We start from the raw sequence: 56,649 nt of genomic DNA, 5'->3' as shown, positions 1-56,649 counted from the left end.
CTGCGCGACATCGAGTGGCGCATCGCCCCGGGCGAACGCACCGGGATCCTCGGCGCCAACGGCGCGGGCAAATCCACCCTGCTGGGGCTGATCGCCGGCACCGTCGCCCCCGACACCGGGCGGGTCAAGCGCGGCAAGACCGTCCAGCTGGGCGTGCTCGACCAGCAGTCCGGCGCGCTGGCCGCCCTCGCCGACGACCGGGTGGCCGACGTGCTCGCCGGGCTGCGCGCCGACTACCGGGTGGACGGCCGCGAACTCACCCCCGCCCAGTTGCTGGAACGGCTCGGTTTCGACCGGGCGCAGCTGTCGGCCCGCGTCGGTGACCTCTCCGGCGGGCAGCGCCGGCGGCTGCAGTTCCTGCTGGTGCTGCTGGCCGAACCCAACGTGCTGATCCTCGACGAGCCGACCAACGACGTCGACACCGACATGCTCACCGCCATCGAGGACCTGCTGGACTCCTGGCCCGGCACCCTGATCGTGGTCTCCCACGACCGCTACCTGCTGGAGCGGGTCACCGACCAGCAATACGGCATCCTCGGCGGGCACCTGCGCCACCTGCCCGGCGGGGTCGAGGAATATCTGCGGCTGGCCGCCTCGCCCACCGCGCCGGCGCCGGCCGCGGCCGAGTCCGCCGGCGCCAAACCGGGCGCGGCGGTGCACGCCGCGCGCAAGGAGATGGCCGCGGTGGAGCGCCGGCTGGCCAAGCTGGCCGATCAGATCAGCGCCAAGCACCACGAGCTCGCCGGCCACGACCAGGCCGACCACGTCGGCATCACCGCGCTGACCCGCGACCTCGACGATCTGCAGGGCCGGGTCGCCGAGCTGGAAGACCGCTGGCTGGAGCTGTCCGAGCACCTCGAGTGACCCGGTGCCCACCGGTCAGCGCACCGGGGTGGTCTGGCACACCTTCCAACCGTCCTCACGCACCAGATCGAGCTGGATCGTCCTACGGCCCAACAGTTCGTTGCGGGCATCGACCGTCGCGGTGGCCGCGTCGCCGCGCACGTCGACGCCGGTGACGGTGGTGTCGGTCAGCCCCTGGGTCGCCCGGGTCTCCTTCAGCCTCGCGATCGCCGCGTCGGTGAGCAGGTCGCGTGCGGCGGTGCACATCAGAGCGAGATAGTCGTCCCAGTTCTCGGTGTTGTAGGCCACCTGGAACGCCGCGAGCGTCTGGCGGACCAGCTCCTCGTCCGACGCCGGGGCGGCGCTGGAGGTGGCGGGTTCGGGCGCCGAGGTGGCGGCCGTCGGCTCCGGCGGTGCCGCCGACTTCTGACCGCACGACATCACCGGGGCGGCAACGAGTATCGCGGTGGCGACGCCGGCCAGCATCCTTCGCGCGGTGGACACGATCAGACCTCCTCGGGCTGCGCTCGTCATCCCTGACGAGGAACTTTCGCTGCGGTGGCGTTGACCAGCGCGCTGACGTCGACGGTGCCGGGCGGTCCGCAGCGACGGATGTCGATCGCGACGTTGCCCTGGATCTGGATTCCGTGCTGGCACACCGCGCTCCCCCCGTCGAGGGTCGCCTCCAGGGTGTAGACACCGGCGTTGTTGACCGGCTGCCCGAACCGCCAGGTCTGCGCCGGATCCCCGGTCGGGGTGATCACGATCGTCTTGCCCGCGCACCCCTCCCAGGCCATGCGCTGCATCTGGAGCGACAGGCTCGTGTCATCGACCGACGAGAACGCCACCACCGCCTGGGTGACACTGTCCTGCCAGACCTTCTGGTACAGCGCCCGCAACTCCTGCACGGCCACACCCACCGGCTGCACGGTGGCATAGGCCGCCCGCTGGGCGGGCGCCCACGCTCCCACGCAGGACGGGTTGTCGACGGTCGCCGAGTCATCGGCGAGTTCGGTCGCCTGGTGTTCGAGCACCACCGCGGTGTCACCGCTGTTTCCCGGAATCTCGCTGCCGGTCAACAGGATCGACGGCAACGCCGAAACCGGGACGTCGGTGGCCGGTGGCCCCTGGACGGCCGGCGACGGCGCGGCAGCCGACGGGGTGCCGTCGTCCGGCGCCGAATCGCCGTGGGACCGCAGCGCCACCGCCGAGATGGCGGCGACGACGAGCACCGCGACACCGGCGATCGCCCCGACCAGCACCCCGCGCCGTCGGGTGCGCCGGGGCGGCGCGGCCGACATCGTCGGCGCGGCCGCCGGCAGTCCCGGGTAGGCGCTGACCTGCCCGGTGGGTACCGGAGCCAGCAGGGTGCGGTCCCGGTGCCCCGGGTCGTGCAACGCGGCGGCCGCGGCGTCCGCCAACGCGCCGGCGGTGGCGAACCGGCGTGCCGGGTCCTTGGCCATCGCGATGGCGATCACCTCGTCCAGGGCGGGCGGCAGCGACCGCACCGTGTCGGTGACCCGCGGCGGCGCGGCCTGCAGATGCGCCATCATCTGCGCGGCCGGGCCGTTGGTGTTGGCGAACGGGGGCTTGCCGGTCAGCAGCCGGAACAGCGTGCAACCCAGCGAGTAGATGTCGGCACGGCCGTCGATGGGCGAGCCGGCCAGCACCTCCGGCGCCGCGTAGGCGATGGTCGCCATCACCGACCCGGTCGCGGTCAGCCCGACGTCGTCGAGGGCGCGGGCGATGCCGAAGTCGCCAAGCAGCACCCGCTCCTGGTCGCCGACCGGGCCGGACAGCAGGAAGTTCGCCGGCTTGATGTCGCGGTGCACCACGTTGTGGGCGTGGGCGAAGTCGAGTCCCTTGGCCACCTCGCGCACGATGTGCACCGCCCGTACCGGCGTCATGGTGCCGGCCCGCAGCGCCTCGTCCGCATCGGTGCCGTCGACGAACTGCATCGCGATCCACAGTTGGCCGTCGTCGGTCTGGCCGCGGTTGTGCACCGCCACGATCTGCGGATGGCTCAGCGCGGCGGCCACATCGGCCTCGCGGATGAACCGCGCCCGGAAATCGGGGTCCCGGGACAGCTCGGTGGAGAGCACCTTCAAGGCGTCGTATCGCGGCAGCGTCGGATGGGCTGCGAGATAGACCGACCCCATTCCGCCCGAGCCCAGAATCCGTTCGATCCGGTATCCGGCGACGATCGTCCCCGGCGTCAGCACGCCGGGATTATTTCACACCGGTGCGGCCCGCGGATTCGCGTCGATCACCCCGGCGGCACGGCCGTACGATCAGAGCTTGTGAGAACGGGCCCCACCCGATGAGCAGCGACCCCGACCTGGACAGGTTGGCGGCCGCGGTCGCCGACTACCCCGACGTCATCGAACTGCGGGTGCGTCTCATCCGGTTGCTCGCCGGCCGGGGCCGCACCGCCGACGCCCTGGTGCAGGCCGGCGAGGCGCTGCGGCTGGACCCGGGCAACGCCGAGATCAGCGCACTGGTCGGCGATCTCGGCGCGCAGCTGAGCGCCGCCCCCGCCGCGCCGGGGCAGTTCGACTGGGAGCGCGCGGAATCCGAGGTCGCCGGTCTCGTCGCCCCGGAGTACGCCGACGGCGCACCGCCCGCGCCGCCCGCGCCGCGGTCGCCGGCCCGCCTCGCCGAGGTCGCCGGGATGGCCGAGGTCAAAGCGCAGATCGAGCGGTCGTTCATCGGGCCGCTGCGCAACCCCGACCTGGCCCGGGCCTACGGCACCCGCGCCGGCGGCGGCCTGCTGCTCTACGGCCCACCGGGCTGCGGCAAGACCTTCATCGCCTCGGCCATCGCCGGGGAACTCGGTGCCCGCTTCTACCCGGTCGGGGTTCCGGACGTGGTGGAGATGGCCACCGGCGCCACCGACCAGACCCTGCAGCAGCTGTTCGCCACCGCGCGGGCCACCGCCCCGGCGGTGATCTTCTTCGACGAGATCGACGCGATCGGACAGAAACGCTCCCTGCTGCGCGGCGCCACCGTGCTGCGCCAGCTGGTCACCCGGCTGCTCACCGAGCTGGACGCCACCGCCAACGACGGGGTGTTCGTGCTGGGGGCCTCCAATCACCCCTGGGACGTCGACACCGCGCTGCGCCGGCCGGGACGCCTCGACCGGATGCTGTTCGTCTCCCCACCCGATGCGGAGGCCCGCGCCGCCCTGGTCCGGGCCAACTTCGCCGGCAAGCCGATCGCGGGCATCGACCTGGCCGAGATGGTCGCGACGACGGCCGGCTTCTCCGGCGCCGACGTCGCGTTCCTGTGCCGTTCGGCGGCCCAACACGCGATGAGCGCGGCCGCGGTGACCGGGCAGCCGCGCTACATCACGATGGACGACGTGCGGGCGGCCCGCGGCGCGATCACCCCGAGCACCGGACCGTGGTTCGCCATGGCGCGCAACGTCATCGAGTTCTCCAACGCCGACGGCGCGTTCGACGACCTGGCCGCCTACCTCAACCGCAAGTGAGGGCTACCGGCTGGGCGCCGGGGGGAAGCTGGGCAGCTTCACGTCGATCGTCGGGATCGGGGTGAACGCCGGCGCCCGGCGCTCCGGGGACAGCGGCCCCACGGTGTACCGGAAGTCGGTGCGCTGCGCGGCCGCGCCGCACCACAGCATCAGCCAGCCGCACCCGGCCAGGAACAGCGCCCCGACCACCGTCACCGCCACCCGGGCGCGGCGGGAGCGGTCCCGCCGCCAGTACTTGACGACGAACTCCGCGGCCAACACGCCCAGCACCAGCACCGGCACCATCAGCGCGTACCACAGGGCGCCGGGCTGGCGGGCCAGCCCGGACAGCGCCCAGCACAGCGCGGTGGGCACGCCCAGCCCCAGCAGCCACACCGCCCAGGTCCCCTCCTGCTCGGCGAGGTGCGCTTCGAGGTCGACGTCGGCGCCGCGGCGCAGCCGGGCCGCGGTCACCAGCAGGTGCGCCAGCCCGGCGATCAGGCAGGCGACGATCAGCGCCTGGTAACCGAACCGCACGCCGTCGGCGTCCGGGCCGATCGCGATCAGCAGCGGCGCGAAGGTGGCCAGCAGCGCCGCCACCGCGGCCAGCAGCAGCCCGCCGGCAGCGGCGGGGCTGCGGCCGACCCGGCCGGCCAGATAGCCGCGTGGCAGGCGCCGGCGCAGCCGGGTGAACAACCGGACCCAATGGGCGATCAGCGGCGCCATCAGCACCGGCACCAGGTGCTTGAGCACCGCCGGGGAGAGCCACGCCGAGAGCAGCATCACCGCCAGCGCATAGATCCACACCCCGCTGGCCAGCCGGGCCAGGGTGCCCCACACCACCTCGGCCAGCGCGTGCCGGATCCGGGCGTCGGTGGGGTGGTCGGCGAGCAGCTCGGTGAGGGCGCCGGCCTGTTCGCGGGTGAAGTCGCGGCCGCGGGCGTGGCGCAGCTGCAGCTGCGGATGCGCCGGATCGGCGCGCAGCCCGGCTTCCACCAGGCGCCGCACGGTGTCGGCGTCGTGGATGCGCTCGGCCGCGCGCACCAGGTCGGCGATCACGTCGACGTCGTCGGGCGCCAGGGCCAGGGCCCGCTCGATCGCGGCGCGGGCCTCGCGTTTGCTCCGCCCGAACGTCGCGCCGTGCGCCAGACAGCCCGCCAGCAGGGCGTGCGCGGCCGCGTCGGTGGGCGCGAACTCCACCGCGGTGCGGGCGACCGCGACCGCCTCGTCGACCAGCTCCACCCCCAGATACAGCTGGGTCAGCACGATCCGGGGACCGAGGCGGTCGGGGTGAGCGTCCAGGGCGGCGCGGGCGGCGAGGTAGGCCTGCACCGGGTCGCCGGCGGCCAACGCCAGCGCGGCCTGCCCGCCGAGCAGGTCGGCGTCGTGCGGGTGCTCGGCCAGCGCGGCGTGGATCAGCTCCAGAGCTTCGCCGGGGCGGCCGACCTCGGCCAGCAGCTGGGCGCGCTGCAGCACCGCCGCGGCATCCATCTCAGCCGCGCAGCCAGCGCCGCTGCCGATCGACCTGGCCGTAGACCAGGTTCAGCTGCTCGGCGACCCGCGCCGGTGCGGTGCCGCCGCGGGCGTCGCGCGCGGACACCGACCCCTCGACGGTCAGCACGCCGCGCACCTGCGGGGTGAGCTGCGGGCTGATCGCGGCGAGTTCGGCGTCGGTGAGCTCGTCGAGCCCGACGCCGCGGGCCTCCGCGGCCCGCACCGCCGCGCCGGCGGCCTCGTGCGCCACCCGGAACGGAACCCCTTGGCGCACCAGCCATTCGGCGACATCGGTGGCCAGGGTGTAGCCGGCCGGGGCCAGCGCCGCCATCCGGTCCAGGTCGAAGCGCAGCGTGGTCACCAGCCCGGCCATCGCGGGCAGCAGCAGCTCCAGCTGCGCCACCGAGTCGAAGACCGGCTCCTTGTCCTCCTGCAGGTCCCGGTTGTAGGCCAGCGGCTGCGCCTTCAGCGTGGCCAGCAGCCCGGTCAGGTTGCCGATCAGCCGCCCGGATTTGCCGCGCGCCAGCTCCGCGATGTCCGGGTTCTTCTTCTGCGGCATGATCGAGCTGCCGGTGGACCACGCGTCGTGCAGCGTGACGTAGCCGAATTCGGTGGAGCTCCACACGATGATGTCCTCGGCCAGGCGGGACAGGTCCACCGCGATCATCGCGAACACGAACGCCGCCTCCGCCGCGAAATCCCGGGCCGCGGTCGCGTCGATGGAGTTGTCGGCCGCGGTGGCGAAGCCCAGCTCCGCGGCGATCGCGTCCGGGTTGAGCCCCAGCGACGACCCGGCCAGCGCGCCGGAGCCGTACGGCGACACCGCGGTGCGCGCGTCGAAGTCGACGATCCGGTCGACGTCGCGCAGCAGCGGATGGGCGTGGGCGAGCAGGTGATGGGCCAGCAGCACCGGCTGCGCCGACTGCAGGTGGGTCTTGCCCGGCATCACCGCGCCCGGGTGGGCGGCGGCCTGGCCGGTCAGCGCGTCGACGACGTCGAGCACCCCGGCGGCCACCCGGCGCACCGCGTCGCGCAGCCACATCCGGAACAGGGTGGCCACCTGGTCGTTGCGGGACCGGCCGGCCCGCAGCCGGCCGCCCAGCTCCGCGCCCACCCGCTCGATCAGGCCGCGCTCCAGCGCCCCGTGCACGTCCTCGTCGTCGGGTAGCGGCACGAAACTGCCGTCGGCCACCGCCGCCGCCAGCTGCTCGAGGCCGGCCAGCAGACCGTCGCGCTGGTCGGCGGTGAGCAGCCCGGCGGCGAACAGCACCGCGGTGTGCGCCTTGGAGGCGGCGACGTCGTAGGGCGCCAGCGCCCAGTCGAAGTGGGTCGATTTGCTCAGCGCCGCCAGCGCGTCGGCGGGCCCGTCGGCGAACCGGCCGCCCCACAGCGCGCCCTGGTTCGTGCTCACCCGGAGGCCTCCCGATCCCGGCGGGCGGCGATCTGCGCGGACAGCCCGTGCAGGTGCACGAAGCCCTTGGCCGCCGACTGGTCGAAGTTGTCGCCGGCGTCGTAGGTGGCCAGGTTGAAGTCGTACAGCGAGGACTCGCTGCGCCGGCCGTTGACCGCGATGTGCCCGCCGTGCAGCACCAGGCGCACCTCCCCGGTGACGTGCTGCTGGGTGTGGGCGACGAACGCGTCCAGCGCCGACTTCAGCGGCGAGAACCACAACCCGTCGTAGACCAGTTCGGTCCAGCGCTGGTCGGTGCGGCGCTTGTAGCGGCCCAGCTCCCGCTCCAGGGTGACGTGCTCGAGTTCGGTGTGCGCGGTGATCAGCACCATCGCCCCGGGCGCCTCGTAGATCTCCCGGCTCTTGATGCCGACCAGCCGGTCCTCCACCACGTCGAGGCGGCCCACCCCCTGCGCGCCGCCGCGCCGGTTGAGCTCCTCGATGGCCTCCAGCACGCTCACCCGCCGGCCGTCGATGGAGACCGGCACCCCGGCCTCGAACCCGACGATCACCTCGTCGGGGGTCGACCAGTGCACCGTCGGGTCCTCGGTGTAGTCGTAGACGTCCTTGGTCGGGGCGTTCCACAGGTGCTCGAGGAACCCGGTCTCCACCGCCCGGCCCCACACGTTCTGGTCGATGGAGAACGGCGAGCGTTTGGTGACGTTGATCGGGATCGCGTTCTCCTCGGCGAACGCGATGGCTTTCTCCCGGGTCCAGGCGTAGTCGCGGACCGGGGCCAGCACCTGCAGATCCGGTGCCAGCGCGGCGAACCCGACCTCGAAGCGCACCTGGTCGTTGCCCTTGCCGGTGCAGCCGTGCGCGACGATGCCGCCGCCGTGCTCGCGGGCCGCGGCCACCAGATGCTTGACGATCAGCGGCCGGCTGATCGCCGACACCAGCGGGTAGCGGTCCATGTAGAGCGCGTTGGACTGGATGGTGGGCAGGCAGTACTGCTCGGCGAACTCGTCGCGGGCGTCGACGACCACCGACTCCACCGCGCCACAGTCCAGCGCGCGCTGCCGCACCACCTCCATGTCCTCGCCGCCCTGGCCGAGGTCGATGGCCACCGCGACCACCTCACGGCCGGTCTCCTTGCCGATCCAGCTGATCGCCACCGAGGTGTCCAGACCTCCGGAGTAGGCCAGGATGACACGGTCGGACATAACAAACTCTCCTTATCTGAGGTTCACCAGCGCCGCCGCCAGCTCGGCGCCGGTCATCGGCTCGCGGGCCAACACGAAGATGGTGTCATCCCCGGCGATCGTGCCCACCACGTAGGGCAGCGCGGCCCGGTCGATGGCGCTGGCCAGGTAGTCCGCGGCGCCCGGCGGGGTGCGCAGCACCGCGGTGTTGCCGCTGGCGTCGGTGCCCACCAGCAGCTCACCGAGCAGCCGGCAGAGCCGCTCGGTGCCGCCGGACAGGCGCATCGGGTTGCCGTCTTCGGGGATAACGTACCCGCCGACTCCTCCCTCGGGGCCGCGCAGCTTCACCGCGCCCAGCTCCTCCAGGTCGCGGGACAGGGTCGCCTGGGTGACCTCGATGCCCTCGGCGGCCAGCAGCGCGGCCAGCTCGCCTTGGCTGTGCACCGGCCCGGCGGCCAGCAGCGCCACGATGCGGGCCTGCCGCCCGGCCCGGGTCGGGGTGGTCGGGGCGCCGGAGGCGGCGGTGCTCATCGGGAGCGCTCCAGCAGCCACACCAGCAGTGCCTTCTGCGCGTGCAGCCGGTTCTCCGCCTCGTCCCAGACCGCGCTGGCCGGCCCGTCGAGCACCGCGTCGGTGATCTCCTCACCGCGGTGCGCCGGCAGGCAGTGCAGCACCGTGACGTCCGGATCGGCGAGCGCGACGAGTTCGGCGTTGACCTGGTACGGCCGGAACGGGCCCACCCGGTCGCGGCCGTCGCCCTCCTGGCCCATCGAGGTCCAGGTGTCGGTGACCAGGACGTCGGCGCCGGTCGCGGCGGCCACCGGGTCGGCGGTCACGGTCACCGACCCGCCGGTGTCGGCGGCGCGGGCGCGGGCGGCGGCCACGAACTCCTCAGCCGGGGCGAACGGCGCCGGCGCGGCGACCGTGACGTGCAGTCCGGCGGTGGCCCCACCGAGCATCAGCGAGTGGGCCATGTTGTTGGCGCCGTCGCCGAGGTAGGTCAGCCGCACGCCGTGCAACGCACCCTTGCGTTCGGCGACGGTCTGCAGGTCGGCGAGCACCTGGCAGGGGTGGAAGTCGTCGGAGAGCGCGTTGACCACCGGCACCGTCGCGGTGGCGGCCATCGCGGTCAGCCGGTCCTGGCCGAACGTGCGCCACACGATCGCGTCCACGTAGCGGGACAGCACCCGCCCGGTGTCTTCCAGGGTCTCGTCGCGGCCGAGCTGGGTGGAGCGGCCGTCGACGACCACGGCGTGCCCGCCGAGCTGGGCCACCCCGAGCTCGAAGGAGAACCGGGTGCGGGTGGAGTTCTTGTCGAAGATCACCGCCACCCCGCGCGGCCCGGCCAGCGGCCGGCGGCTGAACGGCTCGCGTTTGAGTTCGGCGGCCAGCGCGAGCACCTCGGCCTGTTCGGCCGGGCTCAGGTCGTCGTCGCGCAGGAAGTGCCGGATCACGCCCCGGCCTCCGCGTCCTGCGCGGCGTCGAGGATGCCCGGCAGCGCGGCCAGGAACCCGTCGAGCTGGTCGTCGGTGACGATCAGCGGCGGGGCCAGCCGCACCACGTCCGGGGCGGCGGCGTTGACCAGGAAACCGGCCGCCCGCGCAGCGCTCTCCACCGCCTTGGCCCGCGCCGCGGTGAGCACCACCCCCAGCAGCAGCCCGCGGCCGCGCACCCCGGCGACCAGCGGGTGGCCGGCCGCCTCGATCCGCTCGGTCAGCCACGCCCCGAGCCGGGCGGCCCGCTCCACGAGCCGGTCCTCGGCGAGCACGTCGAGCACGGCCAGCGCGGCGGCCGCGCACACCGGGTTGCCGCCGAAGGTGCTGCCGTGCATGCCGGGGGCGAACAGCTTCGCCGCCGGGCCGGTCGCCAGGCAGGCGCCGATCGGCAGCCCGCCGCCAAGCCCCTTGGCCAGCGTGACCACATCCGGGACGATGCCGTCGTGCTGGTGGGCGAAGAACGTGCCGGTGCGCCCGATGCCGGTCTGGACCTCGTCGAGGATCAGCAGCGCCCCGTGCTCGGCAGTGATCCGCCGGGCCGCCGCCAGATACCCCGGCGGGGGCACGACGACGCCGCTCTCCCCCATGATCGGTTCCAGGATCACCGCGGCGGTGTCGGTGTCGACGGCGGCGGCCAGCGCGTCGGCGTCCCCGAACGGCACGTGCTGCACCGGGCCGGGCAGCGGCGCGAACGGCGCCTGTTTGGCCGGCTGGCCGGTGAGCGCCAGCGAGCCCATCGTGCGGCCGTGGAAGGCCTCGCGGGCGGCGATGACCGTCCCGCGCCCGGTGAGCCGGGTGAGTTTGAGCGCGGCCTCGTTGGCCTCGGCGCCGGAGTTGCAGAAGAACACCCGCGCGTCCGGGCCGACGTCCCAGCGGGCGACCAGCTGCTCGGCGAGCGCCACGCCCGGTTCGGTGATGTAGAGGTTGGAGGTGTGGCCCAGCGTGCCCAGCTGCGCGGTCACCGCCGCGGCCACCGCCGGGTGGGCGTGGCCGAGCAGGTTCACCGCGATCCCGCCGAGCAGGTCCAGGTAGGTGGTGCCGTCGACGTCGGTGACCAGCGCGCCCGCGCCGCGGGCCAGCGCCAGCGGCGGGGTGCCGTAGTTGTCCATCATCACCGCCGACCAGCGCTGCTGCAGCGCCGCGGTCCGGGGTGTGGCGGTCTCGGTCATGGGCTCACCACCTTCGTTCCGGTGCCGGCATCGGTGAACAGCTCCACCAGCACGCAGTGTTCGACGCGCCCGTCGATGATGTGGGCGCTGGGCACCCCGCCGGCCACCGCCCGCAGGCAGGCCTCGACCTTGGGCACCATGCCCGACTCCAGCCCGGGCAGCAGCTCGGCCAGCGTCACCGAGTCGATCTCGCTGATCAGCGAGTCGCGGTCGGGCCAGCGGGCGTACAGGCCGTCGACGTCGGTGAGCATCAGCAGTTTCTCCGCGCCCAGCGCGGCGGCCAGCGCGGCCGCGGCGGTGTCGGCGTTGACGTTGTGCACCACCCCGTCGGCGTCGGGCGCCAGGGTGGAGACCACCGGGATGCGCCCGGCGGTGATCAGGTCGCGGATGGCGTCGGTGTCGACCCGGTCGACGTCGCCGACCAGCCCGATGTCGGTGGCGACTCCGTCGACGGTGACGTTGCGGCGCACCGCGGTGAACAGCGCGGCGTCCTCGCCGGTGATGCCGACCGCGTACGGGCCGTGGGCGTTGATCAGGTTCACCAGTTCCCGGCCGACCTGACCGAACAGCACCATCCGCGCCACCTCGAGCACCTCGGGGGTGGTGACCCGGAAGCCGCCCTTGAAGTCGCCGGCGATGCCGAGCCGCTGCAGCATGGCCGAGATCTGCGGCCCCCCGCCGTGCACCACGACCGGCTGGACGCCGCAGTTGCGCAGGAAGGCCATGTCGGCGGCGAACGCGTGTTTGAGGGTGTCGTCGGTCATCGCGTTGCCGCCGTACTTGACCACGACGATCCGGCCGTGCAGCTGCTTGAGCCAGGGCAGCGCCTCGGCGAGCACCCGCGCCTTGACCGCGGTGGTCGGTTCGTGTGCGCTCATGAGCTGTACGCCGAGTTCTCGTCGACGTAGCCGTGGGACAGGTCGGTGGTGCGGATCGCCGCGTGCCCGCTGCCCTGGGCGAGGTCGACGCGGACCTCGATGTCCGCGCCGGACAGGTCCACCGTTCGGGCGCCCGGATCGGGCAGCCCGCCGGCGAACACCGCGAACCCGTTGAACGACACGGTGATCCGGTCCGGGTCGATCGCGAACGGGGCCATCCCGACCGCGGCGAGCACCCGGCCCCAGTTCGGGTCGGAGCCGAACAGCGCGGTCTTGACCAGGTTGTCCCGCGCGATCAGCCGGGCGGTGAGCAGCGCGTCGGCGTCGGAGGCGGCGCCGGTCACCGCGACCGTCACCCGCTTGGTCACGCCTTCGGCGTCGGCCTGCAGTTGGGCGCAGAGGTCGTCGCAGACGGCCAGCACCGCCGCGTCGAGATCGGCTTGGCTGGGCGCGATCTCGCTGGCGCCCGACGACAGCAGCAGCACCGTGTCGTTGGTCGAACAGCAGCCGTCGACGTCGAGGCGGTCGAAGGTGGCGGCGGTGGCCGCGGTCAGCGCCCGGTGCAGTGCGGCCGCGTCGGCCACCGCGTCGGTGGTGATCACGCAGAGCATGGTGGCCAGCGAGGGCGCCAGCATGCCGGCGCCCTTGGCCATCGCCCCGACCGTCCAGTTCTGCCCGGAGTCCGGGCTGTGGTGCAGTGCAACCTGTTTGGATACGAGGTCGGTGGTCATGATCGCCCGGGCCGCGTCGTCGCCGCCGACCAGCCCGCCGGCCATCTCCTGCACCAGGTGGGTGACCCCGGCCAGCACCTTGGGCATCGGCAGCCGGTCGCCGATCAGCCCGGTGGAGCACACCGCGACCTCCCCCGCGCCGGTCTCGGTGCCCCACTGCGACAGCGCGGCCGCCACCGCCTCGGCGGTGGCGTGGGTGTCGGCGAACCCGGGCGGTCCGGTGCAGGCGTTGGCGCCGCCGGCGTTGAGCACCACCGCGCGCAGCCGCCCGGCGGTCAGCACCTGCTGGGTCCACAGCACCGGCGCGGCCTTGACCTGGTTGCGGGTGACCACGCCGGCGGCGGCCAGGTCGGGGCCCTCGTTGAACACCAGCGCCAGGTCGGGGGCGCCGGACTCCTTGATCCCGGCGGCCACCCCGACGGCCCGGAAGCCGCTCGGTGCGGTCACCCCCTGGTCGCGCAGCAGCCGCGCGCCGCTCACGGGGCGACCCCGACCAGCGGCAGGCCGTCGGTCTCCGGCCAGCCCAAGGCCAGGTTCATCGACTGCACCGCCGCGCCGCCGGTGCCCTTGACCAGGTTGTCGATCGCGGTGATCGCCACGAAGGTCTCGGCGTCGGCGTCCACGGCCAGCGAGATCTGGGCCATGTTGCTGCCGATCACCGATCCGGTGCGCGGCAGCTGCCCGTCATCGAGCAGGTGGACGAACGGCTCGTCGGCGTAGGCGGCCCGGTAGGCGGCCCGCAGGTCGGCCAGCGGCGCGCGGGTGGGTGCGGTGCAGGTGGCCAGGATGCCGCGCGCGGCGGGGATGAGCACCGGGGTGAACGACACCCGCACGTCGCGGCCGCTGGCCGTCCGCAGCTCCTGGGCGATCTCCGGGTTGTGCCGGTGCGCCCCGGCGATGTTGTAGGCGCGGGCCGAGCCGAGCACCTCCGAGCCGAGCAGGTCGGTGCGGGCCGCCCGGCCGGCGCCGGAGGTGCCGCTGACCGCGACCACGGTCACGGTCGGGTCGATGAGGTCGGCGCTGATCGCGGGCAGCAGCGCCAGCAGCGCCGCGGTCGGGTAGCAGCCGGGCACCGCGACGCGCCGCGCGCCGCGCAGCCGGTCGCGGGCGCCGGGCAGTTCGGGCAGCCCGTAGGGCCAGTTGCCGGCGTGCGGGGAGCCGTAGAACCGCTCCCAGATGGCCGGGTCGGTGAGCCGGAAGTCGGCGCCGCAGTCGATGATCAGCGTGTCCGGGCCGAGTTCCTCGGCCAGCCGGGCCGAGTGGCCGTGCGGCAGCGCCAGGAAGACGACGTCGTGGCCGGCCAGCACGTCGAGTTCGGTGGGCTCGAGCACCCGGTCGGCCAGCGGCATCAGGTGCGGGGCGTGCTCGGCGAGCCGGTCACCGGCGCTGGACGCCGCGGTGAGCGCGCCGATGCGCAGCCGCCCGTCGGCGTAGCCGGGGTGCCCCAGCAGCAGCCGTAGGATCTCCCCGCCGGCATAGCCGCTGGCCCCGGCGACCGCCACCCGTACTGGTTCCGTCATGCCCGCCATTCTGCATGGTTATGCATCGTCACGCAAATAAATTCGATGAGGTGGTCAGGCCCGCAGCACCGCGCCGAGCCGCTCGCCGGCGCAGCGCACCGCCTCCTGCCGTGCGGCGCTGGCCTCGTCCTCGGTCAGGGTGCGGTCCGGGGCGCGGAACCGCAACGCGAACGCCAGCGACTTGTGCCCGGCGTCGACCTGCGGGCCGGTGTAGACGTCGAACAGCGTGACCTCCTCGAGCAACTCCCCCGCTCCGGCGCGGACCGCGTCGGCCACCGCGCGGGCCGGGGTGTCGGCGGACACCACCAGCGCCACGTCCTGGAAGACCGCCGGATACGGCGACACCCGCGGCGCCGGCAGCACCTCGGTGAGCGGGATGGCGTCCAGGTTCAGCTCCACCGCGCAGGTGCCCGGGGGCAGGCCGGCCCGCTCGATCACCGCCGGATGCAGCTGCCCGGCGTGTCCGACCACGCGGCCGTCCACCAGCACCTCGGCGCAGCGGCCCGGATGCCACGGCAGCAGCTCCGCGGCGCGCAACTCGACCGCCACCGCGCAGGCCCGGGCGATCGTCGCGACCGCCGCGAAGGCGTCGGCGGCTTCCACCGGCCGGCCCGGCCCCCACGGTCCGCGCGGCTCGCGCAGCCCGCACAGCACCGCGCCCACGTGCAGCGGCTGGCGGGGCAGCGACTCGTCGAGCGCGGCCAGCTGCTCGGGGGTGGGCCGCCGGTCCACCGGCAGCGGGTCGATGCCGCGGGTGCGGTCGGTGGGCTGCACCACCTGCGCGAGGGCGTACAGCGCGACGTCGCCGACGCCGCGGGCCACGTTGCGCACCAGCGGCTCCAGCAGCCCGGGCAGCAGCGTGGTGGCCAGCCGGGGCCGGTCGGCCTCCAGCGGGTTGAGCACCGCGGTGGTGTGCCGGCGGGGGTCGTCGGCGGCCAGCCCCCAGGTGTCGAAGACCCCGGCGGGCAGGAACGGGGTGGGCAGCACCTCGACGTAGCCGGCGAGCGCCAGCGCCTTGCCGACCGCGCGGCGGCGCCGCTGCGCCGGGGTCAGCCCGCGCCCGGCCGGCGCGGCGGGCAGCCGCGACGGGATCCGGTCGTAGCCCTCCAGCCGCAGCACCTCCTCCACCAGATCCATCGGCTGGCCCAGGTCCGGCCGCCAGCTCGGCGGGGTCACGGTCAGCGCGGTGTCGGCCGCGGTGACCGCGGCGCCGATCTGCGTCAGCCGCCGCCGCGTGGTGCCGGCCGGGTAGTCCACCCCGGCGGTGCGGTCGGGCAGGTCGGCGGGCAGCGTGATCGGCGGCAGCGACCAGTCGGTGCGCGGCGGGTCCCCGGTCCAGTCGGTGAGCGCCGGATCGATGTCGCCGCCCGCGATCTCGGCCAGCAGCCGGGCGGCCCGGTCGAGGGCGGCCACCGAGATCGCCGGGTCCACGCCGCGCTCGTAGCGGCGGCCCGCCTCGCTGGTCAGGTGCAGCCGCCGCTGGGTGCGGGAGACCGCCGCGGGGTCCCACACCGCCGCCTCCAGCAGCACCTCGGTGGAGCCGTCGGTCATCTCGGTGGCGCCGGCGCCCATCACCCCGCCGATCGCGGCGGTGGCCGCGTCGTCGACGATCAGCACGTCGGCGGGGTCCAGCCGGCGCTCGACGTCGTCGAGAGTCGTCACCGTCTCCCCGGCGCGGGCGAAGCGGACGGCCAGCGCGCCGGTGACCCGGGCCCGGTCGTGGGCGTGCATCGGATGGCCCAGCTCGAGCATCACGTAGTTGGTGATGTCCACCGCCGGGGACAGCGCGCGGATCCCGCACAGCAGCAGCCGGCGCTGCAGCCACCACGGCGACACCGCGCCCGGGTCGATGCCGGTGACCGAGCGCAACGCGAACCGGCGCACCCCGGTTTCCGGGTGCACGGTCAGCGGCCAGCCCGGCGCCGCGGCGGGCAGCGGCGGCACCGCGGCCGGGTCGGCGAACTCCAGGTCGAAGGCGCAGGCGATCTCGCGGGCCAGACCGCGCACCGACAGGCCGTAGCCGCGGTCGGGGGTGATCGCCAGGTCGAACACCACGTCGTCGAGCCCGAGCACCGCGGCGGCGTCCGCGCCCGGTTCGGCGGTGCCCGCGGGCAGCACCAGGATGCCGCCGGCGTCGGCGCCCAGCCCGAGCTCGGCCGTCGAGCAGATCATCCCGTCGGAGACCCGGCCGTAGGTCGTGCGGCTGGCGATGGCGAACCCGCCCGGCAGCGTGGTGCCCGGCAGCGCCACCACCACCAGGGCGCCGACGACGAAGTTCGTTGCCCCGCAGACGATGTCGCGGGGTTCGGCCTCACCGACGTCGACCCGGCAGGCTCGGATCGGCTTCTTGAACCCGGTGAGCTCGTCGATGGCGGTGACCCGCCCGATCGTCAGCGGCCCGGTCACCGGGCCGAGCCGGATGACGTCCTCGACCTCGTGGCCGATGCGGATGAGGGCGGCTTCCAGTTCCGCGGCGCCGACGTCCCAGCCCGGCGCGCCGACCGCGACCGCCTCCCGCAGCCAGCTGTAGGGGACCCGCATCTAAAGCCCCACCCCGAACGGCAGCGCGAACCGGACGTCGCCTTCGACCATGTCACGCATGTCGGCGATCCCGTTGCGGAACTGCAGGGTGCGCTCCAGGCCCATCCCGAACGCGAACCCGGTGTACTCGCCGGGGTCGATGCCCGCGGCGCGCAGCACGTTGGGGTGCACCATGCCGCAGCCGCCCCATTCCACCCAACCGGCGCCGCCCTTGCGGTTGGCGAACCAGATGTCGACCTCCCCGGACGGCTCGGTGAACGGGAAGAAGTGCGGCCGGAACCGGGTGCGCGCGTCCGGGCCGAACTCGGCCCGGGCCAGCGCGTCGAGGGTGCCGCGCAGGTGCGCCATCGTCAGCCCGCGGTCCACCGCCAGGCCCTCGACCTGGTGGAAGACCGGGGTGTGGGTGGCGTCGAGTTCGTCGGTGCGGAACGCCCGCCCCAGCGACAGCACGTAGACCGGCAGGTCGCGGCCGAGCAGGGCGCGCATCTGCACCGGCGAGGTGTGGGTGCGCAGCACCTGCCGGGAGTCCGCCGGCGCGATGTGGAAGGTGTCCTGCATGCTGCGGGCCGGGTGGTCGGTGAGGAAGTTCAACGCGTCGAAGTTGAAGTGCTCGGCCTCGACCTCCGGGCCGTCGGCGAGTTCCCAGCCCATCGCGATGAACGTGTCGGCGATGCGCTCGGACAGGATCGTGATCGGGTGCCGCGCCCCCACCGGCTGCCGGGTCGACGGCAGGGTGACGTCGATGCGTTCGGCCACCAGCACCGCGGCGTCGCGTTCGGCGCGCAGCGCGGCCAGCCGCTCGTCGTAGTCGCGCTGGGCGGCGGTGCGCGCCTCGTTGACCCGCCGGCCGGCGTCGGCGCGGTCGGCCTTGGGCAGCCCCGCCAGGGCGCGCCGGGCCAGCGCCAGCGGGGCGTGATCGCCGAGGTGTGCGGTCTTGGCCCGCGCCAGCGCGTCCAGGTCGGCGGCGGCCGCGAAGGCGCCCCGCGCCGCGTCGACCGCTTCGGTCAGCGACTCCGGCGTCAGCAGCGCCGGGTCGGCGGATTGGTCACCCACGCAGTCGGACTCTCCTTGCAGCTCGCGGCCGGACGCCGCACCTTCGCACGGGTGTGACGCAAGTGCCGATCATAAGTGATCACCGATTGGCCGGGTCAGCCGCGCGGCGCCGGCCCGGCGGCAGCCGGCCGGCCCAGCCGGTAGCCCAGCAGCGCCCCGGCCGTGCCGGCCACCGCGGCGGCGGCCAGCGTCGGCCCGGCGTGGGCCAGCACCACGAAGGCGAACACCGCGGCCACCGCCAGCAGCACCAGGCGGGGCCGGGTCCACCGGTCCGGCCGCGGCAGCCGGATGCCCATCAGCATGCCCAGGAGCAGCGCGGTGGCGTGCCCGACATCGGTGAACTCACCGCCTCCCAGCGCGGCCACCGCCGCCACCGGCAGCCACCAGCCCAGCCAGGCCGGCCGCCAGCGCGGCGCGATCGCCGGGGCGAGCGCCCCGAAGACCGCCATCGCCCCGTAGCTCATCCCGACGTCGCTGGCGTGGGACACCGACAGCGGCAGCCAGCCGCGGTGCACCGCTACCGCCAGCCCGGCCGCCACCAGCAGCGTCGCCGCGACGTGCCCGGTGAGAAAGGTCAGGATCAGCCGGCCGCCGTGCCAGCACAGTTCGGCCAGCGCCAGCAGGCAGACCAGGCCGGGCAGCCACACCGTGATCGGGGCCGCGTCGGTGATGAACGCGCTGTCGAACAGGGTGCCCAGCCGGCCCGCGCTGAGGTTGTGCAGGTTGGTGCTGGCGTCGCGGACGATGCGGTGCCGGGTGTGCGGATCCAGCGCCAGCAGCCCGGCGGCGACGGTGATCAGCGCCGCGGTGTAGCCCAGCGTGACCCGGATCCGGGACAGCCGGGCCACCAGCGCCGCGAACATCAGGGTTGACTATCCCCCGGCTCGCCGGTGTCGGCGCGGTCCTCGACTGACAGTTTTCTGCGAGTCTGCAGCCGGTACATGGCCAGATCCGGGGGCACGCCCGCGGTTTTGGCGCCGAACACCTGCCGGCGCGCCCGTTTCGCGCTGACCCCGAGCTGCTCCAGTTCGGTCGCCGGGATCTGGTCCAGGGTCGTGCCGGAGACGATGACGCCGCCGCGGGTGGCGCGCTCCATCACCCGGGCCGCGATGTTGACGTCCACGCCGAGCCAGTCGGAGGCCAGCCGCTGCGGCCGGCCGGTGTGGATGCCCACCCGCATCCGTGGGGTGTGGCCGTCGACCTCCACGGCGCTGAGCGCCTCCTGCGCGGCGAGCACCGCGCGCACCGCCACCAGCGGCTCCCGGAACACCGCCATGGTGCCGTCGCCCATCCGTTTGACGATCCGGCCGCCGGCGTCGAGCAGCGGCGGTTCGATGGCCCGGGCCACCCGGCGCAGCAGCGTCAGGGTGGCGTCGTCCCCGGCGGCCAGCGACCAGGACGAGAAGCCGACGAGGTCGGTGAAGACCAGGGTGACCTCCGCGTCGCGGGGGCGCCGGGCGACCATCTCGGTCAGCGCCTGCCAGACCTGCAGCGCGCCCAGGCTCACCTCGCGGGACACGGCGTCGCGGTCGCGCAGCAACCGGTCGGCGGCGCGGGCCGCGGCGCGCGGGCCGCCGTCGCCCGCGGTGGAGAGCGGGTCGCCGAACTCGGGGTCGCCGGGCAGCGCGCGTCGGGCCCGCCGAATCAGCGCGATCACGTCCGGGTTGTGGTTGGTGCGGCGCAGCCAGCCCGAGGCATCGGGCACCGGCACCGGCAGGCGATCCGCCGGTTCAGCGGCCTCGAGTTCGCCGGACCCGTGGTCTGAGCGCTCGTGGTCCACCTGTGTCAGCGTAGGCGGGGCGTTCGACCGCCGCCACGGACCGGGTCGTCGGCCGCAAGTGGTGTCGGACACGCCGCCGCAATAATCGACAACGTTCATTGTCAGAAGTTATCGTGGTGGAGACGGCAGCGTGTGAGGAGTTCCGCGATGAACGCACCTGTGACGACGACCACCACCGCCGGCGTGCAGCCGCTCGGCCCGGACTCGCTGACCTGGAAATACTTCGGTGACGTGCGCACCGGCCTGCTGGGCATGTGGATCGGCACCATCGAGAACATGTACCCGGGCCTGGGTGCCGGCGTCGAGCAGCACTCCAGCCTGTGGCGCGAGCCGCTGCAGCGGGTGTTCCGCTCGGTGTACCCGATCATGGGCGTGGTCTACGACGGCGACCGCGCCCGCCAGACCGGTGAGGCGATCAAGAGCTGGCACCGCGACATCAAGGGCGTCGACGCCCGGGGCCGCCGCTACCACGCGCTGGACCCCGAGACGTTCTACTGGGCGCACGCCACCTTCTTCATGATGGTGATCAAGCTGGCCGAGTACTTCGAGGGCGGGCTCACCGAGGCGGAGAAGCGGCAACTCTTCGACGAGCACGTGCAGTGGTACCGCATGTACGGGATGAGCATGCGCCCGGTGCCCGAGTCCTGGGAGGACTTCTGCCGCTACTGGGACCGCATCTGCCGGGAGGAACTCGAGCTCACCCCGGCCGCCGCCGGCATCCTGGACATGCGGATCCCCAAGCCGCGGTTCGTGCTGCTGCCCGACGGGGTCTGGGAGCAGCTGTTCAAGCCGATGCTGGCCGGGCAGCGCTGGCTGACCGCGGGGCTCTTCGAGCCGGAGGTGCGGGAGAAGGCCGGCCTGCGCTGGACGGCCGGCGACGAGGTGCTGCTGCGGCTGATCGGCAAGTTCGTCCAGATCTCGTTCCTGTTCGTCCCCGACGAGATCCGGCTGCACCCGCGTGCGCTGGCCGGCTACCGCCGGGAACAGGGCCGGGTCCGGGCCGGCGCCCCGCTGGTCGAGGCGCCGTGGTTCACCGGTCCCCCGGCGGATCGCCGGGACAACGGCATGCACTACCTGCCGCCGCGCCGGCGCTGGCCGGCCCGGGCGCTGATCGAGAAGGCCGGATCGCTGGTGCACCAGACGTTCTCGCTGGCCGGTGGGCTGGCCGGCACGCTCACCAGCGGTCCGGCGACCGACCCGGCCGAGACGGCCGTGGCCTGACCCGCGTCGCCCGCGCGCTGGCGTACAGGCAGATCGCCGCGGCCGCGGCGACGTTGAGGCTCTCCGCGGCCCCGGCCATCGGGATCCGGATGCGGTGATCGGCGGCGGCGGCCACCGACTCGGGCAGCCCGTGCGCCTCCGGCCCGAACAGCCAGGCGGTGGGGGCGGCCAGCAGCGCCTCGGCGTCGTCGAGGGTGGTCTCGCCGTCCAACGTGGTGGCCAGCAGCCGCAGCCCGCCGTCGCGCAGCGCCGCCAGCGCCGCCGTGGTGTCGGCGACGGGGATCACCGGGATCGCGAAGATGCTGCCCGCCGACGCGCGCAGGCACTTCCCGTTGTAGGGGTCCACGGTGTGGCCGGCCAGGAGCACGGCGTCGGCGCCCATCGCGTCGGCCAGCCGGATCAGGGTGCCCGCGTTGCCGGGTTCGGCGATGCCGACGGCGACGGCCACCAGCGCGGGCGCGCCGGCCAGCACCTCGGCCAGCGCCGGCCGCGGCAGCGCGCAGACGGCGACCAGCCCGGCCGGGGTCACCGTGTCCGACAGGCTCGCCGCCGCACGGTCGGTGACCAGCTGGACCGGGACCCGCTGGTCGGCCAGCAGATCGGCATGCCGGTCGGCGGCCGCGGCGGTGGCGTAGAGCTCACGGATCAGGCCGCGCCGGCCGGCCGCCTCGACCAGGTTGGGGCCCTCGGCGAGGAACCGGCCGCTGCGGGCCCGGCCGGCCGCCCGGTGCAGCTTGGCCGCGGCGACCACCCGGGTCGCGCGGTGACCGAGGACCTGGCTCAGGCGGCCTCGCCGGACGGGGCGTTGACGTCGGCGGGCAGCGCGGCCCGGGCCACGTCGACCAGCGCGGTGAACGCCTGCGGGTCGCTGACCGCGATCTCGGCCAGGTTCTTGCGGTCCACCTCGACCCCGGCGGCCTTGAGGCCCTGGATGAGCCGGTTGTAGGTGATGTCGTTGGCCCGGGCGGCCGCGTTGATCCGGGAGATCCACAGCTTGCGGAACTCGCCCTTGCGGGCGCGCCGGTCACGGAAGGCGTAGTTCAGCGAGTGCAGCTGCTGTTCCTTGGCTTTGCGGTAGATGCGGGACCGCTGACCGCGGTACCCCTTCGAGGCCTTGAGGACGCTGCGGCGCTTCTTGTGGGCGTTGACTGCCCGCTTGACGCGTGCCATGAGTGTTGATCCTGTTCGTTCGTACGGGGGTGGTGACGGGAAGAGCCGGCGGTCAGCCGTTCAGCATCTTGTTGACCCGGGCGGTGTCGGCGGCCGACACCGTGGTGCGGCCGTCGAGGCGGCGGGTGCGCTTGGAGGGCTTGTGCTCCAACAGGTGCCGCCGGTTGGCCTTCTGGCGCACGATCTTGCCGGTGCCGGTGCGGCGGAAGCGCTTCGAGGCGCCGCTGTGGGATTTCGTCTTGGGCATGGTTCCTCAGTTCTGCGGTCGGGTCGGTGCGGTCATGACTGGGTGTCGTCGTCGGCGGGGCGCGCGGGCGCTCCGGCCTGCTCCGCGGCGCGGGCGCGGGTCTTCGCGCCGCGGTGCGGGGCCAGCACCATCGTCATGTTGCGGCCGTCCTGTTTGGCGGCCGTCTCGACGAAGCCGAAGTCGGCCACGTCGGCGCCGAGCCGCTGCAGCAGCCGGTAGCCCAGCTCCGGGCGGGACTGTTCCCGGCCGCGGAACATGATGGTCACCTTGACCTTCGACCCGGCTTCGAGGAAGCGGACCACATGGCCCTTCTTGGTCTCGTAGTCGTGGTCGTCGATCTTGGGGCGCAGCTTCTGCTCTTTGACGACGGTCTGCTGCTGGTTCTTGCGAGACTCGCGTGCCTTCTGCGCCGTCTCGTATTTGAACTTGCCGTAGTCCATGATCTTGCAGACCGGGGGTCGGGCGTTGGGGGCAACCTCAACGAGATCGAGATCGGCTTCCGCGGCGACACGCAGGGCATCTTCGAGGCGCACGATGCCTACCTGTTCCCCGCCGGGGCCGATCAGTCGGACTTCAGGTACGCGGATGCGCTCGTTGACGCGGGTCTCAGTGCTAATGGGGCCTCCCTTGGTAGTTGTCGGCTGGCGACCCAACCGGCGAAATACCATCCCATCAGCAGAAAAGCCCTGCTCAAAGCAGGGCCCAATGCCGACCGATCGCGGCCCGAGGCCGCCTGCGCGTGAGACGCAGCACCGGAACTTAACCGGTGACCGGACCGTTGAGCCGCGCGCGGCGAACGGTGGGAGTGGGACTCCACTTGCTGTCCCCGGCGTTCGCCGGGACGGTCGCACGTGTCAGTCTAGCAGGCATGGACGATGCCTTGCCCGACGCGGCGGGACCGGTCCGCGAACTCGCGGAGATCCCGGCGGTGGAAGTGATCACCCGCGCGGCGGTGATGCTGATGAGCGCCGCCGCCGAGAAGCTCGGCTTGGCCGCCGACGACCCCGACGAAGCCCCGCACCGCGACCTCGACGAGGCCCGCCGGCTGATCACCGCCTTGGCCGGGCTGGTCACCGCCAGCGCCGAATACCTCGGCGTGCACGCCGGCCCGCTGCGCGAGGGGCTGCGCAGCCTGCAGCACGCCTTCCGGGAGGCCAGCGCCTACCCCGACGACCCGGGCCGCGGCCCGGGCGAGAACTACACCGGCCCGGTCGGCTGACCCCGCGTCGGTAGGGATTCTGCGTCGGTAAGGATTCTGCCAGGTTGGGCCCTTATCCTGACCTGCTATGACGGTCACGGCGTCGCGCCGGGTGCACCCACCCGCCGGCCGGTTCGCCCGGGCCCCGGCGGTCGCGGGCTGGATCATCGGCGTCATCGCGACGCTGTCGCTGCTGGCCAGTGTCTCCCCGCTGGTGCGCTGGGTCATCGAGGTCCCGCGCACCGTCGTCAACGACTTCCTGTTCAACTTCCCCGACACCAGCTTCGCCTGGTCGTTCGTGCTGGCGTTGCTGGCCGGCGCGCTGGCGGCCCGGAAACGCATCGCCTGGTGGGTGCTGACGCTGTACCTGGTCGGCGCCGCGGTCTGGAACCTGCACGATCTGCTCTGGCGCGACAGCACCTGGCCGCGCTACCTCGGCGACGGCATCGGCCTGGCGGTGCACCTGGCCGCCCTGGCGGTGCTGGTGGCGGCCTACCGCCAGTTCTGGGCCAAGGTCCGCCGCGGCGCCCTGCTCAAGGCGGCCGCGGTGCTGGTGGCCGGCATGGCGATCGGCACCGCGGTGACCTGGGGCCTGCTGGAGCTCTACCCCGACACGCTGGTCCCCGAACACCGGCTGCTCTACGCGCTCAACCGGGTCAGCGGGTTCTCCGTCGCCCCCGCGCACGCGTTCTCCGGGCACCCGCACGTGGTGCTCAACGCGGCCGCCGGGCTGTTCGGGGCGCTGGCGTTGATCGCCGCGGCGATCGTGCTGTTCCAGTCCCAGCGCGCCGACAACGCGCTCACCGCCGACGACGAGACCGCCATCCGCGGCCTGCTCGAGCAGTACGGCAAGAACGACTCGCTGGGCTACTTCGCCACCCGCCGGGACAAGGCGGTGGTGTTCGCCCCCGACGGCCGGGCCGCGATCACCTACCGGGTGGAGGTCGGGGTCTGCCTGGCCAGCGGCGACCCGGTCGGCGACCCGCGGGCCTGGCCGCAGGCCATCGCGGCGTGGCTGCGGCTGTGCCGGGCCTACGGCTGGGCGCCGGGGGTGATGGGCGCCGGGGCCGCGGGTGCGCGCGCCTACCGCGACGCCGGACTCAGCGCCCTGGAGCTCGGCGACGAGGCGATCCTGCACACCGCGGATTTCCGGCTGTCCGGGCCCGACATGCGCGGGGTGCGCCAGGCGGTGACCCGGGCGCGCCGCGGCGGGCTGAGCGTGCGCATCCGCCGCCACCGCGAGCTGAGCGCCGCGGAGCTGGCCGAGGTCATCGGCCACGCCGACCGCTGGCGCGACACCGCCACCGAACGGGGCTTCTCGATGGCGCTGGGCCGGCTCGGCGACCCGGCCGACGGCGACTGCCTGCTGGTCGAGGCGGTCGACCGGGACGGCGCGGTGGCCGCGCTGCTGTCGCTGGTGCCGTGGGGCACCACCGGGGTCTCCCTGGACGTGATGCGCCGGTCCCCCCAGTCCCCCAACGGCACCATCGAGCTGATGGTCAGCGAGCTCGCGCTGCGCGGCGCCGCGATCGGGGTGGCCCGGATCTCGTTGAACTTCGCCATGTTCCGCGCCGCCTTCGAGCAGGGCGCCCAGCTCGGCGCCGGGCCGGTCGCCCGGCTGTGGCGCGGCCTGCTGCGGTTCTTCTCCCGCTGGTGGCAGCTGGAGACGCTGTACCGCTCGAACATGAAATACCTGCCGCAGTGGGTGCCGCGCTACGCCTGCTACGCCGACGCCCGGCTGATCCCGCGGGTCGGGGTGGCCTCGGTGATCGCCGAAGGCTTTCTGGTGCTGCCGTTCTCGCGACGCAACCGGCACACCGGCCAGCACACCTCGGCGCCGGCTGCCACCGCCGCGGCCGCCGTGCCCCCGGCCGACGCGACACCCGCGGGCCCGGCCCGGCTGCCCGAGCAGGTGCGGGTGCGGCTGGCCAAGCTGGCCGCGCTGCGGGACGCGCGGATCGACCCCTACCCGGTGGGCCGGCCGCCCAGCGACACCGTCGCCGCCGCGCTGGCCGACGGCGACGGGCGGGGTGTCACGGTCGCCGGGCGGGTGCTGCGGATGCGGGACCACGGCGGGGTGCTCTTCGCGCAGCTGCGGGACTGGTCCGGGGAGCTGCAGCTGCTGCTGGAGGCGGCCCGGCTGTCGCGGGCCGAGGTCGCCGGCTTCGCCACCACCGACGACCTCGGCGACCTCGTCGAGGTCAGCGGCGAACTCGGGTACAGCCGCACCGGCACCCGCTCGCTGCTGGTCACCGGCTGGCGGCTGACCGGCAAGTGCCTGCACCCGCTGCCGGACAAGTGGCAGGGCCTGACCGACCCGGAAGCGCGGGTGCGGCAGCGCTACCTCGACCTGGCCACCGGCACCGACTCCCGAGCGTTGCTCACCGCCCGCAGCGAGGTGCTGCGCGCCATCCGGGACACCTTGTACGCCAAGGGTTTCCTGGAGGTGGAGACCCCGATCCTGCAGCAGGTGCACGGCGGGGCCAACGCCCGGCCGTTCGTCACCCACATCAACGCCTACAACCTGGACCTGTACCTGCGGATCGCCCCGGAGCTCTACCTCAAACGGCTGTGCGTCGGCGGGGTGGAGCGGGTGTTCGAACTGGGCCGCGCCTTCCGCAACGAGGGCGTCGACTTCAGCCACAACCCGGAGTTCACCCTGCTGGAGGCCTACCAGGCCCACGCCGACTACCGCACCTGGATCGACGGCGCCCGCGACCTCATCCAGAACGCCGCGCGGGCCGCCAACGGGGCGCCGGTGGTGCTGCGCCCCGGCCCGGGCGGGCCGGAACCGGTCGACATCGGCGGCGACTGGCCGGTGCGCACCGTGCACGAGGCGGTGTCGGCGGTGCTCGGCGAGGCGATCGACGCCGAGACCCCGCTGCCGGTGCTGCACCGGCTCTGCGACGCCGCCGGCATCGGCTACCAGCGGCACTGGGACGCCGGCGCGGTGGTGCTCGAGCTCTACGAGCACCTGGTCGAGGCCCGCACCGAGCAACCCACCTTCTACACCGATTTCCCGACCTCGGTGTCCCCGCTGACCCGGCCGCACCGCTGCCGGCCCGGCGTCGCCGAACGCTGGGACCTGGTCGCCTGGGGGGTGGAGCTGGGCACCGCCTACAGCGAGCTCACCGACCCGGTGGAACAGCGACGCCGGCTGCAACGCCAGTCGCTGCTGGCCGCCGGCGGCGACCCGGAGGCCATGGAACTCGACGAGGACTTCCTGCAGGCGATGGAGTACGCGATGCCGCCCACCGGCGGGCTGGGCATGGGGGTCGACCGGGTCGTCATGCTGATCACCGGGCGCAGCATCCGCGAGACCCTGCCGTTCCCGCTGGCCAAACCCCGCTGATGGGGCACACCTCGCTGATGCACGGCTGGCTGCCGCTGACCGTGCAGACGGCGGCGGCGACGGTGCTGCTGGTGGCGCTCGGCTGGCGGACCCGCCGCTGGCGGCGCCGCGTGCTGCCGGTGGCCGCCCTGGTCGGGCTCGCCGCGGCCGGCGGCGTCTACGGCTACCTCGCGGTGGCCGGGCTGGCCGAGGACCCCGCCCCGGCCGGGCTGTGGGTTTGGATCGCGCTGACCGGGCTGGCGGCCGTCGCCGCGGTGACCGGCTGGCGCGGCGCGCGATGGTGGCGCCGGGTGCTGGCGCTGCTGGCCGTGCCGCTGTGCCTGCTCGGCGCGCTGCTGGCGCTGAACCGCTGGGTGGGCTACTTCCCCACCGTGCAGACCGCCGTCAACCAGCTGACCTCCGGTCCGCTGCCCGGCCAGACCGACCGGGCCACCGCCGAGGCGATGGCCGCGACCGGCACGGTCCCCCGCACCGGCGTGGTGGTGCCGGTCCAGATCCCGGCCACCGCGTCGGGGTTCAAGCACCGCGGCGAACTCGTCTATCTGCCGCCGGCCTGGTTCACCAGCCCGCGACCGGCGCTGCCGGTGGTGATGATGATCGGCGGCGAGTTCAACACCCCGGCCGACTGGCTGCGCGCCGGGGACGCCGTGGCGACCCTGGACGGCTTCGTCGCCGCGCACGACGGCAACGCCCCGGTGCTGGTGTTCGTCGACTCCGGCGGTTCGTTCAACACCGACACCGAATGCGTCAACGGCCCGCGCGGCAACGCCGCCGACCACCTCACCGACGACGTCCTGCCGTTCCTGGTCGAGGAGTTCGCGGTCAGCGCCGACCGGGCGCACTGGGGAGTGGCCGGCTGGTCGATGGGCGGCACCTGCGCGCTGAACCTGACCGTGATGCACCCCGACCGGTTCAGCGCGTTCGTCGACATCGCCGGCGACCGCGGCCCCAACAGCGGCACCCGCGAGCAGACCATCGACCGGCTGTTCGGCGGCGACGCCGACGCGTGGGCGGACTTCGACCCGGCCACCGTGATCGCCCGGCACGGCCGCTACCGCGACGTGGCCGGCTGGTTCACCGTGCCCGGCGGCAACGCCGACCAGACCCGGGCCGCGGAGGACCTGTGCACGCTGGGTCGCGCGCACGGCATCGACTGCGCCGTCGTCGTGCAGCCCGGCCATCACGACTGGCCGTATGCCGCCCAGGCGTTCCGGACGGCGCTGCCGTGGCTGGCCGGACGGCTGGGCACCCCGGGGGTGGCTCGGATACCGTTGCCGCCATGGCGGACTCGGTGAGCCGGCTCGCCGGGCTGCGGCGGGCGGTGTTCGCCCGGCACGCCAGCCCGTGGAGCGCGTGGAGCAGATGGGCGACGACGCCGCTGGTGCTGCTGCCGGTGTGGAGCCGGCGGTGGCGGGATGCCGGTCTGGTGGCGGTCTGGTTCGCCCTGAACCCGGTGGTCTTCCCGCGGCCGCGGGACCGGTCGGCGTGGTCGACCCGGGCGATGCTGGGCGAGGAGCAGTGGATCGTCGACCGGCCCCGCGACCTCGCGCTGGCGGTGAACACCGCGGGCGGGCTGGCGTTGGCGGCCGCGGTCATCGCGGCGTGGCGCCGGCGGCCCCGGCCGATGGTGCTGGCCACCGCGGTGTCGATGGCGGTGACGCTGGGCTACTGGGCGTTGATGGTCCGCTATTACCGGCGCCGCGGGCCGGCCGCCGGGTAACCCCGGGGCGCGGGTCGCCGGCCGACCCTACGACGCGGCCGCGTCGGGCGCGGCGGCCTTGCGCCGCCGCTTGCGGGGCGCGGGCAGCACCTCGGTCAGAAACTCCCCGGTGTAGCTGCCCGCGGTGGCGGCGACCTCCTCGGGGGTGCCCTCGGCGACCACGGTGCCGCCGCCGGCGCCGCCCTCGGGGCCCATGTCGATGATCCAGTCCGCGGTCTTGATCACGTCCATGTTGTGTTCGATGACGATCACCGTGTTGCCCTTGTCCACCAGCCCGTTGATCACGCTGAGCAGTTTGCGGATGTCGTCGAAGTGCAGCCCGGTGGTGGGCTCGTCGAGGATGTACACGGTGCGGCCGGTGGACCGCTTCTGCAGCTCGCTGGCCAGCTTCACCCGCTGCGCCTCCCCGCCGGACAGGGTGGGCGCCGGCTGGCCCAGCCGGACGTAGCCCAGCCCCACCTCGACCAGCGTCTTCAGGTAGCGGTGGATGCTGGAGATCGGCTCGAAGAAGGCCGCGGCCTCCTCGATCGACATGTCGAGCACCTCGGCGATCGTCTTGCCCTTGTAGTGCACCTCCAGGGTCTCCCGGTTGTAGCGGGCGCCCTGGCAGACCTCGCACGGCACGTACACGTCGGGCAGGAAGTTCATCTCGATCTTGAGGGTGCCGTCCCCGGTGCAGGCCTCGCAGCGGCCGCCCTTGACGTTGAACGAGAACCGGCCCGGCTGGTAGCCGCGCACCTTGGCCTCGGTGGTGGCGGCGAACAGGGTGCGGATCTTGTCGAACACCCCGGTGTAGGTGGCCGGGTTGGACCGCGGGGTGCGCCCGATCGGCGACTGGTCGACCCGCACCAGTTTGTCCACGTGATCCAGGCCGGTGACCCGGGTGTGCCGGCCCGGCACCTGCCGGGCGGCGTTGAGCCGGTTGGCCAGCACCGCCGCCAGGATGTCGTTGACCAGCGTGGACTTCCCCGACCCGGAGACCCCGGTCACCGCGGTGAGCACCCCGAGCGGGAACGCGACGTCGATGCCGCGCAGGTTGTGCTCGCGGGCGCCGACGACGGTGAGCCGCCGCCGCGGATCGGTGGGCCGCCGCACCGCGGGGACGTCGATGCGCTGCGCGCCGCTGAGGTAGGCCCCGGTGATGGAGTCGGGGTTGGCCAGCAGGTCCGGGTAGGTGCCGGAGTGCACGATCTGCCCGCCGTGCTCGCCGGCCGCCGGGCCGATGTCGACGATCCAGTCGGCCTGCGCGATGGTGTCCAGGTCGTGCTCGACGACGATGAGGGTGTTGCCCAGGTCGCGCAGCCGCACCAGGGTGTCGATGAGCCGGCGGTTGTCCCGCTGGTGCAACCCGATCGACGGCTCGTCGAGCACGTAGAGCACCCCGACCAGCCCGGAGCCGATCTGGGTGGCCAGCCGGATGCGTTGCGCCTCCCCGCCGGACAGCGTCGCCGCCGCGCGGGACAGCGACAGGTACTCCAGCCCGACGTCGAGCAGGAACCCCAGCCGGAACTGCACCTCGCGCAGCACCTGCCCGGCGATGGCCTGCTCGCGGGCGCCCAGGGTCAGCGCGTTGAGGAACGTCGCGCACTCGGCGATGGACAGCTCGGAGACCTCGGCGATGGATTTGGCGCCCAACTCCCCCGCCGCCAGGGTCACCGCCAGGATCTCCGGCTTGAGGCGGGTGCCGTCGCAGACCGGGCACGGCACGTCGCGCATGAAGCCCTCGTAGCGCTCCTTCATCAGCTCCGACTCGGTCTGGTCGATCTTGCGCTGCAGGAACGCCAGCACGCCCTCGAAGTCGGTGTAGTAGGAGCGGGTCCGCCCGTACCGGTTGCGGTAGCGCACGTGGACCTGCTCGTCGCAGCCCTCCAGGATCGCCTTGCGCGCCTTGGCCGGCAGCTTGCGCCACGGGGTGTCCACGTCGAAGCCCATCGCCTCGCCCAGGCTCGCCATCATCCGGGTGAAGTACTTCGCGGTGTGGCCCATCGACCAGGGCGCCACCGCCCCCTCGGCCAGGGTGCGGTCCGGGTCGGGCACCACCAGCTCCGGATCCACCTCCTTGCGGATCCCCAGCCCGGCGCAGTCCGGGCAGGCGCCGTAGGGCGAGTTGAACGAGAACGAGCGCGGCTCGAGGTCGTCGACGGCCAGCGGGTGCCCGTTCGGGCAGGCCAGCTTCTCGGAGAACCGCTCCTCGCGGTGCGGGTCGTCCTCGTCGCGGTCGACGAAGTCGAGCACCACGATCCCGTCGGCCAGCCCGAGCGCGGTCTCCACCGACTCGGTGAGCCGCTGCTTGGCGCTGGCCTTGACGGTGAGCCGGTCGACGACCACCTCGATGTCGTGCTTCTCCTGCTTCTTCAGCGTCGGCGGGTCGGTCAGCGGGTGCACCACCCCGTCCACCCGGACCCGGCTGTAGCCCTGGGTGTTGAGCTTCTCGAACAGGTCGACGAACTCGCCCTTGCGGGTCCGCACCACCGGGGCCAGCACCTGGAACCGCGCCCCCGCCGGCATGGCCAGCACCTGGTCGACGATCTGCTGCGGGGTCTGCCGGGCGATCCGCTCGCCGCAGACCGGGCAGTGCGGGGTGCCGGCGCGGGCGTAGAGCAGCCGCAGGTAGTCGTAGACCTCGGTGATGGTGCCGACCGTGGACCGCGGGTTGCGGTTGGTGGATTTCTGGTCGATCGACACCGCCGGGGACAGGCCCTCGATGAAGTCCACGTCGGGCTTGTCCATCTGGCCGAGGAACTGGCGGGCGTAGGCCGACAGCGACTCCACGTAGCGGCGCTGGCCCTCGGCGAAGATGGTGTCGAACGCCAGCGACGATTTCCCCGACCCGGACAGGCCGGTGAACACGATCAACGCGTCGCGGGGAAGCTCGAGGTCGACGCTGCGCAGGTTGTGTTCGCGCGCGCCCTTGATGATCAGCTGATCAGCCATCGCACCCATGTTATGCGGCACCTCCGACAGCCCTGGTCGCGGCCAGTACGGTGGCAGTTATGACAGCCTTGGACGACACCTACACCGGTCATGTCGAGCCCGGCACCGCCGCGCGCCGCACCCTGCCCGGCGCGACGATCATCAAGGCCTCGGTCGGGCCGATGGACAACAACGCCTACCTGGTGACCTGCACCGCGACCGGCAAGACCCTGCTCATCGACGCCGCCAACGACGCCGACCTGCTCACCGCACTGATCGAACAGCATGCCCCCGAGGTGGTGCTGATCGTCACCACCCACCAGCACTTCGACCACTGGCAGGCGCTGGAGGCGGTAGCCGCGGCGACCGGCGCCCCCACCGCCGCCCACCAGATCGACGCCGAGCCGCTGCCGCTGCGCCCGGACCGGTTCCTGGCCGACGGCGACACCATCACCATCGGCGAGCTGGTGTTCGACGTCATCCACCTGCGCGGCCACACCCCCGGCTCGGTGGCGCTGGCGCTGAGCGGCGACCCGGCCGGCGGGGTGACCCAGCTGTTCACCGGGGACTGCCTGTTCCCGGGCGGCGTCGGCAAAACCTGGGAGCCGGGCGCCTTCGAGCAGCTGCTCGGCGACGTGCAGACCCACCTGTTCGACGTCTACGCGGATTCCACCGTGGTCTATCCCGGCCACGGCGACGACACCACCCTGGGCGCCGAACGCCCGCACCTGGCGGAGTGGCGGGAACGCGGCTGGTAGCGCAGCCGGCTCAGCTGGTGGTGTGCACGATGAGCACGTCCAGCTTGGCCCGGCGCGCCACGTTGGCCGGCACCGAACCCAGCAGCCGGCCGGCGATGGTGCTCAGCCCCACGTCGCCGACCACCAGCAGGTCCGCCTTGACCTCGTGGGCCAGGTCGACCAGCGCGTCCACCGGGGCGCCCTCCACCGAGCGCTGCTCGATGTTGGTAGCGCCGGCGTTGCGGGCCCGGGTCTCGGCTTCCCGCAGGATGTCGTAGACCGGGGCGTTGCCGGACACCTTGTAGCCCTCTTCGCCGAGCACGTCGGCGGCCCGGGCGTCACCGGATGTCGGGAAGTAGGCGGTCGCCACGATCAGCCGCGACTCCGGCCCGGATGCGAGCGCTCCGGCGCGCTCGACCGCGCGCAGCGACGAATCGGAGCCGTCGGTGCCGACCACCACGGTCTTGTAACCGCTCATCCATACCCTCCAGTTATCCAAAACAGGTCAGAAGCCAAGCCACCGCGAGATTAGCGCCTCCGGCCGCCCGCGGGGGCGCTATTGGCGACACCGCGTCGCCCGGGCTGCCGGCCGCGACCCCTCTCAGCGGCGCAAACACCGCGACGTGAGCTTGCCGACAGTGATCGCCGCCACCGGGCGTCAGCGCGCCGCCCGGGCGGCCCGCACCGACGCCAGACCCCCGGCGGCCGCCAACGCGGCGAACATCGCGAACAGCCAGCGGGCCGCGGCCGCCTCCGTGCCGGCATTGTTGACCACCACGCCGGCCAGGCCCGCCCCGAACGCCCCGGCGATCAACTGCACGGTGTTGATCGCCGCGGCGGCGGTCGCGCCTTCGGCGGGATCGTCCACACAGCTCATCGCCCACGCCGACAGGTGCGGCCAGGCCGCGCCGATCCCGACGCCGGCCAGCAGCAGCGCCGCCGCCCACACCGTCACCAGCCGCGCCGGGGCGCCGTCGACCCGGGTGAACGCCGCGACGGTCAGGCCGACGGCCACCACCGGCGGTGCCGCGGCCACCACCGCGGCGATGGTCCGGCTGCGGCGCAGCGAGGCGCTGACCACCTCGCTGACCGTCCACCCGATCGCCAGCGAGGCCCCCAGGAACCCGGCGGCGACCGGCGTCAGCTGCCCCAGCCGCTGCCCGAACAGCGGCACGTACATCTCGACCATCACCGCGCTCATCAGCACCGCCATGGTCAGATACACCCACCGCAGCGGGCCGGCGCCGAACGTGCTCGGCGGCAACACCGCCGCGGGCCGGCGCCGGTCGACCACCACGAACAGCGCGATCAGCGCGGCGCCGACCGCCAGCAGTCCCGCGGTGACCGCGCCGCGGCGCGGCAGCTCGGCGACGCTGATCACCAGGGCGGCCACCCCGAGCAACAGCAGCGACCACACCGGGATCCGGGCCGGCGCGGCCGCGGTGGCCGCCCGCCCGGCGGGCAACACCAGCGGGACCAGCACCGCCATCGCCGCGGTCGCCGCCACCATCGTCACGAACGCCCACCGCCACAACCCGAACTGGGCGAACAGGCCGCCGGCGGCGGGACCGGCCACCGTCGCCACCCCCCACATCGCCGAGACCAGCGCCGACGCCCGGGTCCACAGCGAGCGTGGGAGCGCGACGTTGATCAGGGCGTACCCCAGGCCGGCCAGCAGGCCTCCGGCGGCGCCCTGCACCGTGCGGCCGGCCAGCAGCACCGCCATGGTCGGTGCGGCCGCGCAGACCAGGCTGCCCGCGGCGAACACGGCCAGCCCAGCCAAAAACGCCCACCGGGCGCCGACCCGGCGCAGCAGCGCCGAGACCGTGGTCGCCGCCGCCACCGAGCCGACCAGGTACAGCGTCGTCACCCAGGCGTAGAGCCGGCCCCCACCGATCTCGGCGACGGTGCTGGGCAGCAGGCTGATGGTGAGGAACTCGTTGGTGGCGCACAGCGCCACCCCGCCGGCGAGCAGGACGGCGGTGCCCAGGTACCGGGGGCCCAGCAGCGTGCGCCAGCTGCCGGCCGTGATGTCGGGGTGGGTGTCGGTGGGCGTGTCGGTGCGGGTCACTTCAGGCCGGCGGCGTCCATTCCGCGCAGCTCTTTTTTCAGGTCGGCGATCTCGTCGCGGAACCGGGCGGCCAGCTCGAACTGCAGGTCCCGGGCGGCGGTCATCATCTGCTCGGTGAGGTCCTTGATCAGGTCGGCCAGCTCGGCGCGGGGCATGTTGGCGGTGTCGCGGCCCTCGATCACCCCGGCGCTGACCGCCCGGCCCGGCTCGCCGGTCGCCCGGCGGCCCCGGGAGGCGTTGCGGGCCGACCCGCCGACCTCGACGGTCTCGGTGTCGTCGGCCTCCCGGTAGACCTGGTCGAGGATGTCGGCGATCTTCTTGCGCAGCGGCTGCGGGTCGATGCCGTTCGCCTCGTTGTAGGCGATCTGTTTGGCCCGCCGGCGCTCGGTCTCGTCGATGGCCTCCCGCATCGAGTCGGTGACGGTGTCGGCGTACATGTGCACCTCGCCGGAGACGTTGCGGGCGGCGCGCCCGATGGTCTGGATGAGGCTGCGCGACGAGCGCAGGAACCCCTCCTTGTCGGCGTCGAGGATCGCCACCAGCGACACCTCCGGCAGGTCCAGGCCCTCCCGCAGCAGGTTGATCCCGACCAGCACGTCGTACTCGCCGAGCCGCAGCTGCCGCAGCAGCTCCACCCGGCGCAGCGTGTCGACCTCGGAGTGCAGGTAGCGCACCCGGATGCCGAGCTCGAGCAGGTAGTCGGTGAGGTCCTCGGCCATCTTCTTGGTCAGCGTGGTCACCAGCACCCGCTCGTCGGCGTCGGCGCGCCGCCGGATCTCGCCGATCAGGTCGTCGATCTGCCCGGTGGTCGGCTTGACCACCACCTTCGGGTCGACCAGCCCGGTCGGCCGGATCACCTGTTCGACGACCTCACCGCCGGTCTGGGCCAGCTCATAGGGCCCGGGGGTGGCCGACAGGTACACCGTCTGCCCGATCCGCGCGGAGAACTCCTCCCAGGTCAGCGGCCGGTTGTCGCACGCCGACGGCAGCCGGAAGCCGTGCTCGACCAGGTTGCGTTTCCGCGACATGTCGCCCTCGTACATCCCACCGATCTGCGGCACCGTCACGTGCGACTCGTCGATGACCATCAGGAAGTCCTCGGGGAAGTAGTCCAGCAGGGTCGCCGGCGGGCTGCCCGGCCCGCGCCCGTCGATGTGCCGCGAGTAGTTCTCGATGCCGGAGCAGAACCCGACCTGCCGCATCATCTCGACGTCGTAGCCGGTGCGCATCCGCAGCCGCTGCGCCTCCAGCAGCTGCCCGCGGTTCTCCAGGTCCGCCAGCCGCTCGGCCAGCTCCTCCTCGATCCCGCTGATCGCCTGGGCCATCCGCTCCGGGCCGGCCACGTAGTGGGTGGCCGGGAAGATGCGCAGCGCGTCCACCTTGCGGATCACGTCCCCGGTCAGCGGGTGCAGGTAGTAGAGCTCCTCGATCTCGTCGCCGAAGTACTCGATGCGCACCGCCAGCTCCTCGTAGGAGGGGATGATCTCGACGGTGTCGCCACGCACCCGGAAGGTGCCGCGGGTGAACGCCACGTCGTTGCGGGTGTACTGCACGTCGACCAGCAACCGCAGCAGCGCGTCCCGGGGCACCTCGGTGCCGACCTCCAGACCCACCGAGCGGTCCAGGTAGGACTGCGGGGTGCCCAGGCCGTATATGCACGACACCGACGCGACCACCACCACGTCGCGCCGGGACAGCAGGCTCGAGGTCGCCGAGTGGCGCAGCCGCTCGACGTCGTCGTTGATCGAGCTGTCCTTCTCGATGTAGGTGTCGGTGGCCGCGATGTAGGCCTCCGGCTGGTAGTAGTCGTAGTAGGAGACGAAGTACTCGACGGCGTTGTGCGGCAGCATCTCCCGCAGCTCGTTGGCCAGCTGGGCGGCCAGCGTCTTGTTCGGCGCCATCACCAGGGTGGGCCGCTGCAGCCGCTCGATGAGCCACGCGGTGGTCGCCGACTTCCCGGTGCCGGTGGCGCCGAGCAGCACCACCTCCTTCTCCCCCGCCCGGAGCCGACGCTCGAGTTCGTCGATCGCGGCCGGCTGGTCCCCGGCCGGCTGGTACGGGCTGACCACCTCGAAGTGGCCGCCGGTGCGCACCAGGGCGGCCACGTCCTCGGCCGCCGGCCGGTACTCCGAGTGCGCCACCACCGGGTGTTCGGTTGCGAAAGCCATGGCCACCAGGGTAAACGTCACCACCGACGAGTCCGGTTTGCCCAGGTCGCCGCGGGCCGCGGGATAGGCTGCCCCCATCCACCCGCCCAAACGCGAGACCTTCGACCTGACCGCCGGGACCAACACCGACCCCAAGGGCGTCGTCCGGGCCGTCGACGTCTACGCGCGGCGCCCGTGGGGCCTCTACCTGGCCCGGCCCACCCCCGGCCGCGCCCAGTTCCACTACCTGCAGTCCTGGCTGCTGCCCGAGCTGGGGCTGCGGGTCACCGTCTTCCACTTCAACCCCGGCCACGAACAGGACCAGGACTTCTACCTCGACGTCGGGGAGTACCTGCCCGGCCCGACGGTGTGGCGTTCGGTCGACCACTACCTCGACCTGGTGCTGCGCACCGGCCGGGAGGTGCGGATCGCCGACACCGACGAGTTGATGGCCGCCGTGCGGGACGGGCTGCTGGCGCCCGAGGACGCCGACCGGGCGGTGCGCCGCGCTGTCACCGCGGTCGACGGCCTGGCCCGCAACGGCTACGACCTGCACCGTTGGCTGTCCGGATACGGGATGGAGCTGGAGTGGCCCGGCTTGTAGGGTCGGCTCTGTGAACGCCACCACCCGTATCGGGCTGGGCTGTGCGGCCGCGCTGCTCGCCGCGGTGACCGCGCCGGCCGCCCTCGCCGACCCGACCGAGACCGAGCCGCCGACCGAGCCCGAACTGCACAACATCACCTACACCGCGCGCATCGACGGAGTGGCCCCGGGCGGGCAGGCGACCTTCCGCACCCAGGACGGGCAGACCAACGAGGCGCCGTTGAGCGCGCTGCCGGGCCGGGAGTTCGAGGCGCAGACCGTGCTCGCCGACCCGGCCGACGCCGCCCTGCAGGTCCGGTTGCAGTGGCCGTACTCGGCGAACGTGTTCTGCCAGATCACCGTCGACGACGTGGTCGCGGTGCAGCGCACCGAGTTCGTCACTACCGCGCCCGGCGCCGACGACCCGGATGCCGGGACGCTGTCCTGCGCCGGCCCGGCTCAGCCGCCGGCCGAGCCTCAGCAGTCCCAGCCGGAGCCGTCGGCCCAGGACCACGCCCGCCGGTAGGCGTCCAGGTCACCGCCGGGGTTCGCCCCGGCCGCTTCGTCGGGGTTGGCGGTCAGCCAGTCCACCGCCAGCAGCGCGAACTGCTGGTTGGGCCAGCCGTCCACCCGCAGATGCACCCGGGTGGCGCGGCCCGGATCGGCCGAGGCGTGGAACCGCTTGCGCCACAAGGCGTTGTCCTTCCCGGCGTCGCCGGCCCGGTCGAGCGCGGCGACCGTGCTGCGCGCGCCGGGCAGGGCGGGATCGCTGTCCACCTCCGCCACCCGCGGATAGCCGGCGGCGACCAGCGCGCCGGCGAGATCGTCGGCCACTTCCAGCGAACGCACCGTCACCTGCACGTCGATGACGTCCGGGGCGTCGCGGCCGGGCACCGCGGTGGGCCCGACGTGGTCGACGCGCACCGCGTGATGCCCGCACGCGGTGTTCAGCCGGGCCACGATCCGCTGCGCCTGGTCGGCCCAGGTCGGGTCGGCGGCCACCACCGCGTCCGGTTCGGGCGCCGGGGTGCCCGCGGCGAGGTGGTCGGCGAACGGCAGGATCCGCTGGTGCCAGAGCTCGCGCGCCCGGTCGGCCAGCTGGCGCGGGGTCCCGGAGTTGTCCAGCCAGACGTCGGCGACGGCGCGGCGCTGCTCGTCGGTGGCCTGCGCGGCGATCCGGGCCCGGGCGTCGGCCTCCGCCATGCCACGCGATTCGGTCACCCGCGCCACCCGGGTCTCCGCGTCGGTGTGCACCACGATGACCAGCGGGAACAGCGGCGCCATGCCGGACTCCACCAGCAGTGGGATGTCCTCGATGATCACCGCGTCGGGGTCGGCGGCCTCGATCAGCTCGGCGCGGCGCCGCGCCACCAGCGGATGCACGATCTGGTTCAGCCGGGCCCGTTTGGCGTCGTCGCCGAACGCCACCTTCGCCAGCGCGGGCCGGTTCAGCGCCCCGCCGGGCAACAGGATCTGCTCGCCGAACTCGGCGACCAGCGCCGCCAGACCCTCGGTGCCCGGTTCGACCACCTCGCGGGCCAGCACGTCACCGTCGACGATGATGCCGCCGCAGTCCCGGAAGGTGGCCGACACCGTGGATTTACCGGCGCCGATGCCGCCGGTCAGACCGATGCGCAGCATGCCGGCTAGGCGTTGCCGGCCAGCTTCTCCCGCAGCGCCGCGAGTTGCTCGTCACTGGCCAGCGACCCGCCCGCCGACTCCCCGGTGGAGGTGGAGGCGTGGTGCTCGGTGTCGAGGTGCTCGGCGTTGGCGAACTTCTCCATCTGCTCGGCGTGCATCTTGTGCCGGCGCTCCGCCTCGGCGTAGCGGGCCTCCCACTCGGCGCGCTGGGTGTCGAAGCCTTCCATCCACTCGTTGGTCTCCGGGTCGAAGCCCTCCGGGAAGATGTAGTTGCCCTGCTCGTCGTAGCTGTCGGCCATGCCGTACTTGGAGGGGTCGAACTCCTCGGTGTAGTCCTCGTTGGCCTGCTTGAGGCTCAGCGAGATGCGCCGGCGGTCCAGGTCGATGTCGATGACCTTGACCATGGCGTCGTCGCCAACCGAGACCACCTGATCGGGCACCTCGACGTGCTGCTCGGAGAGCTCGGAGATGTGCACCAGGCCCTCGATGCCCTCCTCGACCCGGACGAACGCACCGAACGGCACCAGCTTGGTGACCTTGCCCGGCACGATCTGGCCGATCGCGTGGGTGCGGGCGAAGTGCCGCCACGGGTCTTCCTGGGTAGCCTTGAGGCTCAGCGACACCCGCTCGCGGTCCATGTCCACGTCGAGCACCTCGACGGTGACCTCGTCGCCGACCGACACCACCTCCGACGGGTGGTCGATGTGCTTCCAGGACAGCTCGGAGACGTGCACCAGGCCGTCCACCCCGCCCAGGTCGACGAAGGCGCCGAAGTTGACGATCGAGGACACCACACCCTTGCGGATGGCGCCCTTCTGCAGGTGGTTGAGGAACTCGCTGCGCACCTCGGACTGGGTCTGCTCCAGCCAGGCGCGGCGGGAGAGCACCACGTTGTTGCGGTTCTTGTCCAGCTCGATGATCTTGGCCTCGAGCTCCCGGCCGATGTAGGGCTGCAGGTCGCGGACCCGGCGCATCTCGACCAGCGAGGCGGGCAGGAAGCCGCGCAGCCCGATGTCGAGGATCAGGCCGCCCTTGACGACCTCGATGACGGTGCCCTTGACGGCCTCGTCCTTCTCCTTGAGCTCCTCGATCGTGCCCCAGGCGCGCTCGTACTGGGCGCGCTTCTTGGACAGGATCAGCCGGCCCTCTTTGTCCTCCTTGGTGAGGACCAGGGCTTCGACCTCGTCGCCGACGGACACCACCTCGTGGGGGTCGACGTCGTGCTTGATCGACAGTTCGCGGGACGGAATGACACCTTCGGTCTTGTAACCGATGTCGAGCAGGACTTCGTCGCGGTCAACCTTGACGATGGTCCCTTCCACGATGTCGCCATCGTTGAAGTACTTGATCGTTTTGTCGATGGCGGCAAGGAAATCCTCGGCCGAGCCGATGTCGTTGACGGCTACTTGCGGCGAGGTGACGGAGGGACTTGGCATGTGTGGGGTTGCTCCGGACAGGTTGAATCGTAGGGACAGGTACGTGATACGACCCGCGAACTAGCGCACACGGGCATCTATTGAGGCTACTTGACCGGTCGGACGCTGGACAAACCGGTGCGCCGTCAGTGCGCCGCCGCGTCCCAGCTGCGCCCGTAGCCCACCGACACCTCCAGCGGCACATCCAGCGGGTACGCGCCGCCCATCTGCTCCCGCACCACCGCCTCCACCTGCTCGCGTTCGCCGTCGGCGACCTCGAACACCAGCTCGTCGTGCACCTGCAGCAGCATCCGCGACGCCAGCCCCGCCTCGGTCAGCGCGGCGTCGACGTTGATCATCGCCACTTTGATGATGTCGGCGGCGCTGCCCTGGATCGGGGCGTTGAGCGCGGCGCGTTCGGCGGCCTCCCGGACCTGCCGGTTGGAGCTGTCCAGTTCGGGCAGGTAGCGGCGCCGGCCCAGCACCGTGGAGGTGAAACCGTCCTTGCGGGCCTGCTCGACGACGGCGTACAGGTAGTCGCGCACCCCGCCGAACCGGGTGAAGTAACTCTCCATCTGCGCCTTGGCGTCCTCGGTGGAGATCTTCAGCTGTTGGGACAGCCCGTAGGCGCTCAGCCCGTAGGCCAGCCCGTAGGACATCGCCTTGACCCGCCGGCGCAGGTCGGCGGTGACGTCGTCGGGATCCACGTCGAAGGCCCGGGCGGCGACGAAGGTGTGCAGGTCCTCGCCGGAGTTGAACGCCTCGATCAGCCCGGCGTCGCCGGACAGGTGCGCCATGATCCGCATCTCGATCTGGCTGTAGTCGGCGGTCATCAGCTCGGTGTGGCCGGCGCCGACGACGAACGCGTCGCGGATGGTGCGGCCGTGTTCGGTGCGGATCGGGATGTTCTGCAGATTCGGCTCGGTCGAGGACAGCCGGCCGGTGGCCGCGATCGTCTGGTTGAAGGTGGTGTGGATGCGGCCGTCGGCGGCCACCGACTTGAGCAGCCCGTCGACGGTGACCTTCAGCTTGGTGACGTCGCGGTGGCGCAGCAGATGCTCGAGGAACGGGTGCCCGGTCTTCTCGAACAGCGAGGCCAGCGCGTCGGCGTCGGTGGTGTAGCCGGTCTTGGTGCGTTTGGTCTTGGGCATCTCCAGTTCGTCGAACAGCACCACCTGCAGCTGTTTGGGTGAGCCGAGGTTGATCTGCTTGCCGATCACCGCGTAGGCGGCCTCGGCGGCGTCGCGGATCTGGTCGCCGAACTGGCTTTGCAGCGCGCTGAGCCGGTCGGTGTCGACCGCGATGCCGACGGTCTCCATCCCGGCGAGCACCCGCTGCACCGGCAGCTCCATGTCGGCGAGCAGGTCGGCCACCTCGATCCGGGCGAGTTCGGCGTCGAGCGCGTCAGCCAGGTCGGTGACCGCCCGGGCCCGCAGGATCAGCGTCTGCACGGTCTGCTGGTCGGCGCTGTCGGGGTCGTCGAGCAGCGACAGCTGCTGGTCCTCGGGGGTCTCGGCGCGCAGTTCGCGCTGCAGGTAGCGCACCGACAGGTCATCGAGGGTGAAGCTGCGCTGCCCGGGCCGCACCAGGTAGGCGGCGAGCGCGGTGTCGCAGCTCACCCCGGCCAACGTCCAGCCGCGCCCGGCGAGGTTGTGCATGGCCAGCTTGGCCTCGTGCAGCGCCTTGGGCCGGCCCGGGTCGGCGAGCCAGGACGCCAGGGCGGCCTCGTCGTCGGGGGTCAGCGCGGCGGTGTCGAGGTAGGCGCCGTCCCCGTCGGCGGTGGCGATCGCCAGCGCGGTGGCGTCCCCGTCGTAGGTGCGGTCGGTGCCCACCACGGCCAGCCCGCAGCGCCGGCCGTCGGCGGCGTGCTCGGCCAGCCAGCCGGCCACCTCCCCCGCGGCCAGCGCCTGCCCGCGCACCTCGAATCCCTCGTCGACCTCCGGGGCGGGGGCGGCCAGCGTCTCGAACAGCCGGTCGCGCAGCACCCGGAACTCCAGGTCGTCGAAGAGCCGGTGGATCTGGTCGCGGTCCCACGGCCGCAGCTCGAGGGTGTCGGGGGTCTGGGCCAGCGGCACGTCGCGCACCAGGTCGGTGAGCTCCCGGTTGAGCACCACCGTGGACAGGTTCGCCCGCAGCGCGTCCCCGACCTTACCGCGCACCTCGTCGGCGTGGTCGACCAGGGACTGCAGCGAGCCGTACTGGGCGATCCACTTCGATGCGGTCTTCTCCCCCACGCCCGGGATGCCGGGCAGGTTGTCGCTGGGGTCGCCGCGCAGCGCGGCGTAGTCGGGGTACTGGGTGGGGGTGAGCCCGTACTTCTCCACGACCGCGTCGGGGGTGAACCGGGTCAGCTCGCTGACCCCCTTGCGCGGGTAGAGCACGGTGATGTCGTCGTTGACCAGTTGCAGCGCATCGCGGTCGCCGGTGACCACCAGCACCCGGTAGCCCTCCCGCTCGGCGCGGGTGGCCAGGGTGGCGATCAGGTCGTCGGCCTCGAAGCCGGCTTCGGCGAGCACGGTGATGCCGAGCGCGCCGAGCACTTCCTTGGTGATGTCGATCTGGCCGCGGAACTCGTCGGGGGTGCTCGACCGGTTGGCCTTGTACTCCGGGTAGCGCTCGGAGCGGAACGTCTGCCGCGACACGTCGAACGCGGCCGCCAGGTGGCTGGGGTTCTCGTCGCGCAGCAGGTTGATCAGCATCGCGGTGAAGCCGTACACCGCGTTGGTGGTCAGCCCGCCGTGGGTTTTGAAGTTCTCCGCGGGCAACGCGTAGAAGGCGCGGTAGGCAAGCGAATTGCCGTCGAGCAACATCAGGGTCGGTTTGTCGGACACGGGACTCACCGTCCTTACTCTAGGCATAGCCCCGGACACCGCGGCAGAACTGGAACGCGTTTCAATTCGCGGCGGCTTGTCGGTACGCTGAGCGCGTGTCAGCACCAGCCACGCAACCAGCGATCGACGGGTGGTTCGCCACCGACGACTCCGGCGCCGCCCACCTGATCGGCGCCAAGTGCCCGCAGTGCGGAACCTATGTCTTCCCGCCCCGCGCCAACAACTGCCCCAACCCGGCCTGCACCAGCGACGTGCTGGAGCCGGTCGAGTTGTCGCGGCGCGGCACGGTGTGGAGCTACACCGAGAACCGCTATCCGCCGCCGGCCCCCTACCCGGCGCCGGACCCGTTCGAGCCGTTCGCGATCGCGGCGGTCGAGCTGGCCGCCGAGGGTTTGATCGTGCTGGCCAAGGTGGCCGAAGGCACCCTGGCCGCGGACCTCAAGGTCGGCATGGAGCTGGAGTTGGCCCTCGAACCGCTCTATGTCGATGACGACGGCGTGCAGCGGCTGACCTATGTCTGGAAGAAGGTGAGCGCATGAGTCCTGAACCGCTCTACATCCTGGGCGCCGGGATGCACCCGTGGGGCAAGTGGGGCCGCGACTTCACCGAGTACGGGGTCATCGCCGCCCGCGCCGCGCTGGCCGACGCGAACCTCGACTCCCGGCAGATCCAGTTCATCGCCGGCGCCGACACCATCCGCAACGGCTACCCGGGCTTCATCGCCGGGTCGACGTTCGCCCAGAAGCTGGGCTGGAACGGGGTGCCGGTGTCGTCCTCGTATGCCGCCTGCGCCTCCGGTTCGCAGGCGCTGCAGAGCGCCCGCGCCCAGATCCTGGCCGGGTTCTGCGACGTGGCGCTGGTGATCGGCGCGGACACCACCCCCAAGGGGGCGTTCGCCCCGGTCGGCGGGGAACGCAAGAACGACCCGGACTGGCAGCGCTTCCACCTGATCGGCGCGATGAACCCGGTGTACTTCGCGCTGCTGGCCCGGCGGCGGATGGACCTCTACGGCGCGACCGTGGAGGACTTCGCGCAGGTCAAGGTGAAGAACGCCCGGCACGGCCTGCAGAACCCCAACGCGCGGTACCGCAAGGAGTCGGCGGTCGAGGACGTGCTGGCCAGCCCGGTGGTCGCCGACCCTCTGCACCAGCTCGACATCTGCGCCACCTCCGACGGCGCGGCGGCGCTGATCGTGGCCAGTGCGGAGTTCGCGAAGAAGCACCTGGGCTCGCTGGACGGGGTGCCGTCGGTGCGGGCGGTGTCCACCGTCACCCCGCGGTACCCGCAGCACCTGCCCGAGCTGCCGGACATCGCCACCGACTCCACCGCGGTGGTGCCGGGCCCGGAGCGGGTGTTCAAGGACCAGATCCTCGACGCCGCCTACGCCGAGGCCGGGATCGGCCCGGAAGACGTCAGCCTCGCCGAGGTGTACGACCTGTCCACGGCGCTGGAGATCGACTGGTATGAGCACCTGGGCCTGTGCGCCAAGGGTGAGGGCGAGCAGCTGCTGCGCAGCGGCGCCACCACCATCGGCGGCAAGGTGCCGGTGAACCCGTCGGGCGGGCTGGCCTGCTTCGGTGAGGCCATCCCGGCGCAGGCGATCGCCCAGGTGTGTGAGTTGACCTGGCAGTTGCGCGGTCAGGCCGAGGGCAGGCAGGTGGAGGGCGCCACCGTCGGTGTGACCGCCAACCAGGGCCTGTTCGGGCACGGCTCGTCGGTGATCGTCGCGCGCTGAGCGCGGCGACCGGGCCCGCGTGAGCGCGTGACCGCGTGATTGGCCCCGCGTGACCAGGCTTGCGCGCCCCTGTCCCGCGTGCCCCTCCCACCGCGAGGCAGAAACCATGCAGACAAAGATCGAGTGCAGCCCTGCATGGCTTCGGTCTCGCGGATCTCTGGTCGCGAGCGGGTCTCGGATCCCGCGCCGACGGTTGACCGGGTGAGCGAGATGAGCGAGATCAGCGAGATGAGCGAGATCATCGTGGTGCGGGTCAAACCCGGCAGCCGCAAAGGCCCGCTGGTGGAGCCCGACGACGCCGGTGTGCTCACCGTCTACGTGCGGGAGCCGGCGGTCGACGGCAAGGCCAACCGCGCGGTGCTGGAGCTGCTCGCGAAGCGCTTCGAAGTGCCGCGCAGTCACGTGGAACTGGTGTCGGGTGCCACCGCCCGGCTGAAACGCTTCCGGATCACCCCGCGGATTTCCCGCTGAGCGACTCCACCACCACCTCGGCGACCCGCTTCATCGTGGTGCGCTGGTCCATGGCGGCGCGCTGGATCCAGGAGAAGGCCTCCGGCTCGCTCATCTGATGGGCGGACTGCAGCAGGCCCTTGGCCCGTTCGACCAGTTTCCGGGTCGCCAGCCGGTCGGCCAGCGACGCGACTTCGCGCTCCAGCGCGGCGATCTCGCCGAACCGGCTCACCGCCAGCTCGATGGCCGGGATGAGGTCGGTCGCGGTGAACGGCTTGACCAGGTAGGCCATCGCCCCGGCGTCGCGGGCCCGCTCGACCAGATCGCGCTGGCTGAACGCGGTGAGCATGACGATTGGCGCGATGCGGTTGCGGGCGATCTCGGAGGCGGCGTCGATCCCGTCCCGGCGGGGCATCTTGATGTCCATGATCACCAGGTCGGGTCGGAGCTGCTCGGCCAGTTCCACGGCCGCCTGCCCGTCGGCGGCCTCCCCGACGACGTCGTAGCCCTCCTCGCGCAGCATCTCGGTCAGGTCGAGCCGGATCAGCGGCTCGTCCTCGGCGATCAACACCCGGTGCGGGGCCGACGGCTCGGTGGGCGCGGTGGGCTCGCTCATCCCCACATTGTGTCGCGGCGGGGCCGCGCTCGGGAAGCGCACCCGCATGTGATGTTCGACGGGCGGTGCCGATCCACTATTCTGGGAGGCCGCGGCCGGCCCGCGACGACAGCCCTCGTATCCCAACTGGCAGAGGAAACGGATTCAAAACCCGTACAGTGTGAGTTCGAATCTCACCGAGGGCACCAGCTCAGTCCGGATCGATCAGGGTGCGTAGCGCGGGCCCGATCACCCGCAGGATCTCCTCGGTGTCGATGTCGCTCAGGTCGGGCATGCGCAGCAGGTAGCGCTGGCTGGCCACCCCCATCAGCATCGCGCCGAGCAGCGCGGCGCGCAGCCGGGCGTCGGGGGCGTCGATCAGGCTCGCCAGCGCGGTGGTGACCTCCCCGGTGATGTGTGAGCGCAGCCGCTCCGCGGCGTCCTCGCTGGTCATGCTGGCCCGCAGCAGCACGGTCATCGGTGAGTTGGGGTCGGCCGCCCAGGCCGCGAACATCCCGCGCGCCAGGTTCTCGGCGGTCTCTTCCGCGCTGTCCGACAGCACCTCCTCGAGCGGGATCGTCCAGTGCACCGCCTCCCGGAACAGGTCCTGTTTGGTGCCGAAATACTGGATGACCGACGACTTGTCTACGCCGGCGGCGTCCGCGATCCCGCGGATCGTGGCGCGTTCGTAGCCGACGTCGGCGAACACGCCGCGAGCCGCCGCCAGGATGCGGCGACGGGTGCGTTGGCCCTTGCTCTCACCGGGTTCCCCGGATGCCACGGCTCTCCTGTCGGTCGTCGGGCGAGCCTTGATCATACGAACCCGAATAAATATAGACATCCGTTGAGATACGTGGATAATCGATGCTGGCGTTGGCACACCCCGACGGAGGAGAGCGCATGACGGAGTCTCGCCAGCAGCGCTTCCACGACAAGCGGTTCCTGGTGACCGGCGGCGGCCGCGGCATCGGCGCGGCGATCGCCCGCCGGCTGGCCGGTGAGGGCGCCGCCGTCGCCGTCAACTACGTCGCCAACCCGACGACGGCGACCGACCTGGTCGAGGAGCTACGCCGGTCCGGCGCCCGGGCCGCGGCGTTGCAGGCCGACGTCAGCGACGCCGAGCAGGCCCACCAGCTGGTGCGGCGGGCCGCCGAGGAACTCGGCGGACTCGACGGGGTGGCGTGCAGCGCGGGTGTCGAGCACTTCGGCCCGTTGGCGTCGCTGACCCGACAGGATTTCGACCGGGTGTTCCACACCAACGTCGCGGGCCAACTGTTCGTCACCCAGGCCGCCGCCGACCGGATGGGAGACGGCGGCCGCATCGTGCTCATGTCGTCGGTCAGCGCCCGCATCGGCGTCTACCAGCACAGCCTGTACGCGGCCAGCAAAGCAGCCGTCTCCGCGATGGTGCTCAACCTCGCCCCCGAGCTCGCCGAGCGCGGCATCGCGATCAACGCCATCGCCCCTGGCGGCACCGCCACCGACATGGCCGCCGAGGTGGGCGCCCGCTACACCCCGCCCGGGCTGCGCGACGTCCCACCCGAGACCGTGCTGGCGTCGATGAACGCGCTGGGCCGGCTGGCCGACGCCGACGAGATCGCCGCGGTGGCAGCGTTTTTGCTCTCTGCCGACGCCTCCTACCTGACCGGGGCAACGATCGACGCATCCGGCGGGTGGATGTGATGGACGCCAACATCGAGCAACAGAAAGGGTGACAACCATGGACAAGGACCGGGTGCTGGCGTTCAACGAACGCAACATCGCCGAATTCCGGCGTCGCGGCGGCGAACTGGGCGGCCCGTTCGAGGGCGCCCCGGTGCTGTTGCTGACCACCACCGGCGCCAAGTCCGGACAGCCGCGCACCAGCCCGATGATGTACCTGCCCGACGGGGACCGGCTCATCGTGTTCGCCTCCAACGAGGGCAAGGACACCCACCCCGCCTGGTACCACAACCTGCGGGCGCACGCCTCGGCGACCGTGGAGGTCGGCACCGAGACCTATCCCGTCGACGCCACCGAGATCACCGGCGACGAACACGACCGGCTCTACGACATTCAGGCCGAACGCTATCCCGGCTTCGCCGCCTACCGGGAGCGGACCGACCGGGTCATCCCGGTCATCGCGCTGACCCGGGCCGACGCTACTTCCGGGGCGGCCGAAGCGCCCGCATCACCAACCGCATGACCGGCTCGGGAACCCGATCCTGCGCCGCCAGTGCCGCATCCGCGACCCGGCTGCGCAGCGGCGCTCCCCGCCCGAACAGCCGGTTCAGCGGACCGCCGCTGGGCTCGATCTCCACGTGCAGCGGCGGCCCGCCTTCGGCGGCGCCGAGCGCCTGCGAGATGACGATCCGCTGGATCTCGCTGGTGCCCTCGAAGATGGTGTACAGCTTGGCATCCCGGTACCACTTCTCCACCGGGTGATCGGTGATGTAACCCCAGCCGCCCAGCGTCTGGATCGCCCGCTCGGTGGCCCGGACCGCCACCTCGCTGGCCGCCAGCTTCGACATCGACCCCTCGCCGCGGGTGAACGCCACGCCGTTGGCGGCCATCCAGGAGGCGCGCCAGGTCAGCAGCCGCGCCGCATCGATCTGGGTGGCCAACTCGGCCAGCGGGAACGCGATGCCCTGGTTGTCGATGATCGGACCGCCGAAGGCTTCGCGGTGGGTCGCGTAGTCGGTGGCGTATTCCAGGGCGGCGCGGGCGATGCCGATCGCCTGGGCGGCGACCATCGGCCGAGTCTGCTCGAATGTGCCCAGGGTGGCCGAGCCGGATCGCTTCCCGGACGCCAGGTTCTCCCGCGCCCGGGCCAGTTTGTGGTCGAGCTTGTCCTGGCCGCCGAGCAGGTTGGCCGCCGGGACCCGGACCCCGTCGAACCGCAGTTCGGCGGTGTGCGAGGCGCGGCAGCCCAGCTTGTCCAGCTTGCGGACCAGCTCCAGACCGGGGGTGCCGCCGGGCACCACGAACAGCGCCTGCCCGCGGTGCCCCAACTCCTCGTCGACGACAGCGTTGACGACGTGGACGTCGGCGATGCCGCCGTTACCGATCCACATCTTGTGCCCGTCGATCACCCAGTCATCGCCGTCGCGCCGCGCGGTGGTACGCAGGTTGCGCACGTCGCTGCCGCCTTCCGGCTCGGAGATGGCCAACGCGGCCAGTTTGAGATCGCCGGGCGTGCCGAAACATTCCGGCGCCCACTGCAGCATCTGCTCCGGGGTGGCCGCCTGGCCGATGGCCGACAGCGCCAACGCCGGCATCACGATCGCCAAACCGATTCCGGCGCAACCCCAGAACAGTTCCTCCATGAACATCGGCAACGAGACCCCGGTCGAATCGCCGATGAGGTCGCGGTAGAACAGCGGGCTGTAGAAGCCGCGGTCGGCCGCCTCCTCCAGCACCGGCCACGGGAATTCCTGGCGCTGGTCGTATTCCAGCGCGACCGGCCGTATCACCGCCTCGGCGAACTCGTGGGTGCGCCGGGCCAGGTCGTGTTGCGCCGCGGTCGGCGTGAGGTCGAAGGCCATGAGCAAGATCCCGTCGGTTTTGCGACCAAGGGTTACCGTAACCGGTCATGACCAAACGTGCGGCTGTCCGCGCCATGGCCGTCGCGGAGCGGCAGGAGTTCGCCGACCTGTTGGCCGGCCTCTCCCCCGCCCAATGGGCGGCGGGCCGGGGACCGCAGGTTCGGGGCCGCGCCGAAGCGCTGCTGCTGACGATGACCGGTCGGGTCGCCGCTGTGGCCGCCGAATTGGCCGGTGAAGGCGTTACGCTGCTTCGGTGGTGAGCAGGCGAAAGCGCGCGGCCGCCGGCCACGCGGTCGCGATGCACCGCCGCGCCCACTGCGACTCGACCGCGCGACAGCGGTCCGCCGAACGTGCCTCCCAGCAGCTGCGGGTGTTAACCGTCACCGCGCGGATCGGTGCGGCCATCACCGCGGGTTTCGGCATCCTGCAACTGCTGGTCGGTGCTCCGCAGTCCTGGACCGGGTTGCTCAACCTCGCCAGCGCGGCGGTCTTCCTCCTCACACCGCGGCTGCACCGCTTCGGTGATCTGGTTCCACCACTGACCTTCATCACCGTCGCCTACGTCTCACTGTCGGTGCTGATCTGGGTGGTGGGCACCGGTTCCGGCCTGCAGTTCTTCTTCCTGGCCGCCGCGGCCATCGCGGTGTTGATCCTCGGGGTGGAGCACGTGGTGTTGGCGGCGGTCATGGTGGCGGTCGGCGCCGGTCTGGTGATCGCGCTGGAGTTCCTCGCGCCCGCCGACGCCGGGATCCAGCCGCGCTGGCTGCTCCCCGTCGGGTTCATCACCACGGTGGTCTCCGCCGCGTTCATCAGTCTGGCCGCGGTCTGGGTTGCGCTGCGCGAGATGGCACGCGCGGAGGCGGCGTTGGAGGCGGAGTACCAGCGGTCCGAGGCGCTGCTGACCAACATCTTGCCGAGCGAGGTCGCCGACCGGCTCAAACAACCCGACCACGAGGTCATCGCCGACCGCTACGACGACGCCTCGGTGCTCTTCGCCGATATCGTCGGTTTCACCCGGTTCACGGCCACCACCAGCCCCGACGAGCTGGTCCGGTACCTGGACCGGCTCTACACCGCGTTCGACGAGCTGGTGGACAAGTACCGGCTGGAGAAGATCAAGACCACCGGTGACTCCTACATGGCGGTCAGCGGGGTGCCCGAGCCGCGGCCCGACCACCTGGCCGCCCTGGCCGACTTCGCGCTGGACATGGCCGAGGCCGTGACGCGGATCCACACCCCGCACGGGCGGCCACTGCAGATCCGGATCGGCCTGGCCGACGGCCCGGTGGTGGCCGGGGTGATCGGCTCCCGGCGCTTCTTCTACGACGTGTGGGGCGACGCGGTGAACGTGGCGGCCCGGATGGAGACCACCGGCACCGCGGGCCGGATCCAGGTGCCGCACAGCGTCTACGAACGGCTTTGCGACGAGTTCGTCTTCGAGGGGCGCGGCGACGTCGAGATCAAGGGCAAGGGCGCCATGCGCACCTGGTACCTGCAGGGGCGCCGGCGGCCCCGGCTAGGACCGGGGACCGTCCTGGCGGGCCAGGCTGCGGGCGTAACCGGCGCCCATCCCGAGCAGGACCAGCCCGGCGACGAGGAACACCGCCACCCGGAACATGCCGTCGAGCGTGCCGAGGTCGAACAGGAAAAGCTTGGCCATGGCGGTCCCGGTCAACGCTAGGCCGGCCCCGACGGCGGTGTCGCGGGCTGGCCGGCCGGGTGCCCGCAGCGCGTAGCCGAACAGCCCCCGCGGCGATCGCCACCCAGCACAGCGTGGCGGCCACCTGCCCGGCCAAGAACCCGCCGCCGGTGCCGAAGACGAGCACGCCGGCGGTGACGGTGAACGCGGTGACGGCGTAGACGGCCAGCGCCCCGGCACAGATTCCGGCGGTGCGGACGCCGTCATCGCCCTGACGGTCGGCCCACCGGAACGCCCAGCCCAGCGCCGCCGCCCACCCGGCCAGCAGCACGCTGGCGACCAGCACCGAGACGGACTCGGCGAGCGGCAGCGGCGTGGGGACCGCCAGCACCGAGGGCGGCGCCAGGGCCAGCAGGCCGGTCGCCCCGGCGACCCCGAACCCGACCGCGGCCCACCGCGCCGACGCGTCGCGGTGGCCGCCGAGAGCGACCACGATGCCCAGTCCGAGCAGCACCGGCACGGCCACCGGACCGTCGAACCCGACCGTCACCGCGATCAGGGTGGACACCGCCGCCAACGCGGCGAAGACCTGCCGCGCGACCGCCGGCAGGCCCGCCCCGAGCAGCACGACCGTCAGCGTCGCCGCGGCGATCCCAGCGGCCATCAGCGCGGCCGCACCGGCACCGACCGCCACCCCGGCGGCCAACACCGGCAAGGTGCCGATCGCGCTCAGGACGGCGATCGCGGCGGGTTTAGCGGATCCGGGCAGCAACGCCAGGCCGCTGCCGACCGCCAGCACCGCGGCGAGGGCGCAGCACACCGCCAGCGGCCAGGCGGCCGGCCCGGCACCGGAACTCGAGAGCAACGCGACCAACAGCGGCAGTGTCGCCGCCGCGATCCGCGCACCGTGCATGCCGACCCAGTCCCGCCCGAGTTGCACCGGCAGCACCGCGGCGGACAGCGTCAGCATAAAGCCGATCAGCAGCAGGCTGACCCCGTCGGTGATGGCCGGTGCGAGGCAGAGCAGCGGCACCACGATCAGCAGGCCGAGGTGTTCGGAATCCCACCGCCGCGCCAACGTCAGCCCGGCCGCGCCGACGGCGGCGGCCAGCACCAGCCCGACCGCGGCGGGCACCCAGTCGTAGATGCCGGTGACGGCCAGCACGTCCAGGTAGCCGGCCGCGATGCCGGTGGCGGCCAGGGCGATCGCGCCGGTGCGCCCACCGGGGCGGGACTGCCACCAGATCGCCGCACCGACGAGTGCGGAGGCCAACGCCGCCCCGCCGAGCACCCGGATCTCCGGGCGCAACAGCCCGGCTTGGGCGGCCAGCACCAACAGCAGCACGACGCCGATCAGCGTGACCGCCACCCCGGCGACGGCCAGCAGCTTGCCGATCCAACTGGAGTCCCGCGGCGACCGGGGCCGAGGCGCCGGCGGAACCGGCGGGAAGGGCGGTGCCGCCGGGGGGAAATCAGCGGGCGCAACAGCGGTCGGCACGGGAACGGCCGGCACCGGGAGGTCCGGAGCCGGGACGGTGGCCGGACGCGACTCCAGCCCCTGTTCGAGATCGGCGAGTTGGCCACGGATCTGGGCCAACCGGTAGGTCATCACGTCGAGTTCGGCGACGACCCCGGCGAGCACACGGCGAGACGATGCGGTCATGGGCTAACTCTGGCACGCCGGGCAGGGGGTGGCGCTGAGTAAATTTACCCGGGGTGGCTCACCGATCCAGGCCGTGCTCGATCGCGTAGCGGGTCAACTCGACCCGGTTCGCGAGCTGCAGTTTGCGGAACGTCGCCTGCACGTGATTTTCCACCGTGCGGTGGCTCAGCGAGAGTTTCGTGGCGATCTGCTTGGCGGACAAGCCCTTCGCGACATAGCGCAGCACCTCGGTTTCCCGCTCGGTCAGCCGTGGACCGCCCGGATCACCGTCGGGACGCCGGGCGATGCGGCGGTACTCCCCCAGCACCAGCCCGGCCAGGCTCGGTGTGAACACCGCCCGACCGGCCGCGGTGGCCCGGACCGCCTCCGCCAGTTCGGTTCTCGAGGCGCTTTTGACCAGATAGCCGCTGGCGCCGGCCTTGACCGCCTCCAGCACGTCGTCGCGTTCGTCGGATGCCGACAGCACCAGGATCCGCGACGACGGCGACACCGACAGCACTTCGGCGCTGGCTTGCGCGCCGTCACCGTCGGCCAGCCGCATATCCATCAGCACCACATCGGGTTTGACGGCGCCGGCGCGCCGTTTGGCCGACGCCACCCCGTCCGCGGTCGCCACCACCGCGAACCCGTCGTCGGCCAGGTCGCGGGCGACGGCGTCCCGCCAGATCGGGTGGTCATCGACGACCATCACCGTCGGGGCGTCGGGTTCACTCATCACGGCTCCTTTCCGCGCGGCACGGTCAGTTCCCACTCGGTGCCCTCCCCGACCTCGGTGCGCACCTCGGCGGTGCCGCCCACCGCGGCCAACCGGCCCACGATCGATTTCGACACCCCGAGCCGGCCCTGGGCGGCCGCCTCGGCCAGGCGTCCGGGTGCGATTCCGACCCCGTCGTCGCGGATGCTGACCGCGACCGTGTCGTCGAGGTCCTCCAGCAGGACGTAGGCGCGGGCGTCCGGCCCGGCGTGCAGCCGGACATTGTCCAGGGCGTTGCCGACCGCGGCGTCCAACTCGGTGGCCAGCTGCGCGTCCAGCGGGACCGGGGTGCCGGGCAGGCTCACCACCACCGTGTCGTCCTCCCGGCGCGCCAGCAGGCTGCGCAGGTCGAGCCTGGCGCCGTCGGCCGCCCCGGTGTCGCTGGCGGTGACCAGCCGCCGCAGGGCGCGTTCCTGCGCGCTGGCCAGGTCGGCCAGTTCCGCGGTCGGCCCGCCGATCTCCCGGCCCCGCTTGGCCACCAGCGCCAGCACCTGGATGACCCCGTCGTGCACGTGCCGGGACAACCGCTCCCGCTCCTCGAGGGCGGCCGACAGCCGGGTCGCCCGCTGCAGCTCGGTGTGCGCGCGCCGCGCGGTCTGGGCGGCCATTCCCACCGCGAGGCCGACGGCCAACTCGATGACGATGGTGGCGTTGCGGCCCAGGTTGACGTCGAGGTGGCCCTTCAGCGCGGTGCTGGCGGCGATCACCGCCACCCCGGTCAGCATCCCGGCCACCGGGCCCCGCAGGATGGCCGCCGAGATCGTCGCGTTGGTCGCCCACAAGGTGGTGGGCCAGGACTGGTTGTCGAGCATCCACTGCGGGCTCGCCACCAGGGCGGTGGAGGCCACCAGCACCAGCACCACCGCGATCTCGGCGACCACCCAGCCCGGCCGGCGCGCGAAGCCGTGCAGGTAGCCGGCGGCCAGCAGCGCGCTCCAGCCCACCAGCACCGCGAACAGCAGCCAGCCCAGCACCGGCCGGGTCAGGTCGTGGTTCACCGCGATCTGGAAGCCCAGCGCATAGCCGCAGCTGAGCAGCCGAAACACCTGAGCGGCCCGCCACAGCGGGGCGGCCGGATCCGGTGCCGACGCCGATGTCACGGCGCCAGCATAGATTTCCGCGCGGCCCGAAATGGTTTAGTAGACGGCTATGAAGCAGATTGTCGCCGTATTCGGGTCACTGGCCGGTCTGGCCACCACCGTGAACGGATACCGTCCGTGGAGCAAGCGCGGGTATGTGTCGCTGTTCGCGTTCGCCGCCGGCGTCTTCACCACCGAGCTGCCGTTGGCGCTGATCGCCGCCCAGTCGACGCTGCTGACGGCGGTGTCGGCGTGGCTGTCGCCGCGGGTCCGGCGGTTCGCCTGGCTGGTGTCGGTGCTGTCGTGGCTGGGCCTGCTGGGGTTGGACCGTATCGGTCGGCGCGCCGGTGAGCCGCTGACCGCGGCACTGGACGCCGAACTGGGCACCGACCGGCGCACGTCGGGATCCGACATCTGGGCCCGGCCGGCCTCCGCCCCGCCGCTGGGCAGGGCGCCCGGCGCGTGGCGCATGCTGCAGATCTACCGCGACTACACGCAGGACGCCGACATCTCCTACAGCGAGTTCGGCGCCCGCAACCACCTCGACATCTGGCGACGCCCCGACCTCGACCGCGCCGGCCGGGCGCCGGTGCTGCTGCAGGTGCACGGTGGTGCGTGGATGGTGGGCAGCAAGCGGGGGCAGGCGCACCCGCTGATGAGCCACCTGGTCGAGCGGGGCTGGGTCTGCGTGTCGATCAACTACCGGCTCAGCCCGCGGTCCACCTGGCCGGACCACATCATCGACGTCAAACGGGCGATCGCCTGGACCAAGGAGCACATCGCCGAGTACGGCGGCGACCCGGAGTGGCTGGCGATCACCGGCGGTTCGGCCGGCGGTCACCTCTCGGCGCTGGCGGCGGTGACCCCTAACCTGCCCGAGTTCCAGCCCGGATTCGAGGACGCCGACACCCGGGTGCAGGCCGCGGTGCCGTTCTACGGCGTCTACGACATGGGGCGCACCGACAGCGCGATGCACCCGCTGCTGGTGCCCGCGCTGCAGTCCTACGTGTTCAAGCAGAGCCGCAGGCAGTTCCCGGACGTGTACCGCTCGAGTTCGCCGATCAGCTACGTCGCCGAGGACGCGCCACCGTTCTTCCTGCTGCACGGCACCAACGACACCCTGGTCCCGGTCCAGCAGGGTCGCGACTTCGCCGCCCGGCTGCGCGAGGTGAGCAAGAATCCGGTGGTCTACGCGGAGTTGCCGTTCGCTCAGCACGCGTTCGAGATCTTCTCCTCCCCGCGCGCCACGCACACCGCGGTGGCCGTCGAGCAGTTCCTCGCCGAGGTGTACGCGCCGCTCGGTGTGGCACGCCAATCGACTTCCGCCGCAACGGGTTAGCGCAGCCGCGACAGGAACGCCCGGGTGCGGTCATGGGTCGGATTGTCCAGCACCTCGGCGGGTGAACCGGATTCGACGATCACCCCGTCGGCCATGAACGCCACCGTGTCGGCGACCTCGCGGGCGAACGCCATCTCGTGGGTGACGACCACCATGGTCATTCCGTCGTCGGCCAGGACCTTGATGACCGCGAGCACCTCGCCGACCAACTCCGGGTCGAGCGCCGAGGTCGGCTCGTCGAACAGCATCAGCTTGGGTTCCATCGCCAGCGCACGCGCGATCGCCACCCGCTGCTGCTGGCCGCCGGAGAGCTGCGCGGGGTAGGCGTCGGCCTTCTGGGCCAGCCCCACCCGCGCCAGCAGCTCGCGGGCGCGGGCGCGAGCCACCTCGCCTTTGACCCGGTTGACGTGGATCGGCGCCTCGATGATGTTCTCCAACGCCGTGCGGTGCGGGAACAGGTTGAACTGCTGGAACACCATCCCGATGCCGCGCCGCTGCCGGGCGATCTCCCGCGGCCGCAGCTCGTAGAGCCGGCCGCGGGACTGCCGGTAGCCGATCAGTTCGCCGTCGACGTACAGCCGGCCCGCGCTGATCGACTCCAGATGGTTGATGCAGCGCAGGAACGTCGACTTGCCCGAGCCCGACGGTCCGACCAGGCACAGCACCTCGCCTCGCCGCACCTCCAGCGACACCTCACGCAGCACCGGCGGGCCGCCGTAGTCCTTGCACACCTGCTCGGCGCGGACCATCGGGGTCATCGCGGGCCACCGCGGGCGAAGCGCCGCTCGAGATAGTGCTGGCCCACCATGAGCACGCTGGTGATCGCCAGGTACCAGGTGGCCGCCACCAGCAGCAGCGGGATCGGCTCGAAGATGACGCCGGCGATGTCGCGGGAGCGGCCGTAGAGCTCCAGGCTGTAGGGCACCGCGGTCACCAGTGAGGTGGTCTTGAGCATGCTGATCACCTCGTTGCCGCTGGGCGGGATGATCACCCGCATCGCCTGCGGCAGCACGGTGCGCCGCATCGTCAACGACCACGACATGCCCAGCGCGGTCGACG

General features: G+C 72.6%; 51 protein-coding genes, 1 tRNA gene and 1 pseudogene (2 of these 53 only partly in view). 19 read left to right on the top strand and 34 right to left on the bottom strand.

Annotated features, from left to right (window positions below; all coding sequences use genetic code 11):
- Positions 1-864: the 3' end of an ABC-F family ATP-binding cassette domain-containing protein gene (locus A5643_RS06695; RefSeq protein ID WP_066853227.1), read on the top strand. Its footprint begins 903 nt before the window's first position; the window shows 864 of its 1,767 coding nt (coding positions 904-1,767); the start codon falls outside the window, past its left edge; its stop codon occupies positions 862-864.
- A 15-nt stretch (positions 865-879) separates the two neighbouring features.
- On the opposite strand, the gene A5643_RS06690 is transcribed toward A5643_RS06695, so the two are convergent.
- Positions 880-1,347, bottom strand: a complete 468-nt coding sequence (locus A5643_RS06690) for an Rv0361 family membrane protein (RefSeq protein WP_156628578.1) — start codon at positions 1,345-1,347, stop codon at positions 880-882.
- 26 nt (positions 1,348-1,373) lie between these two features.
- Positions 1,374-3,065, bottom strand: coding sequence for a serine/threonine-protein kinase PknH/PknJ (locus A5643_RS06685; RefSeq protein ID WP_082948772.1), 1,692 nt, complete (start codon positions 3,063-3,065; stop codon positions 1,374-1,376).
- 98 nt (positions 3,066-3,163) lie between these two features.
- On the opposite strand from A5643_RS06685, the gene A5643_RS06680 reads away from it, so the two are divergent.
- Entirely contained in the window at positions 3,164-4,333 is a 1,170-nt protein-coding gene (locus A5643_RS06680) for an ATP-binding protein (protein ID WP_066853224.1), read from the top strand.
- Between the two features lie 3 nt (positions 4,334-4,336).
- On the opposite strand, the gene A5643_RS06675 is transcribed toward A5643_RS06680, so the two are convergent.
- From A5643_RS06675 to A5643_RS06615, 13 genes are all read right to left on the bottom strand, one after another.
- On the bottom strand, positions 4,337-5,803 hold the full coding sequence (locus A5643_RS06675) for a tetratricopeptide repeat protein (RefSeq protein WP_066853222.1): 1,467 nt from the start codon (positions 5,801-5,803) through the stop codon (positions 4,337-4,339).
- A gap of 1 nt (position 5,804) precedes the next feature.
- The gene (gene argH / locus A5643_RS06670) at positions 5,805-7,217 is read right to left on the bottom strand and encodes an argininosuccinate lyase (RefSeq protein WP_066853220.1); all 1,413 of its coding nucleotides are present in this window, start codon (positions 7,215-7,217) and stop codon (positions 5,805-5,807) included.
- Positions 7,214-8,419: an argininosuccinate synthase gene (locus A5643_RS06665; protein ID WP_066853218.1), complete on the bottom strand. Its 1,206-nt coding sequence runs from the start codon at positions 8,417-8,419 to the stop codon at positions 7,214-7,216. The genes argH and A5643_RS06665 overlap by 4 nt, the downstream gene beginning before the upstream one ends.
- 12 nt (positions 8,420-8,431) lie before the next feature.
- Positions 8,432-8,929, bottom strand: coding sequence for an arginine repressor (locus A5643_RS06660; RefSeq protein WP_066853216.1), 498 nt, complete (start codon positions 8,927-8,929; stop codon positions 8,432-8,434).
- A complete protein-coding gene (argF, locus tag A5643_RS06655; RefSeq protein ID WP_066853214.1) occupies positions 8,926-9,852 on the bottom strand; it encodes an ornithine carbamoyltransferase in 927 nt (308 codons plus the stop codon). Before argF ends, A5643_RS06660 begins: the two co-directional genes overlap by 4 nt.
- On the bottom strand, positions 9,849-11,063 hold the full coding sequence (locus A5643_RS06650) for an acetylornithine transaminase (protein WP_066853212.1): 1,215 nt from the start codon (positions 11,061-11,063) through the stop codon (positions 9,849-9,851). The genes argF and A5643_RS06650 overlap by 4 nt, the downstream gene beginning before the upstream one ends.
- Complete coding sequence (argB, locus tag A5643_RS06645) at positions 11,060-11,941, bottom strand: acetylglutamate kinase (protein ID WP_066853207.1); 882 nt, start codon at positions 11,939-11,941, stop codon at positions 11,060-11,062. The genes A5643_RS06650 and argB overlap by 4 nt, the downstream gene beginning before the upstream one ends.
- A complete protein-coding gene (gene argJ / locus A5643_RS06640) occupies positions 11,938-13,152 on the bottom strand; it encodes a bifunctional glutamate N-acetyltransferase/amino-acid acetyltransferase ArgJ (protein WP_066853205.1) in 1,215 nt (404 codons plus the stop codon). The genes argB and argJ overlap by 4 nt, the downstream gene beginning before the upstream one ends.
- Positions 13,149-14,201, bottom strand: a complete 1,053-nt coding sequence (argC, locus tag A5643_RS06635; protein ID WP_502686214.1) for an N-acetyl-gamma-glutamyl-phosphate reductase — start codon at positions 14,199-14,201, stop codon at positions 13,149-13,151. Before argC ends, argJ begins: the two co-directional genes overlap by 4 nt.
- A 45-nt stretch (positions 14,202-14,246) precedes the next feature.
- On the bottom strand, positions 14,247-16,733 hold the full coding sequence (pheT, locus tag A5643_RS06630; RefSeq protein ID WP_066853203.1) for a phenylalanine--tRNA ligase subunit beta: 2,487 nt from the start codon (positions 16,731-16,733) through the stop codon (positions 14,247-14,249).
- Positions 16,734-17,786 carry a phenylalanine--tRNA ligase subunit alpha gene (pheS, locus tag A5643_RS06625; RefSeq protein ID WP_066853202.1) on the bottom strand — a complete coding sequence of 351 codons (1,053 nt, stop codon included), beginning with the start codon at positions 17,784-17,786 and terminating at the stop codon, positions 16,734-16,736. It lies immediately after the preceding gene.
- A 95-nt stretch (positions 17,787-17,881) separates the two neighbouring features.
- Positions 17,882-18,649, bottom strand: coding sequence for a rhomboid-like protein (locus tag A5643_RS06620; RefSeq protein ID WP_066853201.1), 768 nt, complete (start codon positions 18,647-18,649; stop codon positions 17,882-17,884).
- Positions 18,649-19,665 (bottom strand): adenylate/guanylate cyclase domain-containing protein, encoded by a 1,017-nt coding sequence (locus A5643_RS06615; protein WP_082948771.1) that lies wholly within the window; start codon positions 19,663-19,665, stop codon positions 18,649-18,651. The genes A5643_RS06620 and A5643_RS06615 overlap by 1 nt, the downstream gene beginning before the upstream one ends.
- 60 nt (positions 19,666-19,725) lie before the next feature.
- Between A5643_RS06615 and A5643_RS06610 the strand changes: the two genes are divergently transcribed.
- Entirely contained in the window at positions 19,726-20,787 is a 1,062-nt protein-coding gene (locus A5643_RS06610; RefSeq protein ID WP_502686216.1) for an oxygenase MpaB family protein, read from the top strand.
- Here A5643_RS06610 and A5643_RS06605 read toward each other — a convergent pair.
- The 4 genes from A5643_RS06605 to infC are packed head-to-tail and all read right to left on the bottom strand — an operon-like array spanning position 20,741 to position 22,821.
- Entirely contained in the window at positions 20,741-21,571 is an 831-nt protein-coding gene (locus A5643_RS06605; RefSeq protein WP_066853249.1) for a TrmH family RNA methyltransferase, read from the bottom strand. The genes A5643_RS06610 and A5643_RS06605 overlap by 47 nt on opposite strands.
- A complete protein-coding gene (gene rplT, locus A5643_RS06600; RefSeq protein ID WP_066853192.1) occupies positions 21,568-21,957 on the bottom strand; it encodes a 50S ribosomal protein L20 in 390 nt (129 codons plus the stop codon). Before rplT ends, A5643_RS06605 begins: the two co-directional genes overlap by 4 nt.
- Before the next feature lie 52 nt (positions 21,958-22,009).
- Entirely contained in the window at positions 22,010-22,204 is a 195-nt protein-coding gene (rpmI, locus tag A5643_RS06595; RefSeq protein ID WP_066853190.1) for a 50S ribosomal protein L35, read from the bottom strand.
- A 32-nt stretch (positions 22,205-22,236) separates the two neighbouring features.
- Positions 22,237-22,821, bottom strand: a complete 585-nt coding sequence (gene infC / locus A5643_RS06590) for a translation initiation factor IF-3 (protein WP_197497667.1) — start codon at positions 22,819-22,821, stop codon at positions 22,237-22,239.
- Between the two features lie 251 nt (positions 22,822-23,072).
- Here infC and A5643_RS06585 point away from each other — a divergent pair, with 251 nt between their 5' ends.
- The 4 genes from A5643_RS06585 to A5643_RS06570 all read left to right on the top strand — a co-directional run bounded on the left by A5643_RS06585 (position 23,073) and on the right by A5643_RS06570 (position 28,474).
- Complete coding sequence (locus tag A5643_RS06585; RefSeq protein ID WP_066853186.1) at positions 23,073-23,423, top strand: DUF1844 domain-containing protein; 351 nt, start codon at positions 23,073-23,075, stop codon at positions 23,421-23,423.
- Positions 23,424-23,490: 67 nt separating this feature from the next.
- Positions 23,491-26,754 carry a bifunctional lysylphosphatidylglycerol synthetase/lysine--tRNA ligase LysX gene (gene lysX, locus A5643_RS06580; protein WP_066853184.1) on the top strand — a complete coding sequence of 1,088 codons (3,264 nt, stop codon included), beginning with the start codon at positions 23,491-23,493 and terminating at the stop codon, positions 26,752-26,754.
- Complete coding sequence (locus A5643_RS06575) at positions 26,754-28,049, top strand: alpha/beta hydrolase (protein WP_197497666.1); 1,296 nt, start codon at positions 26,754-26,756, stop codon at positions 28,047-28,049. Before lysX ends, A5643_RS06575 begins: the two co-directional genes overlap by 1 nt.
- A complete protein-coding gene (locus A5643_RS06570) occupies positions 28,034-28,474 on the top strand; it encodes a DUF6653 family protein (protein ID WP_353612561.1) in 441 nt (146 codons plus the stop codon). Before A5643_RS06575 ends, A5643_RS06570 begins: the two co-directional genes overlap by 16 nt.
- 27 nt (positions 28,475-28,501) lie before the next feature.
- Here A5643_RS06570 and uvrA read toward each other — a convergent pair whose 3' ends face one another.
- Positions 28,502-31,408 carry an excinuclease ABC subunit UvrA gene (gene uvrA, locus A5643_RS06565; protein ID WP_066853182.1) on the bottom strand — a complete coding sequence of 969 codons (2,907 nt, stop codon included), beginning with the start codon at positions 31,406-31,408 and terminating at the stop codon, positions 28,502-28,504.
- A gap of 59 nt (positions 31,409-31,467) precedes the next feature.
- Between uvrA and A5643_RS06560 the strand changes: the two genes are divergently transcribed.
- Complete coding sequence (locus tag A5643_RS06560; RefSeq protein WP_066853180.1) at positions 31,468-32,145, top strand: MBL fold metallo-hydrolase; 678 nt, start codon at positions 31,468-31,470, stop codon at positions 32,143-32,145.
- Between the two features lie 10 nt (positions 32,146-32,155).
- Here the strand turns inward: A5643_RS06560 and A5643_RS06555 are convergent, their stop codons facing one another.
- The 3 genes from A5643_RS06555 to uvrB all read right to left on the bottom strand — a co-directional run bounded on the left by A5643_RS06555 (position 32,156) and on the right by uvrB (position 36,363).
- Complete coding sequence (locus A5643_RS06555; RefSeq protein ID WP_066853179.1) at positions 32,156-32,602, bottom strand: universal stress protein; 447 nt, start codon at positions 32,600-32,602, stop codon at positions 32,156-32,158.
- A gap of 180 nt (positions 32,603-32,782) precedes the next feature.
- Entirely contained in the window at positions 32,783-34,195 is a 1,413-nt protein-coding gene (locus A5643_RS06550) for an MFS transporter (protein WP_066853175.1), read from the bottom strand.
- Positions 34,192-36,363 carry an excinuclease ABC subunit UvrB gene (uvrB, locus tag A5643_RS06545; RefSeq protein WP_066853243.1) on the bottom strand — a complete coding sequence of 724 codons (2,172 nt, stop codon included), beginning with the start codon at positions 36,361-36,363 and terminating at the stop codon, positions 34,192-34,194. The genes A5643_RS06550 and uvrB overlap by 4 nt, the downstream gene beginning before the upstream one ends.
- Positions 36,364-36,439: 76 nt before the next feature.
- On the opposite strand from uvrB, the gene A5643_RS06540 reads away from it, so the two are divergent.
- Complete coding sequence (locus tag A5643_RS06540) at positions 36,440-36,946, top strand: ribonuclease FAU-1 family protein (RefSeq protein ID WP_082948768.1); 507 nt, start codon at positions 36,440-36,442, stop codon at positions 36,944-36,946.
- Between the two features lie 10 nt (positions 36,947-36,956).
- A complete protein-coding gene (locus tag A5643_RS06535) occupies positions 36,957-37,451 on the top strand; it encodes a hypothetical protein (RefSeq protein ID WP_066853171.1) in 495 nt (164 codons plus the stop codon).
- Here the strand turns inward: A5643_RS06535 and coaE are convergent.
- The 3 genes from coaE to polA form a co-directional block, all read right to left on the bottom strand.
- Positions 37,403-38,566 carry a dephospho-CoA kinase gene (gene coaE, locus A5643_RS06530; RefSeq protein ID WP_066853169.1) on the bottom strand — a complete coding sequence of 388 codons (1,164 nt, stop codon included), beginning with the start codon at positions 38,564-38,566 and terminating at the stop codon, positions 37,403-37,405. The two genes, A5643_RS06535 and coaE, sit on opposite strands and share 49 nt — an antisense overlap.
- Before the next feature lie 5 nt (positions 38,567-38,571).
- The gene (gene rpsA / locus A5643_RS06525) at positions 38,572-40,002 is read right to left on the bottom strand and encodes a 30S ribosomal protein S1 (protein WP_066853167.1); all 1,431 of its coding nucleotides are present in this window, start codon (positions 40,000-40,002) and stop codon (positions 38,572-38,574) included.
- Positions 40,003-40,127: 125 nt separating this feature from the next.
- Complete coding sequence (polA, locus tag A5643_RS06520; protein ID WP_066853165.1) at positions 40,128-42,839, bottom strand: DNA polymerase I; 2,712 nt, start codon at positions 42,837-42,839, stop codon at positions 40,128-40,130.
- Positions 42,840-42,907: 68 nt separating this feature from the next.
- Between polA and A5643_RS06515 the strand changes: the two genes are divergently transcribed.
- The 3 genes from A5643_RS06515 (at position 42,908) to A5643_RS06505 (ending at position 45,018) form a co-directional block, all read left to right on the top strand.
- A complete protein-coding gene (locus tag A5643_RS06515; protein ID WP_066853163.1) occupies positions 42,908-43,351 on the top strand; it encodes a Zn-ribbon domain-containing OB-fold protein in 444 nt (147 codons plus the stop codon).
- Positions 43,348-44,547: a lipid-transfer protein gene (locus A5643_RS06510; protein WP_066853160.1), complete on the top strand. Its 1,200-nt coding sequence runs from the start codon at positions 43,348-43,350 to the stop codon at positions 44,545-44,547. The genes A5643_RS06515 and A5643_RS06510 overlap by 4 nt, the downstream gene beginning before the upstream one ends.
- A 228-nt stretch (positions 44,548-44,775) precedes the next feature.
- Positions 44,776-45,018 carry a DUF167 domain-containing protein gene (locus A5643_RS06505; RefSeq protein ID WP_066853240.1) on the top strand — a complete coding sequence of 81 codons (243 nt, stop codon included), beginning with the start codon at positions 44,776-44,778 and terminating at the stop codon, positions 45,016-45,018.
- On the opposite strand, the gene A5643_RS06500 is transcribed toward A5643_RS06505, so the two are convergent.
- Positions 44,996-45,613: an ANTAR domain-containing response regulator gene (locus tag A5643_RS06500; RefSeq protein WP_066853239.1), complete on the bottom strand. Its 618-nt coding sequence runs from the start codon at positions 45,611-45,613 to the stop codon at positions 44,996-44,998. The genes A5643_RS06505 and A5643_RS06500 overlap by 23 nt on opposite strands.
- Positions 45,614-45,724: 111 nt before the next feature.
- On the opposite strand from A5643_RS06500, the gene A5643_RS06495 reads away from it, so the two are divergent.
- Positions 45,725-45,801 (top strand) — tRNA-Leu (locus A5643_RS06495).
- A 2-nt stretch (positions 45,802-45,803) separates the two neighbouring features.
- On the opposite strand, the gene A5643_RS06490 is transcribed toward A5643_RS06495, so the two are convergent.
- Positions 45,804-46,373 (bottom strand): TetR/AcrR family transcriptional regulator, encoded by a 570-nt coding sequence (locus A5643_RS06490; RefSeq protein WP_502686213.1) that lies wholly within the window; start codon positions 46,371-46,373, stop codon positions 45,804-45,806.
- A gap of 119 nt (positions 46,374-46,492) precedes the next feature.
- Here A5643_RS06490 and A5643_RS06485 point away from each other — a divergent pair, with 119 nt between their 5' ends.
- The gene (locus tag A5643_RS06485; protein ID WP_066853157.1) at positions 46,493-47,275 is read left to right on the top strand and encodes an SDR family NAD(P)-dependent oxidoreductase; all 783 of its coding nucleotides are present in this window, start codon (positions 46,493-46,495) and stop codon (positions 47,273-47,275) included.
- Positions 47,276-47,312: 37 nt separating this feature from the next.
- Positions 47,313-47,777, top strand: a complete 465-nt coding sequence (locus A5643_RS06480; RefSeq protein ID WP_066853155.1) for a nitroreductase family deazaflavin-dependent oxidoreductase — start codon at positions 47,313-47,315, stop codon at positions 47,775-47,777.
- Here A5643_RS06480 and A5643_RS06475 read toward each other — a convergent pair.
- Positions 47,734-49,116, bottom strand: a complete 1,383-nt coding sequence (locus A5643_RS06475; RefSeq protein WP_066853154.1) for an acyl-CoA dehydrogenase family protein — start codon at positions 49,114-49,116, stop codon at positions 47,734-47,736. The genes A5643_RS06480 and A5643_RS06475 overlap by 44 nt on opposite strands.
- A gap of 47 nt (positions 49,117-49,163) precedes the next feature.
- Between A5643_RS06475 and A5643_RS06470 the strand changes: the two genes are divergently transcribed.
- Entirely contained in the window at positions 49,164-49,376 is a 213-nt protein-coding gene (locus A5643_RS06470; RefSeq protein ID WP_156628577.1) for a hypothetical protein, read from the top strand.
- Entirely contained in the window at positions 49,370-50,797 is a 1,428-nt protein-coding gene (locus A5643_RS06465; RefSeq protein WP_066853150.1) for an adenylate/guanylate cyclase domain-containing protein, read from the top strand. The genes A5643_RS06470 and A5643_RS06465 overlap by 7 nt, the downstream gene beginning before the upstream one ends.
- Before the next feature lie 82 nt (positions 50,798-50,879).
- Here the strand turns inward: A5643_RS06465 and A5643_RS18990 are convergent.
- The 3 genes and pseudogenes from A5643_RS18990 to macS form a co-directional block, all read right to left on the bottom strand.
- A pseudogene (locus A5643_RS18990) lies at positions 50,880-52,364 on the bottom strand (DUF2339 domain-containing protein); the annotation flags it as partial.
- Positions 52,365-52,476: 112 nt separating this feature from the next.
- Positions 52,477-53,133, bottom strand: coding sequence for a response regulator (locus tag A5643_RS06455; protein WP_066853146.1), 657 nt, complete (start codon positions 53,131-53,133; stop codon positions 52,477-52,479).
- Complete coding sequence (gene macS / locus A5643_RS06450; protein WP_066853144.1) at positions 53,133-54,272, bottom strand: MacS family sensor histidine kinase; 1,140 nt, start codon at positions 54,270-54,272, stop codon at positions 53,133-53,135. The genes A5643_RS06455 and macS overlap by 1 nt, the downstream gene beginning before the upstream one ends.
- Positions 54,273-54,321: 49 nt before the next feature.
- Between macS and A5643_RS06445 the strand changes: the two genes are divergently transcribed.
- Positions 54,322-55,590, top strand: a complete 1,269-nt coding sequence (locus tag A5643_RS06445) for an alpha/beta hydrolase (protein ID WP_066853142.1) — start codon at positions 54,322-54,324, stop codon at positions 55,588-55,590.
- Here A5643_RS06445 and A5643_RS06440 read toward each other — a convergent pair.
- Positions 55,587-56,339 (bottom strand): amino acid ABC transporter ATP-binding protein, encoded by a 753-nt coding sequence (locus tag A5643_RS06440; protein ID WP_066853237.1) that lies wholly within the window; start codon positions 56,337-56,339, stop codon positions 55,587-55,589. The genes A5643_RS06445 and A5643_RS06440 overlap by 4 nt on opposite strands.
- 5 nt (positions 56,340-56,344) lie before the next feature.
- Positions 56,345-56,649: the 3' end of an amino acid ABC transporter permease gene (locus A5643_RS06435; protein WP_066853140.1), read on the bottom strand. The gene runs 526 nt beyond the window's last position; only the last 305 of its 831 coding nucleotides appear in the window; its start codon lies beyond the right edge, outside the window; it ends in the stop codon at positions 56,345-56,347.

This window comes from Mycobacterium sp. 1274756.6 (genome assembly GCF_001668625.1).
GTDB lineage: Bacteria > Actinomycetota > Actinomycetes > Mycobacteriales > Mycobacteriaceae > Mycobacterium.
This window is presented reverse-complemented; position numbering and strand designations above follow the sequence as displayed.

Coding starts and splice junctions, on each gene's coding strand:
- A5643_RS06650 (WP_066853212.1), bottom strand. CDS start 11,063: ATGACCGAGACCGCCACACCCCGGACCGCGGCGCTGCAGCAGCGCTGG.
- coaE (WP_066853169.1), bottom strand. CDS start 38,566: ATGCTGCGCATCGGTCTGACCGGCGGCATCGGCGCCGGTAAATCCACG.
- A5643_RS06475 (WP_066853154.1), bottom strand. CDS start 49,116: ATGGCCTTCGACCTCACGCCGACCGCGGCGCAACACGACCTGGCCCGG.
- A5643_RS06665 (WP_066853218.1), bottom strand. CDS start 8,419: ATGTCCGACCGTGTCATCCTGGCCTACTCCGGAGGTCTGGACACCTCG.
- argB (WP_066853207.1), bottom strand. CDS start 11,941: ATGAGCGCACACGAACCGACCACCGCGGTCAAGGCGCGGGTGCTCGCC.
- A5643_RS06440 (WP_066853237.1), bottom strand. CDS start 56,339: ATGGTCCGCGCCGAGCAGGTGTGCAAGGACTACGGCGGCCCGCCGGTG.
- polA (WP_066853165.1), bottom strand. CDS start 42,839: ATGCCTAGAGTAAGGACGGTGAGTCCCGTGTCCGACAAACCGACCCTG.
- lysX (WP_066853184.1), top strand. CDS start 23,491: ATGACGGTCACGGCGTCGCGCCGGGTGCACCCACCCGCCGGCCGGTTC.
- A5643_RS06500 (WP_066853239.1), bottom strand. CDS start 45,613: ATGAGCGAGCCCACCGCGCCCACCGAGCCGTCGGCCCCGCACCGGGTG.
- A5643_RS06680 (WP_066853224.1), top strand. CDS start 3,164: ATGAGCAGCGACCCCGACCTGGACAGGTTGGCGGCCGCGGTCGCCGAC.
- A5643_RS06445 (WP_066853142.1), top strand. CDS start 54,322: ATGAAGCAGATTGTCGCCGTATTCGGGTCACTGGCCGGTCTGGCCACC.
- A5643_RS06485 (WP_066853157.1), top strand. CDS start 46,493: ATGACGGAGTCTCGCCAGCAGCGCTTCCACGACAAGCGGTTCCTGGTG.
- A5643_RS06615 (WP_082948771.1), bottom strand. CDS start 19,665: ATGAACGTTGTCGATTATTGCGGCGGCGTGTCCGACACCACTTGCGGC.
- uvrA (WP_066853182.1), bottom strand. CDS start 31,408: ATGGCTGATCAGCTGATCATCAAGGGCGCGCGCGAACACAACCTGCGC.
- A5643_RS06570 (WP_353612561.1), top strand. CDS start 28,034: ATGGCGGACTCGGTGAGCCGGCTCGCCGGGCTGCGGCGGGCGGTGTTC.
- uvrB (WP_066853243.1), bottom strand. CDS start 36,363: ATGGCTTTCGCAACCGAACACCCGGTGGTGGCGCACTCGGAGTACCGG.
- A5643_RS06555 (WP_066853179.1), bottom strand. CDS start 32,602: ATGAGCGGTTACAAGACCGTGGTGGTCGGCACCGACGGCTCCGATTCG.
- rpmI (WP_066853190.1), bottom strand. CDS start 22,204: ATGCCCAAGACGAAATCCCACAGCGGCGCCTCGAAGCGCTTCCGCCGC.
- A5643_RS06470 (WP_156628577.1), top strand. CDS start 49,164: ATGACCAAACGTGCGGCTGTCCGCGCCATGGCCGTCGCGGAGCGGCAG.
- A5643_RS06510 (WP_066853160.1), top strand. CDS start 43,348: ATGAGTCCTGAACCGCTCTACATCCTGGGCGCCGGGATGCACCCGTGG.
- A5643_RS06560 (WP_066853180.1), top strand. CDS start 31,468: ATGACAGCCTTGGACGACACCTACACCGGTCATGTCGAGCCCGGCACC.
- A5643_RS06480 (WP_066853155.1), top strand. CDS start 47,313: ATGGACAAGGACCGGGTGCTGGCGTTCAACGAACGCAACATCGCCGAA.
- A5643_RS06660 (WP_066853216.1), bottom strand. CDS start 8,929: ATGAGCACCGCCGCCTCCGGCGCCCCGACCACCCCGACCCGGGCCGGG.
- rpsA (WP_066853167.1), bottom strand. CDS start 40,002: ATGCCAAGTCCCTCCGTCACCTCGCCGCAAGTAGCCGTCAACGACATC.
- rplT (WP_066853192.1), bottom strand. CDS start 21,957: ATGGCACGCGTCAAGCGGGCAGTCAACGCCCACAAGAAGCGCCGCAGC.
- A5643_RS06505 (WP_066853240.1), top strand. CDS start 44,776: ATGAGCGAGATCATCGTGGTGCGGGTCAAACCCGGCAGCCGCAAAGGC.
- A5643_RS06620 (WP_066853201.1), bottom strand. CDS start 18,649: ATGTTCGCGGCGCTGGTGGCCCGGCTGTCCCGGATCCGGGTCACGCTG.
- A5643_RS06585 (WP_066853186.1), top strand. CDS start 23,073: ATGGACGATGCCTTGCCCGACGCGGCGGGACCGGTCCGCGAACTCGCG.
- pheT (WP_066853203.1), bottom strand. CDS start 16,733: ATGCGGGTCCCCTACAGCTGGCTGCGGGAGGCGGTCGCGGTCGGCGCG.
- A5643_RS06575 (WP_197497666.1), top strand. CDS start 26,754: ATGGGGCACACCTCGCTGATGCACGGCTGGCTGCCGCTGACCGTGCAG.
- A5643_RS06675 (WP_066853222.1), bottom strand. CDS start 5,803: ATGGATGCCGCGGCGGTGCTGCAGCGCGCCCAGCTGCTGGCCGAGGTC.
- argC (WP_502686214.1), bottom strand. CDS start 14,201: ATGGCGGGCATGACGGAACCAGTACGGGTGGCGGTCGCCGGGGCCAGC.
- A5643_RS06455 (WP_066853146.1), bottom strand. CDS start 53,133: ATGAGTGAACCCGACGCCCCGACGGTGATGGTCGTCGATGACCACCCG.